The organism is Thetidibacter halocola (assembly GCF_018224955.1).
GTDB lineage: Bacteria > Pseudomonadota > Alphaproteobacteria > Rhodobacterales > Rhodobacteraceae > Thetidibacter > Thetidibacter halocola.
On record NZ_JAGTUU010000005.1, the window covers coordinates 57,672 to 113,207 of the forward strand.

The 55,536-nt window shown below is 64.0% G+C and carries 56 protein-coding genes and 4 pseudogenes (2 of these 60 running past the window's edge); 34 read left to right on the forward strand and 26 right to left on the reverse strand.

Features of this window, described 5'->3' with window-relative positions; genetic code table 11:
* A protein-coding gene (locus KB874_RS12980; protein WP_212536983.1) for an alpha/beta fold hydrolase crosses the window boundary here: on the forward strand, positions 1–777 show its 3' portion. It extends 165 nt beyond the left edge of the window; the window shows 777 of its 942 coding nt (coding positions 166–942); its start codon lies beyond the left edge, outside the window; its stop codon occupies positions 775–777.
* Positions 774–2,342, forward strand: a complete 1,569-nt coding sequence (locus KB874_RS12985) for a rhodanese-like domain-containing protein (RefSeq protein ID WP_212536984.1) — start codon at positions 774–776, stop codon at positions 2,340–2,342. Before KB874_RS12980 ends, KB874_RS12985 begins: the two co-directional genes overlap by 4 nt.
* 77 nt (positions 2,343–2,419) lie before the next feature.
* Here KB874_RS12985 and KB874_RS12990 read toward each other — a convergent pair whose 3' ends face one another.
* The 3 genes from KB874_RS12990 to KB874_RS13000 all read right to left on the reverse strand — a co-directional run bounded on the left by KB874_RS12990 (position 2,420) and on the right by KB874_RS13000 (position 5,507).
* Entirely contained in the window at positions 2,420–3,937 is a 1,518-nt protein-coding gene (locus tag KB874_RS12990; RefSeq protein WP_212536985.1) for a tripartite tricarboxylate transporter permease, read from the reverse strand.
* Positions 3,938–3,946: 9 nt separating this feature from the next.
* A complete protein-coding gene (locus KB874_RS12995) occupies positions 3,947–4,435 on the reverse strand; it encodes a tripartite tricarboxylate transporter TctB family protein (protein WP_212536986.1) in 489 nt (162 codons plus the stop codon).
* Positions 4,436–4,508: 73 nt separating this feature from the next.
* Positions 4,509–5,507, reverse strand: coding sequence for a tripartite tricarboxylate transporter substrate-binding protein (locus KB874_RS13000; protein ID WP_212536987.1), 999 nt, complete (start codon positions 5,505–5,507; stop codon positions 4,509–4,511).
* Positions 5,508–6,293: 786 nt separating this feature from the next.
* On the opposite strand from KB874_RS13000, the gene KB874_RS13005 reads away from it, so the two are divergent.
* The 3 genes from KB874_RS13005 to KB874_RS13015 all read left to right on the forward strand — a co-directional run bounded on the left by KB874_RS13005 (position 6,294) and on the right by KB874_RS13015 (position 9,359).
* Positions 6,294–7,361 carry an AbrB family transcriptional regulator gene (locus KB874_RS13005; RefSeq protein ID WP_212536988.1) on the forward strand — a complete coding sequence of 356 codons (1,068 nt, stop codon included), beginning with the start codon at positions 6,294–6,296 and terminating at the stop codon, positions 7,359–7,361.
* The gene (locus tag KB874_RS13010; RefSeq protein WP_212536989.1) at positions 7,351–8,142 is read left to right on the forward strand and encodes an SDR family NAD(P)-dependent oxidoreductase; all 792 of its coding nucleotides are present in this window, start codon (positions 7,351–7,353) and stop codon (positions 8,140–8,142) included. Before KB874_RS13005 ends, KB874_RS13010 begins: the two co-directional genes overlap by 11 nt.
* A 491-nt stretch (positions 8,143–8,633) precedes the next feature.
* Entirely contained in the window at positions 8,634–9,359 is a 726-nt protein-coding gene (locus KB874_RS13015) for an FCD domain-containing protein (protein WP_212536990.1), read from the forward strand.
* Between the two features lie 225 nt (positions 9,360–9,584).
* Here the strand turns inward: KB874_RS13015 and KB874_RS13020 are convergent, their stop codons facing one another.
* The 4 genes from KB874_RS13020 to KB874_RS13035 all read right to left on the reverse strand — a co-directional run bounded on the left by KB874_RS13020 (position 9,585) and on the right by KB874_RS13035 (position 12,910).
* On the reverse strand, positions 9,585–10,322 hold the full coding sequence (locus KB874_RS13020; protein WP_212536991.1) for an SDR family NAD(P)-dependent oxidoreductase: 738 nt from the start codon (positions 10,320–10,322) through the stop codon (positions 9,585–9,587).
* A 91-nt stretch (positions 10,323–10,413) separates the two neighbouring features.
* Positions 10,414–10,881 carry a PaaI family thioesterase gene (locus KB874_RS13025; RefSeq protein WP_212536992.1) on the reverse strand — a complete coding sequence of 156 codons (468 nt, stop codon included), beginning with the start codon at positions 10,879–10,881 and terminating at the stop codon, positions 10,414–10,416.
* The gene (locus KB874_RS13030) at positions 10,881–11,687 is read right to left on the reverse strand and encodes an enoyl-CoA hydratase (protein WP_283054672.1); all 807 of its coding nucleotides are present in this window, start codon (positions 11,685–11,687) and stop codon (positions 10,881–10,883) included. The genes KB874_RS13025 and KB874_RS13030 overlap by 1 nt, the downstream gene beginning before the upstream one ends.
* Positions 11,684–12,910 carry a CaiB/BaiF CoA transferase family protein gene (locus KB874_RS13035; protein ID WP_212536994.1) on the reverse strand — a complete coding sequence of 409 codons (1,227 nt, stop codon included), beginning with the start codon at positions 12,908–12,910 and terminating at the stop codon, positions 11,684–11,686. The genes KB874_RS13030 and KB874_RS13035 overlap by 4 nt, the downstream gene beginning before the upstream one ends.
* A 112-nt stretch (positions 12,911–13,022) precedes the next feature.
* On the opposite strand from KB874_RS13035, the gene KB874_RS13040 reads away from it, so the two are divergent.
* From KB874_RS13040 to KB874_RS13050, 3 genes are all read left to right on the forward strand, one after another.
* Positions 13,023–13,718, forward strand: a complete 696-nt coding sequence (locus KB874_RS13040; protein ID WP_212536995.1) for a GntR family transcriptional regulator — start codon at positions 13,023–13,025, stop codon at positions 13,716–13,718.
* Positions 13,719–13,749: 31 nt separating this feature from the next.
* On the forward strand, positions 13,750–15,273 hold the full coding sequence (locus tag KB874_RS13045) for a malonate--CoA ligase (protein WP_212536996.1): 1,524 nt from the start codon (positions 13,750–13,752) through the stop codon (positions 15,271–15,273).
* A gap of 269 nt (positions 15,274–15,542) precedes the next feature.
* Complete coding sequence (locus KB874_RS13050) at positions 15,543–15,878, forward strand: cupin domain-containing protein (RefSeq protein WP_212536997.1); 336 nt, start codon at positions 15,543–15,545, stop codon at positions 15,876–15,878.
* Positions 15,879–15,982: 104 nt separating this feature from the next.
* Here the strand turns inward: KB874_RS13050 and KB874_RS13055 are convergent, their stop codons facing one another.
* Entirely contained in the window at positions 15,983–16,717 is a 735-nt protein-coding gene (locus tag KB874_RS13055) for a Crp/Fnr family transcriptional regulator (RefSeq protein WP_212536998.1), read from the reverse strand.
* 150 nt (positions 16,718–16,867) lie between these two features.
* Here KB874_RS13055 and KB874_RS13060 point away from each other — a divergent pair, with 150 nt between their 5' ends.
* The 4 genes from KB874_RS13060 to KB874_RS23160 all read left to right on the forward strand — a co-directional run bounded on the left by KB874_RS13060 (position 16,868) and on the right by KB874_RS23160 (position 19,448).
* A complete protein-coding gene (locus KB874_RS13060) occupies positions 16,868–17,104 on the forward strand; it encodes a hypothetical protein (protein ID WP_212536999.1) in 237 nt (78 codons plus the stop codon).
* A gap of 133 nt (positions 17,105–17,237) precedes the next feature.
* Positions 17,238–17,525, forward strand: coding sequence for a co-chaperone GroES (locus KB874_RS13065; RefSeq protein ID WP_212537000.1), 288 nt, complete (start codon positions 17,238–17,240; stop codon positions 17,523–17,525).
* A gap of 44 nt (positions 17,526–17,569) precedes the next feature.
* Positions 17,570–19,207, forward strand: a complete 1,638-nt coding sequence (gene groL / locus KB874_RS13070; RefSeq protein WP_212537001.1) for a chaperonin GroEL — start codon at positions 17,570–17,572, stop codon at positions 19,205–19,207.
* A 106-nt stretch (positions 19,208–19,313) separates the two neighbouring features.
* Positions 19,314–19,448, forward strand: a complete 135-nt coding sequence (locus KB874_RS23160; RefSeq protein WP_283054529.1) for a hypothetical protein — start codon at positions 19,314–19,316, stop codon at positions 19,446–19,448.
* A 207-nt stretch (positions 19,449–19,655) separates the two neighbouring features.
* Here the strand turns inward: KB874_RS23160 and KB874_RS13075 are convergent.
* From KB874_RS13075 to KB874_RS13085, 3 genes and pseudogenes are all read right to left on the reverse strand, one after another.
* Positions 19,656–19,986 (reverse strand): annotated as a pseudogene (locus KB874_RS13075) (transposase); the annotation flags it as partial.
* 79 nt (positions 19,987–20,065) lie between these two features.
* Positions 20,066–22,576: a protein translocase subunit SecD gene (secD, locus tag KB874_RS13080; protein ID WP_212537002.1), complete on the reverse strand. Its 2,511-nt coding sequence runs from the start codon at positions 22,574–22,576 to the stop codon at positions 20,066–20,068.
* Between the two features lie 402 nt (positions 22,577–22,978).
* On the reverse strand, positions 22,979–23,899 hold the full coding sequence (locus KB874_RS13085) for a calcium/sodium antiporter (RefSeq protein WP_212537003.1): 921 nt from the start codon (positions 23,897–23,899) through the stop codon (positions 22,979–22,981).
* A gap of 202 nt (positions 23,900–24,101) precedes the next feature.
* Between KB874_RS13085 and KB874_RS13090 the strand changes: the two genes are divergently transcribed.
* The 3 genes from KB874_RS13090 (at position 24,102) to KB874_RS13100 (ending at position 26,882) form a co-directional block, all read left to right on the forward strand.
* The gene (locus KB874_RS13090; protein ID WP_346346549.1) at positions 24,102–25,124 is read left to right on the forward strand and encodes a DUF6635 family protein; all 1,023 of its coding nucleotides are present in this window, start codon (positions 24,102–24,104) and stop codon (positions 25,122–25,124) included.
* Between the two features lie 97 nt (positions 25,125–25,221).
* Positions 25,222–26,493, forward strand: coding sequence for a hemolysin family protein (locus tag KB874_RS13095; protein ID WP_212537004.1), 1,272 nt, complete (start codon positions 25,222–25,224; stop codon positions 26,491–26,493).
* An 89-nt stretch (positions 26,494–26,582) separates the two neighbouring features.
* Positions 26,583–26,882 (forward strand): hypothetical protein, encoded by a 300-nt coding sequence (locus tag KB874_RS13100; protein WP_212537005.1) that lies wholly within the window; start codon positions 26,583–26,585, stop codon positions 26,880–26,882.
* 196 nt (positions 26,883–27,078) lie between these two features.
* Here KB874_RS13100 and KB874_RS23385 read toward each other — a convergent pair.
* Positions 27,079–27,168: pseudogene (locus KB874_RS23385) on the reverse strand (terminase gpA endonuclease subunit); the annotation flags it as partial.
* Positions 27,169–27,608: 440 nt separating this feature from the next.
* Here KB874_RS23385 and KB874_RS13110 point away from each other — a divergent pair.
* Complete coding sequence (locus KB874_RS13110) at positions 27,609–29,213, forward strand: flavin-containing monooxygenase (RefSeq protein WP_212537006.1); 1,605 nt, start codon at positions 27,609–27,611, stop codon at positions 29,211–29,213.
* Positions 29,214–29,408: 195 nt separating this feature from the next.
* Here KB874_RS13110 and KB874_RS13115 read toward each other — a convergent pair whose 3' ends face one another.
* From KB874_RS13115 to KB874_RS13125, 3 genes are all read right to left on the reverse strand, one after another.
* A complete protein-coding gene (locus tag KB874_RS13115; RefSeq protein WP_212537007.1) occupies positions 29,409–30,293 on the reverse strand; it encodes a helix-turn-helix domain-containing protein in 885 nt (294 codons plus the stop codon).
* 81 nt (positions 30,294–30,374) lie between these two features.
* Complete coding sequence (gene acmB / locus KB874_RS13120) at positions 30,375–31,568, reverse strand: methyl acetate hydrolase AcmB (protein WP_212537008.1); 1,194 nt, start codon at positions 31,566–31,568, stop codon at positions 30,375–30,377.
* Positions 31,569–31,614: 46 nt separating this feature from the next.
* Positions 31,615–32,691 (reverse strand): AraC family transcriptional regulator, encoded by a 1,077-nt coding sequence (locus KB874_RS13125; protein WP_212537009.1) that lies wholly within the window; start codon positions 32,689–32,691, stop codon positions 31,615–31,617.
* 1,179 nt (positions 32,692–33,870) lie between these two features.
* Here KB874_RS13125 and KB874_RS13130 point away from each other — a divergent pair.
* From KB874_RS13130 to KB874_RS13170, 9 genes are all read left to right on the forward strand, one after another.
* Positions 33,871–35,028 (forward strand): transporter substrate-binding domain-containing protein, encoded by a 1,158-nt coding sequence (locus KB874_RS13130; RefSeq protein WP_212537010.1) that lies wholly within the window; start codon positions 33,871–33,873, stop codon positions 35,026–35,028.
* On the forward strand, positions 35,025–35,651 hold the full coding sequence (locus tag KB874_RS13135) for an ANTAR domain-containing response regulator (protein ID WP_212537011.1): 627 nt from the start codon (positions 35,025–35,027) through the stop codon (positions 35,649–35,651). Before KB874_RS13130 ends, KB874_RS13135 begins: the two co-directional genes overlap by 4 nt.
* Before the next feature lie 48 nt (positions 35,652–35,699).
* Positions 35,700–36,941 carry an urea ABC transporter substrate-binding protein gene (locus KB874_RS13140; RefSeq protein WP_212537012.1) on the forward strand — a complete coding sequence of 414 codons (1,242 nt, stop codon included), beginning with the start codon at positions 35,700–35,702 and terminating at the stop codon, positions 36,939–36,941.
* A 71-nt stretch (positions 36,942–37,012) separates the two neighbouring features.
* Entirely contained in the window at positions 37,013–37,885 is an 873-nt protein-coding gene (locus KB874_RS13145) for an ABC transporter permease subunit (protein WP_212537013.1), read from the forward strand.
* On the forward strand, positions 37,882–38,967 hold the full coding sequence (locus KB874_RS13150) for an ABC transporter permease subunit (protein WP_212537014.1): 1,086 nt from the start codon (positions 37,882–37,884) through the stop codon (positions 38,965–38,967). Before KB874_RS13145 ends, KB874_RS13150 begins: the two co-directional genes overlap by 4 nt.
* Positions 38,964–39,683: an ABC transporter ATP-binding protein gene (locus tag KB874_RS13155; protein WP_212537015.1), complete on the forward strand. Its 720-nt coding sequence runs from the start codon at positions 38,964–38,966 to the stop codon at positions 39,681–39,683. Before KB874_RS13150 ends, KB874_RS13155 begins: the two co-directional genes overlap by 4 nt.
* Entirely contained in the window at positions 39,676–40,389 is a 714-nt protein-coding gene (locus KB874_RS13160) for an ABC transporter ATP-binding protein (RefSeq protein WP_212537016.1), read from the forward strand. The genes KB874_RS13155 and KB874_RS13160 overlap by 8 nt, the downstream gene beginning before the upstream one ends.
* Before the next feature lie 33 nt (positions 40,390–40,422).
* Positions 40,423–41,409 (forward strand): acetamidase/formamidase family protein, encoded by a 987-nt coding sequence (locus tag KB874_RS13165; RefSeq protein WP_212537017.1) that lies wholly within the window; start codon positions 40,423–40,425, stop codon positions 41,407–41,409.
* Between the two features lie 18 nt (positions 41,410–41,427).
* Positions 41,428–42,189, forward strand: coding sequence for an SDR family NAD(P)-dependent oxidoreductase (locus tag KB874_RS13170; protein ID WP_212537018.1), 762 nt, complete (start codon positions 41,428–41,430; stop codon positions 42,187–42,189).
* A gap of 126 nt (positions 42,190–42,315) precedes the next feature.
* On the opposite strand, the gene KB874_RS13175 is transcribed toward KB874_RS13170, so the two are convergent.
* The 6 genes from KB874_RS13175 to KB874_RS13200 form a co-directional block, all read right to left on the reverse strand.
* Entirely contained in the window at positions 42,316–42,642 is a 327-nt protein-coding gene (locus tag KB874_RS13175; RefSeq protein ID WP_212537019.1) for a D-Ala-D-Ala carboxypeptidase family metallohydrolase, read from the reverse strand.
* 301 nt (positions 42,643–42,943) lie between these two features.
* The gene (locus tag KB874_RS13180) at positions 42,944–43,453 is read right to left on the reverse strand and encodes an anthrone oxygenase family protein (protein ID WP_212537020.1); all 510 of its coding nucleotides are present in this window, start codon (positions 43,451–43,453) and stop codon (positions 42,944–42,946) included.
* Between the two features lie 67 nt (positions 43,454–43,520).
* Positions 43,521–43,931, reverse strand: a complete 411-nt coding sequence (locus tag KB874_RS13185; protein WP_212537021.1) for a DUF4345 domain-containing protein — start codon at positions 43,929–43,931, stop codon at positions 43,521–43,523.
* A gap of 34 nt (positions 43,932–43,965) precedes the next feature.
* Entirely contained in the window at positions 43,966–44,793 is an 828-nt protein-coding gene (locus tag KB874_RS13190; protein WP_212537022.1) for an NmrA family NAD(P)-binding protein, read from the reverse strand.
* Positions 44,794–45,084: 291 nt separating this feature from the next.
* Entirely contained in the window at positions 45,085–45,885 is an 801-nt protein-coding gene (locus KB874_RS13195; RefSeq protein ID WP_212537023.1) for a GNAT family N-acetyltransferase, read from the reverse strand.
* A 231-nt stretch (positions 45,886–46,116) separates the two neighbouring features.
* On the reverse strand, positions 46,117–47,121 hold the full coding sequence (locus tag KB874_RS13200) for an AraC family transcriptional regulator (protein WP_212537024.1): 1,005 nt from the start codon (positions 47,119–47,121) through the stop codon (positions 46,117–46,119).
* Positions 47,122–47,332: 211 nt separating this feature from the next.
* Here KB874_RS13200 and KB874_RS13205 point away from each other — a divergent pair, with 211 nt between their 5' ends.
* From KB874_RS13205 to KB874_RS13230, 6 genes are all read left to right on the forward strand, one after another.
* Positions 47,333–48,376 carry a GlxA family transcriptional regulator gene (locus tag KB874_RS13205; RefSeq protein ID WP_249200474.1) on the forward strand — a complete coding sequence of 348 codons (1,044 nt, stop codon included), beginning with the start codon at positions 47,333–47,335 and terminating at the stop codon, positions 48,374–48,376.
* 92 nt (positions 48,377–48,468) lie between these two features.
* On the forward strand, positions 48,469–48,831 hold the full coding sequence (locus KB874_RS13210) for a glycine zipper family protein (RefSeq protein ID WP_212537025.1): 363 nt from the start codon (positions 48,469–48,471) through the stop codon (positions 48,829–48,831).
* 261 nt (positions 48,832–49,092) lie between these two features.
* Complete coding sequence (locus KB874_RS13215; RefSeq protein WP_212537026.1) at positions 49,093–49,467, forward strand: hypothetical protein; 375 nt, start codon at positions 49,093–49,095, stop codon at positions 49,465–49,467.
* An 11-nt stretch (positions 49,468–49,478) separates the two neighbouring features.
* On the forward strand, positions 49,479–50,357 hold the full coding sequence (locus KB874_RS13220) for an SDR family oxidoreductase (protein WP_212537027.1): 879 nt from the start codon (positions 49,479–49,481) through the stop codon (positions 50,355–50,357).
* On the forward strand, positions 50,354–51,034 hold the full coding sequence (locus KB874_RS13225) for a hypothetical protein (protein ID WP_212537028.1): 681 nt from the start codon (positions 50,354–50,356) through the stop codon (positions 51,032–51,034). The genes KB874_RS13220 and KB874_RS13225 overlap by 4 nt, the downstream gene beginning before the upstream one ends.
* Complete coding sequence (locus KB874_RS13230; protein ID WP_249200501.1) at positions 51,034–52,056, forward strand: alpha/beta fold hydrolase; 1,023 nt, start codon at positions 51,034–51,036, stop codon at positions 52,054–52,056. The genes KB874_RS13225 and KB874_RS13230 overlap by 1 nt, the downstream gene beginning before the upstream one ends.
* A gap of 74 nt (positions 52,057–52,130) precedes the next feature.
* Here KB874_RS13230 and KB874_RS13235 read toward each other — a convergent pair whose 3' ends face one another.
* The 5 genes and pseudogenes from KB874_RS13235 to KB874_RS13250 all read right to left on the reverse strand — a co-directional run.
* Positions 52,131–52,601 (reverse strand): lysozyme, encoded by a 471-nt coding sequence (locus KB874_RS13235; protein ID WP_249200476.1) that lies wholly within the window; start codon positions 52,599–52,601, stop codon positions 52,131–52,133.
* Between the two features lie 5 nt (positions 52,602–52,606).
* Positions 52,607–52,738: a hypothetical protein gene (locus KB874_RS23165; RefSeq protein WP_283054545.1), complete on the reverse strand. Its 132-nt coding sequence runs from the start codon at positions 52,736–52,738 to the stop codon at positions 52,607–52,609.
* Positions 52,731–53,081 carry a hypothetical protein gene (locus KB874_RS13240; protein ID WP_212537030.1) on the reverse strand — a complete coding sequence of 117 codons (351 nt, stop codon included), beginning with the start codon at positions 53,079–53,081 and terminating at the stop codon, positions 52,731–52,733. The genes KB874_RS23165 and KB874_RS13240 overlap by 8 nt, the downstream gene beginning before the upstream one ends.
* Complete coding sequence (locus tag KB874_RS13245) at positions 53,078–53,704, reverse strand: DUF2460 domain-containing protein (RefSeq protein ID WP_212537031.1); 627 nt, start codon at positions 53,702–53,704, stop codon at positions 53,078–53,080. The genes KB874_RS13240 and KB874_RS13245 overlap by 4 nt, the downstream gene beginning before the upstream one ends.
* Positions 53,704–54,213, reverse strand: a pseudogene (locus tag KB874_RS13250) (phage tail tape measure C-terminal domain-containing protein); the annotation flags it as partial. The pseudogene KB874_RS13250 and the gene KB874_RS13245, both read right to left, overlap by 1 nt.
* Between KB874_RS13250 and KB874_RS13255 the strand changes: the two are divergent.
* The 3 genes and pseudogenes from KB874_RS13255 to KB874_RS13265 form a co-directional block, all read left to right on the forward strand.
* Positions 54,140–54,418, forward strand: a complete 279-nt coding sequence (locus tag KB874_RS13255; protein WP_212537336.1) for a hypothetical protein — start codon at positions 54,140–54,142, stop codon at positions 54,416–54,418. The pseudogene KB874_RS13250 and the gene KB874_RS13255 sit on opposite strands and share 74 nt — an antisense overlap.
* Positions 54,415–54,798, forward strand: a complete 384-nt coding sequence (locus KB874_RS13260; protein WP_212537032.1) for a hypothetical protein — start codon at positions 54,415–54,417, stop codon at positions 54,796–54,798. Before KB874_RS13255 ends, KB874_RS13260 begins: the two co-directional genes overlap by 4 nt.
* Before the next feature lie 314 nt (positions 54,799–55,112).
* A pseudogene (locus KB874_RS13265) lies at positions 55,113–55,536 on the forward strand (recombinase family protein) (its annotated part continues 761 nt past the right edge of the window); the annotation flags it as partial.

Below are 55,536 nucleotides of genomic sequence, written 5' to 3' on the forward strand. Positions count from 1 at the left end.
CACCGCATCGCCCCGGCTCTGGCCAAGAGCTTTACCGTGATCGCGCCCGATCTGCGCGGCTACGGCGACAGTTCCAAGCCAGACGGTGGCGAGGATCATGCTGCCTATACCTTCCGCGCGATGGCGCAGGATTTCCTCGAGATCATGAGCGGCCTCGGCTTCGAGACCTTTGGCGTGGCCGGACATGACAGGGGCGCCCGTGTCGCCTTCCGCATGGCGCTGGACGCACCCGAGCGGGTTACCGCGCTTGCCGCGCTTGATATCGTTCCGACCTATAACGTTCTGTCACAGGTCAGCCTCGGCTGGGGCCTCGAGGCCTATCACTGGTTCTTCATGGCGCAGAAAGCGCCGTTTCCCGAAGACCTGCTCTCGGCCGATCCGGCCTATTACATCAACTACAAGCTGAACAAGAAGAACGTCGGGCTTGAGATCTTCTCGCCCGAGGCAATGGCCGAATACATCCGCTGCACCACGCGCGAGCAGATCCACGCGGTCTGCGAGGATTACCGCGCGACGGTCTCGCTCGATTTCGAGATGGACACGGCGGATTTCGGAAAGCGCAAGATCGACTGCCCGGTTCTGGTGCTCTGGGGTTCCAACAGCCATTGCGGCCGTCACTTCAAAGTGCTTGAGGATTGGGGCCAATGGGCGCCCGACCTGCGCGGCACGCCGATCCCGACCGGGCACTACCCGGCCGAGCATCGGCCAGACATAGTCTACCCGATCTTCTGGGAGTTTTTCTCCGGCAAAGAGCCCAATCTGGACGTGCCGCAATGAACCGGATCGATCCGAAGGACGCATCCGCCCTGTTCCATGCAGGCGGCGAGGTCGCCTTTCTCGATGTGCGCGAGGCCGGGCAATTCGGCGAGGCGCATCCGCTTTTCGCGATCCCTCTGCCTTATTCCGTCCTTGAAACCCGCGTGCGGCGCCTGGTGCCACGCCGCGATGTGCCCGTGCTGATCCTCGACGCTGGCGACGGCATCGCGGAAGCCGCCGCCACGCGACTTGCCACGCTCGGATACACCGACTTGCAGGTGATCTCGGGCGGTATGCCGGCCTGGGACGCGGCAGGCCTTGGCGTCTACAAGGGCGTCAACGTGCCGTCCAAGACGCTGGGTGAACTGGCCGAGACGTTGTGGCACCCGGCGATGATCACGGCGCCCGAGCTTGCGGAATGGTCGCGCGAAGACCGCAGCTTCCGCTTTTTCGATGGCCGTCCCCCGGCGGAATACGAAAAGATGCGGGTGCCGGGCTCTGTCTGCCTGCCGAACGGAGAGTTGGCGCACCGCGTGGCAAGCTTCGACGGCATCGAGCAAGCCCCCCTCGTCATTACCTGCGCCGGCCGGACGCGCGGCATCGTTGGCGCGATCGGGATGCGAATCTCGGGCTATAGCGGCGACGTACTGGCCCTGGAGAACGGCACTCAGGGCTGGGCGCTGGCGGGAGAGAAACTCGACCGTGGCGCCTCGGCAGATCCGTTTCCGCCTTTGAACGACGCCGGACTTGCCGCATCGAGCGCGGCGGCGGACCGGATCCTGTCGCGCTTCGGCCTGTCCGAGATCACGATGGACGAAGCCGCCGGAATGCTGCGGGACGTCGGGCGCACGACGTATCTGTTCGACACCCGCACTGCCGCGGAAGCCAGCGATGACCCGGTGCCCGGCGCAGCGCATGGCCCCTGCGGGCAGATCACACAAGCCACGGACCAATGGATCGCGACCTTCCGTTCGCGCGTGATCCTGTGCTGCGACAGCGGCCTGCGATCGGCGCTGGCGGCGTTCTGGCTGGTCCAGCTTGGCTACGAGGTACACGTTTTGCGCCTGACCGGTGATCGGGAGGCCTTGCCAAAGACCGAAGCCACGCCCGCACCCGAGGTGAAGACCATAGCTGCGCCGGAGGCGATGAACGCTCTGTCCGGTGGCGCGACCCTGCTGGACCTTCGCCCGTCCATGACCTTCCGAAAGGCGCATGTCGATGGCGCGCAATGGACTTGCAGACCACGGCTGGCAGCGATGGTGCCGGATCTGTCAGGGTCGCCCGTTCTCTTGCTCGCGGAAGATGAGGCGAAAGCGGCCTGGACCGCGCAAGACCTGCAAGAGGCCGGGCTCGGCGATGTTGCCGTTGTCGCAGGCGGTCACGACGCGTTGGTCAAGGCGGGCGCGGCAATCGTCGCCACGCCAGACCATCCGTCCGATGCCGAGTGCATCGACCATCTGTTCTTCGTCCACGACCGGCACGATGGCAACCTCGAAGCCTCGCGTCGATACCTTGAATGGGAGACGGGTCTGATCGCTCAACTGAGCGATGTGGAGCGGGCGGAATACAAGCTTCTTCATCCCTGAAGAATCCCTGAAGACAGGTCACATCAAAAGCAAAGGGGCGGGAAAACCCGCCCCTTTTCGTGACCGCGTCGCGCGTCTCAGCTCGCGCCCATCGCCGCGCCTTCCTTGCGCTTGCGGCGCATCTTGGAGAACGCCGAAAGGCTGAAGGAGATGACCATCAGAGCCATGATGAACAAGGCACCCGGACGCTCCAGCGCGTAGGCCGGATCGCCCCCGCTGATCTGGTAGGTGCGCAACAAGTTGCCCTCGACGAGATTGCCGAGGATCAAACCCACCACCGCCGCAGCCACGGGATAGTTGTAGCGTACCATCGCCCAGCCAATCACTGCAAACACTGCCAGCGTGATCGGCCCCGACGAGGTGCCATCGATCGCGTAGGAGCCGAACAGCGCGACCACGAGCACGCTCGGGATCAGGTAGCGCATCGGCACCCGCACGATGTAGCTGGCGAAGTACACGAAGCCGAGACCGATAACCAGGAGCAGGAGCGCCTGTGCGAAGTTCGAAATGATGATCGCGTAGACGATGTCCTGGTTGTTGGCGATGAAGCTGGGGCCACCGACGATGTTGTGCATCGCGAAGGCCGCCAGCAGGATCGCCGTCGCGCCGCCGCCGGGAATTCCCAGCGCCAGCATTGTCGCCATGGCGCCGCCCTCGGACGAGGAATTGGCGCTTTCCGCGGCGATGACGCCCTTGGGATTGCCCTTGCCGAACGTGTCGCCGTCCGGGGCATTCCGCTTTGCCTCGGAATACGACAGCAGGTTGGAAATCGACGATCCGACACCGGGGATCGAGCCGATGATGACACCGATGATCGCGCCGCGCGCGATGATCGTCTTGAACTGGAACGACTCGCGGAAGCCGTTGAGTATCTTCTTCAGAGAGATCTTCCGAAGGTCCTCGTCCTCGATCAAGTGTCTGGTGTTGACGAGGTTCAGCAGCTGGCTTGCGGCCAGAAGGCCCATCATCGCGGGGATGGTCGGGACACCGTCCAGCAACCACGGAATGCCCATCGTGCCCCGGATATACCCGGCGGAGTTCATGCCGACCGTGCCAAGCAGCAATCCGAACGTGCCCGCCAGAAGCCCACGCGGGATCGAATCCCCGGCCAGCGAGCCGAGCAGCATGAGGCCCCATATCGCGACGACGAACAACTCGAGCGGGCCCATCTTGAGAACGACGCCGGAGACGGGTTCGATGATGAACATCAGCAGGATGTAGCTGCTCAGCGTGCCGATGACCGACGAGGACAGGGCGAGGCCCAGCGCTTCGTTGTGGCGCCCCTGCCGCGACATCGGGTAGCCGTCGAACGTGGTCGCGACCGCCGAGGACGTTCCCGGGATGTTCATGAGCACGGCCGGAACCGAGCCGCCGAAACCCGCGCCGGTATAGATCGACGTCAGGAAGATGATCGCCGGCAGGAAATCCATGTAGAGCGTCATCGGCAGAAAGATCGCCATGGCCATGGTGATCGAGATGCCGGGCATAGAGCCGAAGAAAAGCCCCACGAGCAGGCCCGGGATCACGAAGACCCAGGCCGACCAGGATGTCGACAGGAGCGTGAAGGCGTCGCCGAGAGCGTCGAAGTTGATCATGAGAGCCCCTCAGAGCACGGCAAGAGGGAAGGGAAAAGGGATGATCGCGCCGTAGCCGTAGATCAGCAATGCCGTGAAGACGGCGCTGAAGGCAATGTTGGCGATCCAGTTGCGTTCACCGCAGACGAAGATCCCGAGCACGAGGAAGCTGAACACGGCGATATCGAAGCCGATCTGCTCCATGAAGAAGGCCAGGAGGATGAAAGCGCCTGTCACGACGCCGATCTTGGCAAGCTCGATCGGCGTTTCCTTCGGCGTGGCGGGAAGGGCGGCATGGTCTTCCTCCGCGCCCGCTGGCGGGACCCGTTGGAAGCATTGGGGCAGCACCATCAAGAGAAGGATCAGCGCCAGAATCGACATCGGTTGCACCAGAATAAGGTTGTTGGTGCGAAGCGATGTGGCGCGCGCGTCGAGAAGGTAGGCCAGGATCGCGGTGCCGAGCACGGCCAGCAACGCGAGGTGTCCCCATTGAACCTTTATTTTTCCGGTTTTCTGCATTCGGCGCCCCCCTTCACGCGATGAACGAATGCCGCCCCGAAGATCGGGGCGGCAGGCTTGAGAACAGGAAAGGTCAGGTTCCCTGAAGCAGGCTGATGTGCTGCTCCATCACCGCGGCGGTGGCGCGCAGGGACTTGTTCGACACCTCGGGCCCGAACCAATCGGTCGCAAGCTGGGCGTTGGTCAACGCCGTGATCACGGCCGGATCCTTCGACGTCTCTTCGATCGCGGTCAGGATCGTCTGGTAGATCTCCGGCGAATTCTCGACAAGCGAGGAATGGACGGCCCAGCCGCGCTGGGATCCCGACACGAACTGAGCATCCGCCGAGACTTCGGTGATCAGCTTACTGTTCCAGCCGTCCCGCGGCGCATCGTCGAAGATCAGCAGCGGAACGATCTTGTCGGCGAGCGGCAGGAAGCCCTGACCGCCGACAAGCGCGATGTCGACGACGTTGCCGGCCGCCGCGTTCCGCGTGGGTCCGCCGCCGTCGAAGGTCACGAGACGCAGCGCCTCGCGGTCGATGCCAAGCGCATCGGCCATGAGCATCAGGTTGACGAGGTCGGCCGAGGCCGGCTGTATCCCGATCGACAGCGAGTTCGCATCTTCCTTGAGCCGGCTGATCACCTCGTCGATCGACGTGATGCCGGATTCGGTGCTGGTGGCCAGCATGGTGTAGTCACGCGATGGCAGGTTCACCATGTGGAACTGATCGATGGTGAAGGGCGCATCCTGCGTCAGGATGTTCAGCGGCAGGTAAGGCGCCGCCGAGGTGCACAGCAGCGCATAGCCGTCATCGGGTTGCTGAAGGAAATACGTGTGCCCGAGCAGCGCGCCGGCGCCGCCGCGGTTGATGATGTTGAGGGGCTGGCCGAGGCGCTCGGACAGGAACGGCGCGAAGGCGCGGGCGAGACGGTCGTTGTAGCCGCCGGTGTCGAAGGGCACCACGACGTTGATCGGACGCGACGGATAGGCGTCCTGAGCGCTCAGGATCGATGGCGATGCCATCGCCGCAGCTGCGATGCCCCCACCACTCAGCTTGAGCATCGTTCTACGGTTCAGCTTGCTGGTCATGATTCTTTCCTCCCAAAAAGGTCTCTTCTCATTTCCGTCTTCTATCGCCGCCTCTGTGTCCTGCATCCGCACAGGGGGCTGGCACGCTTGGCACACGATATGGACATCACATAGATTGTCAACAAACTGGCGGCAGCTTGAGGTGCGCAGCGAAAATATTCACTTGATCGCCTGGCGTCAATTCGGATGACCTCGTTCGCGTCAGTACGTGATTTTTGCTATAAAATTATATTTTTCATATATTTAGTCGGCAATCACTATGACAACCCCGTCAATCCCGGGTGCTCCCTCCACTCTTTCCGCAGGATGGGTCTTGGCGATATTGTTGACAATCAAGTGGCATCTTGCTCTTGTCACGGCCATAAACGCTGCAGCTTGACATCACGCGATGCTCGTATTGACAGGAGGAGGATTGCCTTGATCAGGATGACGGCTGACGTTCAGGCTGGTACGGGCACGCAGCGTATCGCCGCGCTCGCGAAATTCGTGACGATCTTCTGGCGCTCAGGGATCGTGACCGCGGTTTCGGGATCACCTGTCGCCTCGCGCCATGCCCTCCGCTTCGGGACCATCGCAAGGTATGCTGCCCGCGCGGAGTCGACACGACGCCGTTACCCCAACGCGGCGGAGTTCGCTCGAACGGTCGTCGCGGCAAGCGAACGCAGCCACACGCGCAAAGGCAGGACCGATCGAGTCGCCGTCACCGGATCCGGCGCCTCGAATGCGTGGACCGCCCCGATCGCACGGGCCCTACTCCGGCGCTGGTCGAGATAGATGGTCGATCGCATGACCATCAGTGCCGCTTCAAAGCGCAAACCGTCGGCAATCTGGCTGATCCCTACCTATGGTTTCGCGGCTTTGGCAGGATATGGCGCAGCCTTGGTCGGCCTGCCGCTGCCCTGGATGCTCGGCCCGTTCCTGGTATTCGCCGTTCTGTCCGGCTTCGGGGTGCAGGCTCCGCTTGCGCCGCATGGGCGCGAGCTTGCGCAGGTCGCGATCGGCTTGGCGATCGGCCTTCGCTTTACCCCACCGGTCGTGGCGGCGACTGTCGCGCTCTTGCCGCAGATGATCGGGGCCACGCTCTATCTTCTGGCCGGCACGACTTTGGCCGCATTTCTGTTCCGCAAGCTGGCGGGCGCCGATCCGGTCACCGCATTCTTTGCAACCGCGGCGGGCGGCGTTGCCGATATGGCGAATGTCGCGCAGACTTTCGGCGGGGCGCCGACATCGGTCGCAGTAGTCCATGCGCTTCGAGTGTCGCTTGTCGTGGCCATCGCACCCTTCGTTGCGCTTGGGGCGGCCGGTCGACCCGATAGGGTGCCGGTGCCCTATGACGGCAACACCGCCGCGCTCATTGGCGGGCTTGTCTTCGCCTATATCGTCGCCCGCGTGCTGAAGCGGACCCCCCTGCCCAATCCGTGGCTTGTCGGGCCGATCCTCGGAGGGATCATGCTGGCCCTCGCAGGGCTGGAGATGATCATGATTCCAGCCTGGCTCATCACCTTGGCGCAGCTGGTGCTCGGTGTCTGGCTCGGCTGCCAGTTCAAACGCGAGCTGCTGTCTGCGTTGCCGCGTGTCACCGCCGCGGGCGTCGTGACCGGTCTGTTTCTGATCGCTTTCTCGCTCGTCGGGGCGGTGCTGCTGGTCGCGATGTCCGAACTGACCTTTGTCACCGCGTTCCTGTCGATGGCCCCGGCGGCAGTCACGGAAATGGTGCTGGTCGCCAAATTCATGGGCCTCGACGCCGAAACCGTCGCGGCCTTTCACGTCATGCGGATCCTGATCGTGTCAACCAGCGTGCTCTGGGTCTATCGCCTCTATCTCAGACTTGGGAGATTTTCGAATGAACCTTGAATATGAGAACCGCCGCGTCCTGGTCGTCGGGGGCAGCTATGGGATTGGCCTCGCTTCCGCCAAGCTCGCCGCCGCCGAGGGCGCGACAGTCGCCATCGCCTCGCGTTCGGCCGGGAACCTCGAGACAGCCGCCGCCGAGATCGAAGCAGAGACGGGCCAGAAGCCCCTGACCCTTGTGGCCGATGTCACCAAAGACGGCGCGTCGCAGGCTCTGGCCGATCAGATCAAGCAGCACTGGGGCGAGCTGGATGTTCTGATCTCGGCTGTCGGCGGCAGCATCCGATCCTCCTTTGCCGATCTGACCGATGAGCAATGGATGGACAATTACAACTTCAACGTCCTGTCCACGGTGCGCACGATCCGGGCCTGCCTGCCATTGCTGGAGCGCGGCACTGCACCTGCAATCGTGCTGCTCGGTGCAGCGGCGTCAAAGATGCCCTACGCCCACCAGATCGTCTCCAATGTGCACAAGGCGGGCCTTCTGGGCCTCAACAAGACGCTCGCGGCCGAGCTTGCGCCGGACGGGATTCGCGTGAATCTTGTGGCGCCCGGGCGCACCCTGACGCCCCTTTGGACCAATCGGGCAGACAAGCTGGCCGCCGAAGAGCATCGCAGCCGCGAGGATATTCTGGCCGACTTCTCCAAGGACATTCCCCTTGGCCGCTTCGGCAAGGCGGTCGAAGTCGCACGGATGGTGGTCTGGCTGGCCAGCCCCTGCGCCAGCTATGTGACAGGTCAGGCTGTGAACGTGGACGGCGGAATTGCCCGCGGCTTGCTCTGAACCGGGGGAACCATTGCGCCGTCATGACACCCCATGCCTGCTCGATGAGGTCCGCAGGGAATTGCGCGCCGGGACCATGCGCGACACTGCGCGTGAACGCTTGGGCATGGCTGAAGCGGTGGTCACCATGACCCTTTCCTGCCGTGCATCAGGCGCCGGCGGGACCGGCCGCGCCCAAGCATGCAACAGGGTCAGGGGCTATCGGAAAGCATCTCGCGGGACGTGCAGAGCACCGGGCAGGCTGGGGAAAGGTCGCCGGGCTTGCCCGGCCTTGCCATGGACCGGACGGATCGGCGGGCCTGCCCCATTGGGCAACATCAGCACAAAAAACTGTCACGGCTCGGGGATGTTCCGTCATCGACACCGTTGGCTGCGACAGTCTAAAAACACGGCCCTGGGCTTGCCATATAGGCAGTGTGAGGTACTGAACAGCGGTTGGATATGGTCGTCGGCGCTGCGGTCGTGCACGATGCGGGAATCTGGAGAGAGGCATGAACAAGGCACCGTTTGAGACTGCAGACGATCTGGCCGAGGCGCAGCTTTCCTTGTCTGCTCAGCTGCAGCGCAAGCTCGAGAAACTGATCCTCAACGGGGAATTGAAGCCCGGTGAAAAACTGAACGAGCTGGACTTGTCGAAACGATTCGGCACCAGCCGCGGCCCCTTGCGCGAGGCGATGCAGAACCTGTGCGCGCGCGGATTGGCCGAAGCCGTGCGCAACCGCGGAGTCTTCGTCCGCACGATTTCGCCCGAGGAAGCCTTTGAGCTCTACGATGTGCGCGCCGCCCTGTTCGGGCTGGCCGGTTATCTGCTGACCGACAGGATCAACGACACAATTCTCGAAAACCTGCACGTATATCTGGATCGCATGGAGACGCTCGCGAAGAAGCGCAGCGTGCCGGAGTATTACCGGGCCAACCTGGAGTTTCACGATTATCTGGTCCGCTCGGCTGGCAACAAGGCTCTCTTGATCGAATACCATAGTTTCGTGAACAGGCTGCACCTGTGCCGAATGCGCGTTCTGGTCAGCGAGGGCGGCCTGTCCGTGTCAAATCGGGAGCATGCCGAAATGGTGGATGCCGCGGCCTCCGGTGACAACCAGCGCGCCCAGCAGACGTTCTTTCGGCATGTGGAGAGGGCAAAGATGCGCTTCCGGGCGACCCTCGACCGGGAAGAGATGACCCAGGACGTGACTGCTGCACCTGTCCAAAAAGGGTAGGGCCCTTTTGGGTCAACCTGTTGCGCAGGCTGCCCGGCGGCGCGCGAGTCCATGTGACCTCATGCGCGGGCACCGCTTGTCGTCAGGCGAACTCTTGACTGCTCACATTGGAACAAGGCGCCATGGCCCAAACGCGCGCCGGAGCCCCGCCTGAACCGGATCAAGGGCGTTCAAGACCGCCACTCCCTGCCGCGAAAGTACCGTCTTTGAGCCGCGCTGCGCCGGCTACGTCGTCTCGCCGCCATTGACCGCGATCATCTGGCCCGTGACAAAACGGGCCTCGGGCGTCGCCAGGAACGCCACGACCGACGCGACATCATACGACGTCCCCATGAACCCCGCCGGAATGGCCGCCGCCCGCGCCGGGTCATCCCTGGTCGCGTCATCCTTTCGGATCTGCCCGGGCGAGACCGCATTTGCGGTGATGCCCCTGGAGGAAAATTCCATCGAAAGCGCCTTGGTCAGCCCCCAGACGCCGTGCTTGGCCGCCGAGATCGGGGCCCCTTCGAAATATCCGCGGATCGCCTTCATGCCGGTAAGGTTGATCACTCTGCCCCAGCCGCGATCGACCATTCCCGGCAGAAACGCACGCGTAGTGCGAAACGCCCCCGTGAGCGCCAGGTCCACGACCGCGTCCCAGTCTTCGTCGGTCATCTCGAGGAACGGCTTGTAGGGTCGGCGCGCGGCATTGTTCACAAGGATGTCCACGCCGCCGAACTCTGCCAGGGCGGAATCCGTCACGCGCGTCACGTCGCCCGCCTTGCCCATGTCGCCCATCACAACCAGCGATTTTGCCCCTGCGGCCTCGACCAGGGCGGCGGTCTCGGCGCAGGCTGCCTCGTTTCTGGAGCCATTGACAACAACATTTGCGCCGAGCTCGGCCAGGTGGACGGCAATGGAGCGGCCGATATTCTGACCTGATCCCGATACGAAGGCTGTCTTCCCGGTGAGCGACTTATCCATGCGTTTCAGCCTTCTCTGTCATTGTTATTGATGCGCGGATCGCGGCCGCAGCTTGGCAGCCGCAAGTCCGGCGTTGCCCCCTTGACCGGTTCTAGTCGGGCATTTTCCACGTTGCGGTCGCAATCGCGGCCAGTTTTCCTTCGGCGTCGGTCATTCGACTTTCCATGAAGGATACCGCCCGGCCCTTCTTGGTGAAGCGGCCCTCGCAGGTGACCAATCCGTGGCTCACCGGACGCAGGTACTGCACCTTGATCTCGATCGTCGCCCCGGCGCCCTGGACCTTCTTCAGAAGATGACCCATCGATATATCGAGTGCTGCCGCAACTACCCCGCCCTGAAGCACGCCTTGCGGGTTGCGCAGCATGTCGTGCATGCGAAATGACAGCCTGCAAACCTCTTTGTCCGCATCGGGCGCATCAAGCGGCAGGTACTCGAAAGACAGGCCAATGAAGCGCGCGAAGAAGAAGGTCTCGAACGCCTGTTCGTGGCTGCTCAGAGCGTCCTCGAAATGCGCCCGCGCGGCGGCTTCGTCGATCCTGGCCGGAGGCGCCGCTGCCATCAGGCGCCCACGAAGTTCGCTTTGCGCTTCTCGAGAAAGGCGCGGCGACCTTCGATGTAATCCTGGCTGTCAAAGCAGGCCTTCACGCGACGCTCGCATTCGTCAAGATCGCGCGTGCTGTCGCCCTTGACCGCCTCGCCGACGATGAATTTCACCGATGAAACGGTCATTGGCGCATTTGCTGCGATCATCTTGGCGGTTTCCTCTGCAGCCTCGGCCACCTTGCCGTCTTCGACAACGCGATTGACCAGCCCCATGATCCGCGCCTCTTCGGCATCGAAACGGCGCGCGGTAAAGAAGATTTCCTTGGCGAAGGACGGCCCGACAACGTCCACGAGACGCTTGATGCCCGGATAGCCATAGCCCAGACCAAGCTTCGCCGCGGGAATGGCGAAATTGGAGCCCTGCCCGCAGATGCGGATATCACAGCTCAGCGACAGGGCGACACCGCCGCCGATGCAGAACCCGTCGATCTGGGCGATTGTCGGCTTCGGGAACGCCTCAAGGTTGTCGTAGACGCGCTTGGTGGTGGCATTGTACTTTGCTACGCCCTCTTCGCTGGCCCGTTCGCTTTCGAACTTGGAAATATCTGCGCCCGAGACAAAGGCTTTCCCACCCGCGCCCGACAGGATCAGGATCCGCACGGAGGGGTCCTGTGCAAAACGCTCGAGCGCCTCCTCCACGGCCTCCCACATCTCCAGAGAGACAGCGTTGCGCTTCTCCGGCTGGTTGAAGATGATCCGCGCGATGTCGCCGGATTGCTCGGTGATGATCTTGTCCGTCATGTGTCGGTTCCTTTGCCTCAGGTCGCGCCTTGCGCTTTCATGGCTGCGATATCGGCGTCCGAATACCCCAGATCCTTCAGAATGTCGTTCGAGTGCTGGCCCGCCGTCGGCGGCGGATGTGCGATGTGGCTGGGCGTGCGGCTCATCAGGATGGGCTGGCCAACGAGGTGGCTCTCTCCGCGCTCATGACTGTTGACCGGCATCACCAGGCCGAGGTGGTGCACCTGCGGGTTTTCGAAGACCTGCCCGATATCGTTGATCTCGCCGGCGGGTACGCCGGCTTCGTTCATGGCATCGATCCACTCGGCGGTGGTGCGCGTCACGGTAAGCTCTTCGATCTCGGCATTCAGTGCATCGCGATTTTCGGACCGGGCCGGCGCCGTTGCGTAACGTGCGTCCTCGATCCACCCATCGCGCCCCATCATCACGGCGAAGCGCTTCCAGATCGCCTGGCCCGCAACACCGATGTTCATATGCCCGTCCTTGGTCTTGAACACGCCCGTCGGGATCGATGTGGGGTGGTTGTTGCCCGCCTGCTTCGGCACATCGCCATCCATGAGGTATCGCGCGGCCTGAAAATCCAGCATAAAGACCTGAGCCTGCAACAGGGAAGTCTGGATCCACTGGCCCTTGCCGGAATGTTGCCGCTCCAGCAGCGCAATCATGATGCCCTGCGCGGCAAAGAGCCCGGCGCATAGGTCCGCGATCGGAATGCCGACGCGCATCGGTCCCTCGCCCGGCTTGCCGGTGATCGACATCAGACCCCCCATGCCCTGGGCAATCTGGTCGAATCCCGGACGATCCGCGAGCGGACCATCCTGACCGAAGCCGGAGATCGATGCGTAGATCAGCCTCGGATTGTCGGCCGAGAGGGTCTCGTAATCGATGCCGAGACGCTTTTTGACGCCCGGGCGGAAGTTCTCGACAATGACATCCGCGGTCTTGGCGAGCTTGCGAAAGACCTCGATCCCCGACTCCGATTTGAGGTTCAGCGTCAGCGACCTCTTGTTGCGGTGCAGGTTCTGAAAGTCTGCACCCGAACGGGGGCCGCCAAGCTGCGCACTGTCTTCCGGCGCCTCGATCTTGATGACGTCCGCCCCCCAATCGGCGAATTGCCGGACGCAGGTCGGACCCGACCGGACCCGCGTCAGATCCAGCACGCGAATGCCTTTGAGCGCTGAACTCGCGACGGGCTCAGCGCCCTGCGATTGCGGTTTCGCGCCCCCGCCTTCTTGCTGTGCCATCTCGGATTCCTTCCGCCCGGTAATTTCCGGGGACGCTATGCGAACGATCGGAAGATGGCAACATATAAAAGTTAAATGTTGACAAAATGGGCCGGACACGGGATGACGAGGCATGGTGGCTTCAGCAAAAGCAATTGGACAGGCGCGCGCGACGCTCGCCGACGAGGTCCGCGGGGAAATCGAGCGCATGATCGTCGATGGCGATCTTGCCGCCGGGGAAAAGCTTAACGAGCTTGCGCTGTCGAGCGCGATGGGCGTGAGCCGCGGTACGGTGCGCGAGGCGATCCGTTCGCTTGCCGATTCCGGCTTGATCGATCTTGTCGCGAACCGCGGCGCCTTCGTGCACGAAACCACCCTCGAAGAAGTCCGCAACCTCTACGACCTGCGCGGAGCGATCTTCGCCATGGCGTGCGCGAACTCCGCGCGCCGCGTGGCCGAAGGTACCGAGCCAGCGCTGGCAGAGGCGCTCGAGAAGAATCTCGCGCTGATGGAAACGAGCCATGACGACGCGAAAGCCTACTATTCGCTGAATATCGCGTTTCACAACATGCTGCTCAACGGTGCCGGAAATCCGCGCGCGAAGTCGATGTACGACAACGTTGTCCGCGAAATGCACCTCTTCCGTCGGCGCGGCCTGTCGCTCGTCACCAACATCGCCCAATCCCTCGAAGAACACCGGGCGATCAGCGACGCCGTAGCCGCCGGAGATGCCGAAGAAGCCCGCCGCGCAGCCGAGCGCCACATCACCTCCGGCTTCGAACGCTACATCAAGATCGTCGAAAACGACGACGCTGGCGCCAGCGACTGACCGCGCCGCGACAAACCGAGGGCCCTCTGTCATGACAAATCCGCTGTATGATGCGCTTTTTGCCCCGCACGAGGGGAAGTCCACGCCGTTCCTGCACCTGGGCGACGGCAAGACTGTGTCCCATCTTGTGTTCTTGCAGGACGTGGCCCGCATGGCGAATGCGCTGGTCTCGCTTGGCGTCGCGCCCGGCGACAGGGTTGCCGTTCACGTGAACAAATCGCCTCAGGCGCTCGTGCTCTATGCGGCATGCGTCAAGGCCGGGGCGGTCTTTCTACCGCTGAACACAGCCTATACGCCCCGCGAGCTTGACTATTTCGTGGGAGACAGCGGCGCCAAACTGTTCGTTTGCGACCCTTCAGAGGAAACCGACCTTCAAGGCATCGCGGCGGATGTCGGTGCGACCCTCAAGACGCTTGGAACCGATGGGCAGGGCACGTTGCCGGATATCGCCGCCGCGCAGCAGCCGCGCTTCGACACCGTGCCACGCGCCAGGGACGATTTGGCCGCGCTGCTCTACACGTCCGGGACGACCGGCCGCTCCAAGGGCGCGATGCTGACGCAGGAGAACCTGCTGTCCAATGCCGAGGCCCTGATCGACAGCTGGCAGTTCACCAGCAAGGATGTGCTGCTGCACGCCCTTCCGATCTTTCACAGCCACGGGCTTTTCGTGGCCACCAACGTGATGCTTCTGGCGGGTGGCGCGATGATCTTCCTGCCGAAGTTCGACGTCGAGACCGTACTGGCCCGCCTGCCCGAGGCGACGACGATGATGGGCGTTCCCACCTTTTACACGCGACTTCTGGACGAACCGCGCTTCTCCAGGGGCCTCACGGCGCATATGCGGCTGTTCATCTCGGGCTCCGCGCCGCTTCTGGCCGAAACGCATCAGCGTTTCGAGGAGCGTACGGGGCACCGCATCCTCGAGCGCTACGGCATGACCGAGACCTCGATGAACACGTCGAACCCCTATGATGGCGAGCGGCGCGCGGGCACCGTCGGCTTCCCGCTTCCCGGCATCGAGGTAAAGGTTTGCGATGCCGAGACCGGCGCCGAGATGCCCACCGGCGAGATCGGGGTACTCTGGGTGCGGGGCCCGAACGTGTTCAAGGGCTATTGGAAGATGCCCGAGAAGACCGCCGAAGAGTTGCGCGAGGACGGCTTCTTCATCACCGGCGATCTGTCGCTGATCGACGATCGCGGATATGTCCATATCGTCGGACGCGGCAAGGATCTGATCATCTCGGGCGGCTACAACATCTATCCCAAGGAAATCGAGGTCTTCCTGGACGCATTGCCGGGCATCAAAGAGAGCGCCGTGATTGGCGCTCCGCATCCGGATTTCGGGGAAAGCGTTGTGGCAATCCTCGTGCCCGAAGACGGAGCGACCATCGATATGGCCGCCGTCGAAGAGGCTGTGCGCCGCGATCTTGCCGGCTTCAAGCGCCCCAGGCACATCGAGATCAAGGACGAGTTGCCGCGCAACACGATGGGCAAGGTGCAAAAGAACCAGCTTCGTGACGAGTTCGCAGGCGCGTTCGAGCCGGTCCCGAACTGACGCCAGCCAAGACATCGCACTTCCCGGGCCCTCAGGTCCGCAGAATGGGAAAACGCGGCTTCATGGACACTCACGATACAGGCCTGATCCGGGTACCGGTGTCGCGGGAGATCCCGTCGGTGGACAGGGTGAAGTCCCCCGCCGGGGCCACCGTCCGCGTACACCAGTTGCCGAAGCCGTCCCGGTAGCTTTCGAGCGGCACGCTCGGCGACGTCACGAAATAGTCGGCACGCTCCAGATCGCCGACCCGGAGTGCGCAGGAGACCGGCATGGCAGCCCTGACACCGCTCAATCGGGAAGTCGACAAGGGCCTGCCGAAAACCGCGGAACAGGAAGTGCGAGTACTCTTCGCCAGCCTGCTTCCCGGGGATGTCACGCCGTACCATAGTCACCGGTTTCCGGTTACGGTCTACATGCTCGAAGGTGCCTGCACGCTCGAAATGGATGATCAGGATCCCGTGGTGATCGGTTCGGGACAGGTCTATGTGGAACCTGCCGGCATCAACATGACCGGAAGCAACGCGGGCGACGTCCCGGCACGCATGGACCTGTTCTACGTATGCGAGCCCGGAGCGCCATTCGCCGACCCGGCACACAAGAGCTGACAGGTCGCGCCGGGCTCTAGATGCGCCGGACGCTCTCCTGTCGAAAAGCGGCCGTCTGCCTGACAGCGTGGCGCCCGCCTATTTTCGGAGGGCGGCCCGGTCCCTCATTTCAGGAGCGGCCCAGTCTGGTCCAGATATTCCGGATCGAACTCGGCAAGTTCCACCAGCCCGCCATAGTCGCGAAACGTAACGAGGCCGTCCCGAAAGGTGACCAGTCCATTCTCGCGAAGCTGCCGCAGGACGCGGTTCACATGGACCGCGCTCAACCCGAGCGTATCGGCGAGGTGGTATTGCGTCAGAGGGCAGTCGAATCCTTTCTTGCTGCCTATGCCGACCAGCGCAAGCCTCGATCCCAGCTCCAGCAGGAAATGCGCCATGCGGGCCTCCGCATCACGCCGGCCGATCCCGACGAGATGTTCCACCACCATCGCCTCGTCACGCGACGCCGCCCAGAGGATGGCGGTCGCAAGGCGCGGCGTCCGCGCGAACGCATCAAGAAGATCGCTCGCCAGCACTTCGGCGGCCTCGATGTCGACGATGGGTTCGAAGCTGTGGTCCGAAGTGCGCAACAGGACGCTGCGCAATCCCAGAAAATCCCCCGGCACCTGGAAGTCCACAATCTGCCGGGTCCCGTCGGCCTGCAACTTGTAGGAACAGACCCAACCCGACGACAGAATGTACGCGGCCTGAGCCGACTGTCCCTGATGCACCATGTCACGCCCCGCGACGAAGGAGCGGCGACGCTGGTGCAGTCGCTCAAGCACGGCCAGTTCGACCTCCGACAGAGCGACGAAGGCCGAGAGCTTGCGGGTCAAAGGGCTGTGTTCGGCTGATGTCATGGAGGCTCCCGGCGTGCCGCGACGCAGGTTCGGAAATCATCCCGGACACTGCTCTGGATCAGTTCAGCATAGAGCACTTCCTGCGAGAAGTACGGATGTCTCTGAACCTCGCCTTCCCCGGGGATCACGATGTCACGGAAGGAACGCCAGATGTCGACCGCGAGCGAACATGCAGGCCAGGCCGCCCTGTCAATCTGCGAGGCGCTCCGGCTGGCCATGAACGATCGCGGACTGCTGCCGGAGCATGAGATCGTGGGGGTTCTTCGCGACGCCGCGGCGACTCATGAGAACGCCCTTGGCACCGATCTGGAATTGGAAAACCACCTGGCCGTCGCCGAATTGATCAACACGATCATCGCTGGTGGAAACTCGGTTCGCCGCTCGTGAATTACTCAGGCACCGGTGTCGGTCCAAATTCTCGAAGTAGAAACCGAATAGAATAACGCCGCGTTGCGCGCACTTCAGCCGAGCATTCGACCCGGTCAATTCCGCAACCCTTACCTCGACAAGGAGCACGTCGATGTCATTCACTCCCCTCCACGACCGGGTCCTCGTTCGCCGCATTGAAGGCGACGAGACGACCAAGGGCGGCCTCATCATTCCTGATACCGCCAAGGAGAAGCCTCAAGAAGGCGAAGTTGTCTTCGTTGGTGCCGGGGGAAGGCGCGAGGACGGCGAGCGCATCCCCATGGACGTCAAAGCCGGCGACCGGATCCTCTTTGGAAAATGGTCCGGCTCAGAGATCAAACTCGATGGCGAAGACCTTCTGATCATGAAGGAGAGCGACATTCTCGGTGTGATCGCCTGAGTACGAAACCTTTCACATCAACCTCAGTCTCAGGAATTCACACCATGTCCGCCAAGGAAGTTCGCTTCAGTACCGATGCCCGCGACCGAATGCTGAAAGGCATCAACACGCTGGCAAATGCCGTCAAGATCACCCTCGGCCCCAAGGGCCGAAACGTCATTCTCGATAAATCCTGGGGTGCGCCGCGCATCACCAAGGACGGCGTAACCGTTGCCAAGGAAATCGAGCTTTCGGACCATTTCGAAAACATGGGCGCGCAGATGGTGAAGGAGGTGGCGTCCCGCACGAACGACGAGGCTGGCGACGGAACCACGACCGCGACAGTTCTGGCCCAGGCCATCGTCAAGGAGGGCATGAAGGCCGTCGCAGCCGGCATGAACCCGATGGATCTCAAGCGCGGGATCGACAAAGCCGTCGCTGCAGTCGTGGCCGAGATCAAGACCATGTCGCGACCGGTGGGCGACAGCGACGAGATTGCCAAGGTCGGCGCCATTTCGGCCAATGGAGAAGTCGAGATCGGTCGGCAGATCGCCGACGCGATGGCAAAGGTCGGCAAGGAAGGCGTGATTACCGTCGAGGAAAACAAGGGGTTGGAGACCGAGACCGAAGTGGTCGAAGGCATGCAGTTCGACCGCGGCTATCTGAGTCCCTATTTCATCACGAACGCCCAGAAGATGGTCGTCGAACTGGATGACTGCGTCGTCTTGCTTCACGAGAAGAAGCTGACATCTCTCATATCCATGGTTCCGTTGCTGGAGGCCGTGATCCAGGCAGAGAAGCAACTGCTGATCGTGGCCGAGGATATCGAGGGCGAGGCACTGGCGACGCTGGTCGTCAACAAGCTGCGCGGCGGATTGAAGGTGGCGGCAGTCAAGGCACCGGGCTTTGGGGATCGCCGCAAGGCGATGATGGAAGACATCGCCGTGCTGACGGGCGGTCAGGTGATTTCAGTGGAAATGGGCACCAAGCTGGAGAATGTCACCATGGACATGCTCGGGTCCGCCAGAAAGGTCACGATCACCAAGGATGACACGACGATCATCGACGGTGCCGGCGACAAAGGCGCGATCGCAGCGCGCGTCACGCAAATTCGGGCGCAGATCGAGGAGACCACTTCGGACTACGACAAGGAGAAGCTGCAGGAACGGCTCGCCAGGCTTGCCGGCGGCATTGCCGTGATCCGGGTCGGCGGGGCAACCGAGATCGAGGTGAAGGAGCGCAAGGACCGCGTCGACGATGCGCTGAACGCCACCCGCGCCGCGGTCCAGGAAGGTGTCGTGCCAGGCGGCGGCGTGGCCCTCGTTCATGCCGGCAAGGTCCTGGCGACACTGAAGGGTGAGAACGGCGATCAGGATGCCGGGATCAAGATCGTCCGCCGCGCGATCCAGGCACCGCTGCGCCAGATTGCCGGAAATGCCGGGGTCGATGGTTCTGTCGTTGTCGGGAAGGTGATCGAGAACGACAGCCCGAGCTTCGGTTTCGACGCGCAAGCCGAGGAGTACGTCGACATGCTGAAGGCCGGCGTTATCGATCCGACGAAAGTCGTTCGGATCGCACTGGAAAACGCCGCGTCCATTGCCGGGCTATTGATCACGACCGAGGCGATGGTCGCGCAAAAACCCAAGGAGGGCGGCGCCGGTAACGATATGTCCGATATGGGTGGAATGGGCGGAATGATGTGAATGGACGGGGCCTGTGCGCAGGAGCCTCGAGACAAGAAATCACATTCTCGATGGACATGAACACCGATCTGTTCGTCTGAAGAATTCAGAACCAGGAGAAACTGAAATGGCCAAAGGTGACAAACAACGCGGCAACCGTGAAGCGAAGAAGCCCAAGAAGGTGAAGGAAAAGGTCGTTGCAACAGCCGACTTCACGAAGGGAAAAGCCCTGACCAATCTTGGCGAGCACAAGAAGAAATAAGTAGGCGTCCAAGTGCTTGTTCGTCGCTGGAGACGGAGCCAGGGAGCGGCGCGTCGCGGCGACATGCTGCATCAGTCAGACTCGGCTCGAAAAAATCGACGATGGAGAATTGCCGGAGAGAAGGCGCGACATGCGTATTTGATTGGTAATCCCCCCGTTTTTGCTGGGGGTTGGTCGTATAATTTACGCGGTCATTCTCAGTTTCTGGGCAGGCGTCATGCTGACGCCCTTCATCGCCACCGCTTTCACGGCCAACTCTCGGCGCTGAGTTGGCCGGATTTTTTTCCGAGCGCTTCCTTAAGCAGGTCGTTCTGCATGCTGACGTCAGCGTGCATGCGCTTCAGCCGCCGGTTCTCCTCGGCCATCGCCTTCATCTCACTGATGAGACTGGCGTCCATGCCGCATACTTCGCTCGCCATTTGTACAGCGTGGCGCTGCTCATCCCGTGCTCACGGCACAGCTCGGCGGCAGGCACACCGCCCTCCACCTGGCGCAGCACACCCATGATCTGGGCTTCTGTGAAACGTGTCTTCTTCATTGGAAGCTCCTCAGTCATCCTGCCGAGAAAATTCTACGTCCGCATCCCCCTAAGATCGGGGAGGATTACCCGGGCGCGGTCAGGCGGGCCGCGCCGGGAGCGTCGCTTCTCCCGGCGCGCGCTTCGCCTGACCTTGTTGCTGAAATGCGTGGCCGCTCATCGCGGCCGGGCTGCGCACGGCGAGCCATGCCAACACAGGTCCAGACACGAAGAGCGACGATCCTGTCGCGATCACCACGCCGGCGATCATCGGCCAGGCGAACCCGGCAACGGCCGGTCCACCCCAGATCGCCATCGGCAGCAGCGCGGCAAGCGTCGTGCCGGAGGTGAAGATGCAGCGCGCCAGAACCTGGTTCAGGCTGCGGTCGATCACGTCCGACAGCGGCTCCTCAGCTCCGTCACGGAGGTGCTCGCGGATGCGGTCATAGACCACTACCTTGTCGTTCACCGAATAGCCGATGAGTGTCAGCAGGGCCACGATGGTGGTCAGGTTCACCTCCCACCCGGTCAGCGCGATGATACCGAAGGTCTTGGTGACGTCGAGGAACAGCACCACGATGGCACCGGCCGCGAAGTGCCATTCGAACCGCACCCAGATGTAGGTCAGCATGGCCAGCACCGCGAGCGAGAGGGCAATCAGTCCCGTCGTCGCCAGTTCGCCGCTTATTGTTGGACCGACGAGGTCGATCTGGTCGAAGACCGCGCCTGGAACGGCCTGGGCGGCGGCCGCTTCCACCGCCGCGACTGTGGCCTGTCCTGCCTCGCCCTGCACGCGGATCAGGGCCTCGTTCGGGTCACCGAAGGCCTGCAGGCTCGCATCGCCCGGCACCCCGGCGGCAAGGGCGGCACGCAACTCGGCCAGGGGCACGGCTGCGTCCGACCACAGCACCATTTGCACGCCCCCGGTGAAATCGATCCCGAGGTTCGGCCCCGGCCATACCAGCGCGCCAACCGCCCCCAGCGACAGCGCCGCCGAGACCGCCAGCGCCAGCCGTCCACGACGCATGAACGAAAAGGCGCCGGGCGCAGGCACCCCGCCGATGAGCGGCGCGATTTCCAACCGTTTCGGTTTGTGGCGCCGCACCAGCGCCTCCATCATCATCCGCATCAGCACCACGGCGGTGAACATCGAGATCAGGATGCCGAGGCTCATGGTGATGGCGAAACCACGGATGGCGCCTGCGCCGAACATGAACAGCAGGAGCATCGCCAGAAGCGTGGTGATGTTGGCGTCAAGGATCGTGGCCCAGGCCCGCGCGTAGCCCTGCGTCAACGCCTTGATGGCCGTGGCGCCCTTCGCCGTTTCCTCGCGGATGCGGCTGAAGATCAGGATGTTGCTGTCCACGGCGATGCCGAGGCACAGGATAATGCCTGCGATCCCCGGCAGCGTGAGCGTGGCCCCCAGCAGCCCAAGCGCCGTGAGCGTCAGCATGACATTCAGGCCCAGCACCGCGCTCGCCAGCAGGCCCCAGCCGCCGTAGAGACCCGTCATGATCGCCACCACCAGCGCCAGACCCGCGGCGCCGGTGATCAGCCCGGCCCTGATGGAATCCGCGCCCAATGCCGCGCCCACACTGCGCTCCTCGATCACCTCCAGCGAGGCGGGCAGTGCGCCCGATGTCAGCAGAACGGCCAGCGTCTGGGCCTCTTCCACGGTAAAGTCGCCGGTGATCTGGCCCTGCCCGCCGGGAATGGCGGACTGGATGACGGGTGCGGTCAGCACTGCGCCATCGAGGACCACGGCAAAGCGCTGGCCGATGCTTGCCGCCGTGATCTCGGCAAAGGCAGTGGCGCCCTGCCGGTCGAAAGCGAAAGTGACCATCGGTCGCCCGGTCTCGGGGTCGAAGGCAGAGGCCGCGCGCTCCAGCCGGTCGCCCGAGAGCGCCACCCGATCCTCGACCGGGATCGCCCCGGAGCCGTTTCGCATCTCCAGCATCGACACGCCGTGCCCCGGACCGGGCGCGACCATCTGGAAGCTCATCTTCGCGGTGGAGCCCAGCAGCTCGCGCAGTTGTGCGGGGTTCTCGACGCCCGGCATCTGCACGAGGATCCGGTCCTCGCTGACGCGACTGATGACAGGTTCCGACACCCCCACCTGGTCAACCCGGTGGCGGATCACCTCGAGGCTGCTGTCGGCCGCAATACTGGCGGCGCGGTTCAGCCCGGCCTCGGTCAATGCCAGCCGCAAGGTGCCATTCGCGAGGGCCACCGTGAAATCCGGCGGGCTGCCCGGCTGTTCAGAAGAGGCCGCCGCGCTCTGAAGTGTCGCAAACAAAGCATCGTCTGCGGAGGCCAAGAGGGCCAGCCCCTCGGTGCGGATTGTGCCGGGGTTCAGGTTCCGGGCGCGCATTTCGGCGACGAGCGTTTCACGCAGTTCCTGCAGACGCGCCTGCGCGAGATCATCGCGGTCCACGGCGAGCAGCAGATGCGCGCCGCCCTGCAGGTCAAGACCCAGCGAAACGGTCTGGCTTGTCGCCCAGTCCGGCAGCGTACTTCGGACGGTCGATGGGAGAAAATTCGGAAGCGCCGTCGCAACTGCCAGAAGCAGCAGGACGATGTAGGTCATCACGACCCATGCTGGTCGGCGCATGTTCAGTATCCATTCTTGCCTGGGAGTTCAGCCTGACGAAGACACGTCAGGCCGCAGGCGGCCCCCGGACCGGGGGCAGGATACGGATTGCGATGGGCAGGAGGGATTGGTGCGGCGCAGGCGATATCGTCGCAGCAGAAAGAGATGGCCAGGACTGTACGGCAGCGCCTGGCAGCACCGCGTGCGACGACGTGTCGTCGGGCACCTGCGCGCGCAGCAGGTGCCGCTGCGCGGAGGGGATGCCCACGGCCTGCTCGACCGTGACTTGGGCGGCAGGACCGGGATTCGTCGCCATCCTGTCCGCATAACCCTGCGGCAGACCGAACAGCACAAGCGCCAGCACTATGAGAAGCCGCGACAGGATCGCTCCAGGCCTTCTCACATCATGCGTGGACGCGTTTGTCATCCCTGGGCGCCCCAGACGTAGGCGACGTAGCCCGCCAGCATCGCCACGCCGATCCCGCGTCCGATCACCGGACGGGTCAGCAGCAGCACGGTGAGGATCAGCGAGACAGCGATCATGACGGGCAGATCGAAGGTCAGGAACCGCGACGCGACCGGGATCGGCGCGATCAGCGCGGTCACGCCCAGAATGCCGAGCACGTTGAAGATGTTCGACCCCACGATGTTGCCGATGGCGATCTCGGACTGGCGGCGGAAGGCGGCGATCAGCGACGTCGCCAGTTCCGGTAGCGATGTGCCGACGGCAACGATGGTCAGGCCGATGAACGCCTCAGAAATCCCGAAGCCGCGCGCAATAGTCACCGCGCCATCAACAAGGAACCGAGCGCCCACCATGAGGGCGACAAGGCCGCCGATGACCCACAGGATCGACACGAGCGCCGAGGCCGGAGCGGGCACGCCGACGTCCTCAGCCTCCATGTCGCCGGGCTGGCGGTAGGCCCAGACAAGGTAGGCCACCAGTCCGGCAACCAGCACCAGGCCTGCGGGCCGCCCCATCTGCGCCATGGCAAAGATTGGCACGAGCACCAGCGCGGCCGCCATCATCACCGCCGTGTCGCGCCGCAGCGTCGCCCCCATGACCTTGATCGGCCAGACCAGCGCCGACAGGCCGATGATCAGCAGGATGTTGGCGATGTTGGAGCCCACGATATTGCCGAGCGCGATGTCGGGCACCCCGCGCCAGGCGGCATCGACCGAGACCAGCAATTCAGGCGTCGAGGTGCCGAAGCCGACAACCGTCAGGCCGATCAGCAGCGGCGGGATCGCCATGCGCCGGGCGATGCCGACACTACCGCGCACCAGCGCCTCGCCGCCGAAGAACAGCCCGACCAGGCCACCGATCAGAAAGAGATAGTCCACGGCAACCGCCCCTCGCAGGCAGTTGATCCGCCTTCTGCGCAGAATTGCGTATCGAAGGGTTCGGCTACAAGATGTCGCTGAAATTAAAGCTGCTTGCGAAGTCCCGGACAGAAAAGAATCCTCGCGAGATCTCTTGCAGTCGCGATCTTCCTTCACGAGATCCCTAAAACGGTATAGAAGCGGAATGCCCGATGTTTGATCGGTGAAACGCATCCCGCTTGAATGGCTTGCAGGAAGGAGATGGTGGGTCACCGCCATGGGCTCATCATCGAACGGCGAACGGACCGCCGAGAGAAGCGGCAGTCCGCTCGACCTTGAGTACTTCGATTGTCGCCGGGCGATGATCGATGACTTTGTGGCACGGCATTTCACCTGGCCCGGAACGCTGCGGCTTCATGGCGCGGCACTCGGATGGGACATTATCCGCGCGCCCGTCAACGTCGCCCTTTCGCCGCTTCTCGTACTGACCCGCTTCGCCGCGTATCTTTGTCGGAGCGCGGGCTGGCGAGGAACTGCAGACGTGCTGTCCCGTCGGCGGATCCTCTTGCGCACCTCTGTTGCGCGGAGGGTCGAGGTGCTCATCGTGACCGATCTTCTGGACCTGCCCCTCGACGAGGGGGCTGCGGCCCGTGACCCATCGGCCCTCGCGCGCGCCGTCCTCGCGGCACCGCAGTTTCGCGCGATGATCCGCACGCGGGGAAGCGCCGCCGAGGCTAAAGCCCTTGGTCAGCGGATCGTAGGTTCTCTTGGCGAGTACGCGGGTGCCCGATCCGCGGTCGCGGAAATGACAACGACGCTGTGCGTTCTTGTTGTCGGCGCCCTGGCGTTTCAGGCGCTGACGCCGGGCATGATCTCGATGGCGCCGGGCGTCGCGGATGCCTTGGCCCGCACCAACGCAATCGCATCGTTCCCGCTGGGCCAGACGCTTGGCGGGATGTGGTACGGCGTGTTCGGTGTGGATGCTTCTGCATGGTTGGTGGGAACCACAGTCGCGGGGCTGGTCATGATCGGCTCCGTCTTCGCCGCCTTTGCGGGCGTTTTCGCGGACCCCCTGCAGAGTCGTCTAGGCATCCACCGCCGCCGCCTGGGACGCCTTCTGGACACGCTGGAGGAGGAGTTCGTCGGGCGCGGCGACAAACCCTTTATTGCGCGCGAGCACTTCTTTGCCCGCCTACTTGATCTTTGGGACGCTCTCGCGAGTGCAGTCCGCATCTTCAGGAACTGACCGCCTGCGCGGCTAGTGGGCCATGGCCGTCTGATGCGAAACCATATAGACCCTCGACAAGAACAATGACCGGAACACCCGGTAAGAGTTGGAGAAAATGTACCTCGAGATTGCGATCGTCATTCTTCTGACGCTGATCAACGGCCTTCTGGCGATGTCCGAACTGGCCATCGTCTCGGCCCGCCCCGCGCGGCTGAAGTTGATGGCCGACAAGGGCAGCAAGGGAGCCGCGACGGCCATCCGGCTGGCCGAGGATCCCGGCCGCTTCCTGTCCAGCGTCCAGATCGGCATCACGCTGGTCGGCATCCTCGCGGGTGCCTTCTCCGGCGCGACGCTGGGTGCGCGTCTGTCCGCAAGCCTGATCGAGGCTGGCATGCCATCGGCGTTCGCGCAGCCGGTTGGTGTCGGGTCAGTCGTGGTCGCAATCACCTATCTGTCGCTGATCGTGGGCGAACTGGTGCCCAAGCAGATCGCCCTGCGCGCGCCCGAACAGGTCGCCGCGCGCGTGGCCCCGATGATGCGGATCATCGCCCGCGTCGCTGCTCCGCTGATCTGGGTGCTCGACCGGTCGGGCAAGTTGGTGCTGGCCCTGCTGGGGCAATCGGGCAGCCAATCCCGCGGGGTGAGCGACGAGGAAGTCCGCCTGATCGTTGCCGAGGCCGAAAGCTCGGGTGCCATGAACCCTGCCGAGAGCCAGATGATCGCAGGCGTCATGCGGATAGCGGACCGGACGGCGCGCGGCCTGATGACAGCCCGGCACGAGGTCGAGACGCTTGATGCCGATAGCGACAAGGCGGAACTCCTGCAGCGACTTCATGATTTGAGCCGGTCCCGCTTGCCAGTCTGGGAGGGGGACGTCGACAACATGATTGGGGTCCTGACCACCCGCGACATCCTGGCCCCCGCGCTCATGAACGAGCCGTTCGATCTGCGCGCGCTGCTTCGGGAAGCGCCGACGGTCCGGGACGGCCAAAGCGCGCTGGAAGTCGTCGATCGCCTGCGCACGTCACCGGCGCACATGGTGCTGGTCTATGACGAGTACGGGCATTTCGAGGGGATCATCACGCCGATGGACGTGCTCGAAGCGATCGCGGGTGAGTTTCCGGATAGCGCAACGGACGAGCCGAAGGTCGTGACGCGAGCGGATGGATCCTACCTGATTGCAGGCTGGATGCCGGTGGACGAATTTGCCGACCTGCTCTCACTGGAGATCGAAGCTGACCGTGACTACGAGACAGTCGCGGGTCTGGTGCTCGATGAGATCGGACATCTGCCGGACGTCGGGCAGCGATTGAAACTGCAGGGGTGGACAATCGAGGTCGTCGATCTGGACGGGCGACGGATCGACAAGCTTCTGGTCGGCCGATGAGGCTAGCCAAACAGAAACACTGCCCGCGCCGTCAAGTTGCCCATGCGGGGGCGTGGCAGTGCCCCCCCGCCTGCGCGTAAGCTCGGTTCATGACCAATCTTGTCGCGCTTTGGCGGGGTGAATTGCCACTCCGTGATGCCTTCTGGACGTGGGCAGTCACCGTAGGCCTTTTGGTCAACGTTGTGACGAGCGTGCTTTTCCTGATCCTTATCATGCAGGATCTGGCATTGGCGGCGCTGTTCATCGGCTATGGGGTGTCGCTCCCCTACAATGTCGTGGCGACCGTGGGCGTATGGCGCGCTGCGGTCCGTTACGATGGCCCAGCCATCCACGGCGATCTCGCCCGCGGCGCGACGGTTCTGTTGATGGCGGCGTTGAGCCTGACTTGATTGTAGGAACTCCGTCGACTAGCGGCACGCGCGCTTGCTGCCGCATCACGGCGTAATCGGCCAGCAAATCAGCAGCCGCCGAGCCCTCCGGAAGCGAAGCCAGTTCCTCGGCAGCCCTTGCCTGAAGCTCCTGGCTGTATTCGACAACGGGCGGGCACGTCACTGGCCTTCCGTCCTCAGAACGAACCGTCGCGCAAGCCCAGACATCGACCTCGATCCGGTCTTTCTGCACGTCGGCGCCCGCAATCAGGAACAGGCCCCGCTGAGGGACAGTCCCGGCCGGCCACTGCTCTTTCTGGCCTTGGCGCGGTTGCTGGACCTCTTTTCGCTCGCTTGGTCGGATCAGCGTTCTAAACTGCTGTAATCACGGGCTTTCGGCTTGTGTCGTCTCGACCATCTGACACCTATCCCCCCGGTGCTCCCCCATGAAAGTCTAACGCAGGCTCGCTCCGCTATGCGACTGATGCGGCGCACTGTCTCTCGGCGCCGTCCGCATCGCTGCGACCGCCTTGTGCAGATCGCTGATCGTGACAGCGTTTAGGTCGGGCGAAATGTCTTTCGAACGACATTTTTGTTGGAACTCTCAAGGAATGTTCAAGAACCAGACTCCGAACGTTCAAGACCCAATCCCGCTCAAGTGGAAAGCTACAATGGCCGTGCGGCCTTGGGCGACCTGCGCTGCGCACGGAACCGTTTTCAGCGCGTCAGCGCGAAGGGAGGAAAGTCATGAACAAGCAAGTCGATGCGATCGTGATCGGTGCCGGTGTCTCCGGGCTCTACCAGATCCATCAGTTGCGCCAGCAGGGCGTCGATGTTCTGGGCCTGGATGCCGCATCCGATGTCGGCGGGACTTGGTACTGGAACCGCTACCCCGGCGCGCGGTTCGATTCCGAAAGCTATATCTACCAGTACCTGTTCGACGAGGATCTCTACAAGGACTGGACCTGGAGCGAGCGGTTCCCGGCCCAGCCCGAGATCGAGCGCTGGATGCATTACATCGCGGACCGGCTCGACCTTCGCAAGAGCATCAAGTTCTCGACGCGCGTGACCAGCGCCGAGTTCAACGAGGCGACCGGGCGCTGGACCGTGCGCACCGATCAGGGCGACGTCTTTGACAGCCGGTTCGTGATCGGCTGTACCGGAATGCTCTCGGCGCCCCTGACCGATCGGTTCAAGGGGCAGGACACCTTCCGGGGCACCATCGTGCACACCGGCCTGTATCCCAGGGAGGGGATCGACTTCAAAGGCAAGAAGGTCGGCGTGATCGGCATCGGCGCCACGGGCATCCAGGTGATCCAGACCATCGCCCACTCGGTCGACGAGTTGAAGGTGTTCGTGCGCACCCCGCAATACGTGCTGCCGATGAAGAACCCGAAATACGGCCCCGAGGAAGTCAAGTGGTACAAGAGCCGTTTCGACGAACTGAAGCAGAACCTGCCCAACACCTTCACCGGCTTCGAATATGACTTCACGGTGGCCTGGGCCGACCTGACGCCCGAGCAGCGGCGCGCGCGGCTGGAAGAAATCCACGCCGACGGATCGCTGAAGCTCTGGCTGGCCTCCTTTGGCGAGATGTTCTTCGAAGAGGATGTGAGCCGCGAAGTCTCGCAGTTCGTGCGCGACAAGATGTGCGAACGGCTGAAGGATCCGGAGCTGATCGACGCCCTGGTGCCCGAGGTCGGGGACTACGGGTTCGGCACCCATCGCGTGCCGCTGGAAACCAACTATCTCGAGGTCTACCGGCTGCCCCACGTTCACGCGATCAAGGTCCGGGACAACCCCATCGCAGAGATCGTGCCGGAGGGCATCAAGCTCGCCGACGGCACGGTGCACGAGGTCGATATCATCATCATGGCAGTGGGCTTTGATGCGGGCACGGGCGGCATGTCGCGGATCGACATCACCGGCCGCGATGGCATGACGCTGCGGGATGAATGGCACAAGGAAACGCGCACTTCGCTGGGGATGCAGGTCCATGGTTTCCCGAACCTGTTCATGACCGGTGCGCCGCTGGCGCCGTCGGCCGCGCTGTGCAACATGACCACCTGCCTGCAACAGCAGACCGAGTGGATCAACGACTGCATCAAGTACCTGCGCGAGACGGGCAAGACGGTGATCGAACCCTCGGCGGAATTCGAGCGCGCCTGGATCCAGCACCACGATGACCTGGTCAACGCGACGCTCTTCTCGAAGACCGACAGCTGGTACAACGGCTCCAACATCCCGGGCAAGCCCAAGCGGTTCCTGTCGTATACCGGCGGCGCCGGCACCTATCGGCAGAAATGCAAGGAGGTCGCCGACAGCGGCTATGCGGGCTTCGAGACGGCCTGACCACCGCAATGAAACCGGCCGCTGCGGCATCGCAGCGGCCGTCATGCCCGGGGAGAACCTGCATGAACCGGGCGGGAAGAATGCGGGCAAGTCGATTTGAGCGTCCCGCCTTCGACCGCCTTCGCGGGTATGAAATCGCCGGGAAGGCACAAATGGGGCCAGCCGGCCTTTGCTCGCGAGAGCGTTGCACTGACGTCAGTTCAGCGAGAGGCGGTATTGCGAAGGCGGCATGTCATAGGCGCGCCGAAACAGCCGCGTCAGATGGGCCTGATCCGAAAACCCGCAATCTGCAGCGATCGCCTTGATCGCGAGGTCGCTGTTCGCCAGCAGGCGCCGGGCCCGTTCCACGCGACGTTGCATGACGTAGGCATAGGGCGGCTGTTCGAAACTGGCCTTGAACTGCCGCGCGAACAGGCAGGGCGTCATGTCCAGCGCCTTTGACAGCATGGTCAGGTCGAGGGCCTCTGACAGGTTGGTCTCGATGAACTCGCAGATTTTGCGCCGCTGGTTTAGAGACAGGGTTCCGGACCCACGGCTCTCGCCGCCCCGCACGGTTGCGTAGTTTCGCAACAGGTGGATGACCAGCGCGCGCGACAGGGCGTCGACATAGAGCGCGCCGCCCACGCCACCCTGATGTGCTTCGGCCGACAGCGCCGCCATGGCGTGGGTGACGACCGGATCATCGGTGCGCAGGACGTCGCCCAGCGAGACCTCGGTGACGCGGCGGTCGTACATCTCGCTGGCGACATCGTTCAGCAGGGCGGATGACAGGTAGACATGCGTCACGTCGACGGGTTCGGTCCAGGTCCAGTGTGCCGCCTGCGCGCGTGTCAGGAAGGATGCCGCGCCCGGGCTGAGCGTCTCTCGCGTCCAGCGTCCGTCGAAACGCCTCTGCATCGGCGTGACACCTGCACGGTACCCCACCAGCATGAAATCCTTCATCGCGGGCACGATCACGTCCTGTCCCTGATAGTGATAGGATCGCAGCCCGACGTTCTTCCATCCCTGCCCGTCGCTGCACAGGCCAATGCGGCCCGGCACGAAATCCGGCAGGTCCCGCCAGCAGATCGGTTCCGTCATGGTCCTTCCCTCCCGAATGGAACGGAGGTGCGACGGCGAAACGCCCCCGCACCCCGGTCGTCCGACAAGGCGATCGCGCGATCAGGCCGCCTTGGCACCCGTCATGGCGCGATACACCGCCGCCTCGAAGTCGAGGTAGCCGACGAAGGACACGGGATCCCCGAAGGGCAGGATCTGTGTCGCCCAGTAGCCGCCGACGCCGTTCTTGCGGTCAATCCAGTAGAAGCTGTTCGCCAGCCCCGCCCAACCGATCGCCCCCGCCGGGCGGCCTGTTGGCGCCTCCTCGGAATTGACCATGAAGGTATAGGACCAGTCCTTCTTCAGGCCGGGAAAGAACTCGGCATCGTTGGACAGGCTGGGGATCACGCCCGGCAGCATGGTCACCTTCTGCGGCGGCACCAGTGCACCCTTGACGGCCCATTCCACGGTTTCGGGCTTGAGCACCCGGCCATGCGGCCCGGCCCCGTCATTCAGCCACATGCGGATGAACTTCATGTATTCCGGCACGGTGCCGTACAGCCCGTGGCCCCCCATGTCGATCTCGGGATTGTCCGGCAGGGCGAAATCGTCCAGCGGGGTCAGGCTCATGTCCGCGCCGCGTGCATGGATCGTGGCGGACCGCGCCTTCATGCCGTCGGTGCGGGTGAAGGCGATGTCGGTCATGCCGAGCGGATCGAACACGCGCTCGCGCATCACCTCGCCCAGCCGCTTGCCGCGGACGCCCTCGACCACCTGGCCGACCCAGTCGATGTTGCTGCCGTATTCCCAGCGCTCGCCCGGATCGAAGAGCAGCGGGGTCTCGATGGCCGCACGGCTGGCCGTGACGACCGAGGGCTGGCCGTGCTCTTCGGCAAGACGCTTGTAACTCTCGGAAAAGAAGTCGTAGCCGAACCCACCCGTATGCAGCATCAGCTGGCGGGTCGTTACATCGGATTTCGGCGCCCGCAGACGGGGCTGACCCGAGGCGTCGAAGCCTTCGAGCACCTGCAACTTGCCGATGGCCGGAGCGTATTCCTTAGCCGGTGCATCGAGGTCCAGCAGCCCTTCTTCGACGCACTGAAGCGCGGTGGTGCCCGCGATTGCCTTGGTCGTCGAAAAGATTGCAAAGACGGTGTCTTCGGTCATCGGCGCGCCACCAAGACGGCGTTCGCCCTGCGCACCGGAATAGATGTCGCCCTTGCGGTCGGTGACCATGGCAACGACGCCTGGCACGCGATTCTCGCCTTCGGTCACGCCGCGAAGCACGGCATCGCAGCCGGATTTCAGATCAGTCATCGTCTCCTCCCTGACGGTTCGTGTCAGGAGAGGGTACAGGCTCGACTCACGTCTGTCTGTCCGCCTTCGGAAGCCGCTGTCCGGGTTCGGAAGCAAACTGACGACGCGGTGGCGTCGCATGGCGTCCGCGCATCAGCGTCTGGGACGGCAGCTCGCCGAAGCGCGCGCGATAGGCGGCCGCCAGCGCGCCCTTGTTGGCAAAGCCCCAGCCCGCGGCGATCTCGGTCACGGTGCGACCGGCGGTTTCCGCCTCCAGTTCGGCCCGCAGCCTCTCCAGCCTCTGCGCCGCGAGGAACTCGCGCGGCGTGATCCCGCGAAACCGGCGAAACCCTTCGGACAGGCTGCGGGCGGACACGCCGACGCGCCGGGCGATCTGGCCGATGGTCGGGGCTTCGCGCGCCTCGGCGGTCATCAGCTCTTCCGCCTGGCGCACGTAGTAGGGCGCGGCGCTGCGCGAACCGCTTGCCAGCGACACGCCTGCAGCGCCCGCCCATTCCTGCAGGAGATCGAGGCAGACCGTTTCCTCCAGGTGCCGGGCCAGCGGTGCGTCCGGCGACATCTTCGCCAGCTCGGCAAGAGACCGAGATACGTAGCCCATCAGCGCGATCCAACGCGATTGCGGGCCGCCGAATTTCACCTTTCGGGTCCAGAGCGCATCGTCCGGGACGAAACCGAACCACTTGGCCGCGACATCCGCGACAACATCATGCGGAACCGTCAGGTTGAATTGAAGATGTGCCGGATCGGCCTCCAGCCAGTAATCGGTGCGCGAGCAATCGACGACGAAGCTTTCGCCCGAAGAGGTCGTCGCGGGCGCGGCGTCGCAGTGGTGATTCAGCGCCCCCTTGATGGTGTTCAGCACCAGGATCCTGCCGGTCTCGGGGTCGAACTTGTTCAGATACACGCCGGTGCCATAGGCAAAGCGCGACACCGTGATGCGCCCCAGGGGACTCGCAGTCATGATGGCATCCGGCTTTGCCAGACGGTCCAGCGGCCTAACCCGATAGGGCATGTAGGTGGTGCTGCAGAATTCCTCGATTTCGTCCCAGTTCGCGGAACGGCCCGCCCGTGCATCTCCGAAGGCCTCCGACGGAGAAAAGGGATTGATGGCGTCTTCACGCATAGACCCGGGTCCAACTGTTGAAGAGGGCTTCGTACAGGCTGAACCACATTCGCCCTCTTGTCGAGTGCGATGCCCTGCACTGCGGTCCTTGGGAACGGACGGTTTTCTATGGCTCAGTCGATGTGAGCAAACACCAAGACACCATAAAGGCAGCGCAGAGGAGCCGCGACCAGATACAGAAGGTATCCGTTGTCTTGTGCTCGCGCATGTCAAGCGGCGTCTGCCAGTGAGGCCATGCGAACGCTGTCGCGGGGTTCGATTTCAAGCCCGATTGGCGAACCCAACTGAAATCGAAGCGTTCTGGTCAAGACAAGAAAAAGGGCCTTATTTTTCAATACTTGCAAACAATTCACCAAATCCACGCAGTCATGAGGTCCGGAGAATATCGGCCTTGAGAGACCACTTCGGGGCCTCCCGGCAGAAGGGCCGGTTAACAGCCCCTCCCGCATAACCCTCGAAAACAACGGAAAAATCCGGCCGCCGCCGGATCAGGAGAACGCTTTCGCGGGGGCAAGTGGCGGAGGGGATGGGCCTGGAATCCAACGTTTTCCGCCGCATAAGCATCTGTTTTATATAATAAAGCAGACATTTTGACAGTCATCCGGCTCTGTCGCGACTGCGAGCAAACCCGGCGAATTGCAACAGGGACAGTTCTTCTGGAGCGACACGGAAGCGTTCGCGCGGGCTCCGTTCAACTGATTGAAGCTTTTGCGAGATTGACGCCGATACTCGTGACTTTTCCCTTGGCTGGGCTCTCCTTCAACATGTTCTTGGCACCGCAAGTCTGGCATATAGCGATGCTGTCACGGGAGTACGGCAGGTTGGTGCGCGGGATGAGATCAGCGCCGGTCTCTGCATGGCGCTGCCGTCTTGCCGTTCTTGAAACCTGCCTCTTCGCGGGATCGATACAAACCGCGTCCGCTGAATCACGGGGCAGACTATCGAAAAACAGATCCAAAGCTGCACATTTTGTGTGCAGAGCGTCCAGCGGAACCCGTGTGCGTCTACCAAATCACTTGCCAAACCACGCGGCCGTGCCCTAACGTCAACGCCATGCGGACATGGGCTCAATGGCGAGACCGCCGCAGTTCCAAAGATACATCTCCGCGAAAAGCGGCTTGGCAACGTAGCCTCTGCAGCAACCACGCTGACAGGGGCTTTTTTAATGTCTGGGGATCGATGGTACCGCGACTGGAACTCCCGATAGGTCTGCTGATCTCGCAGACTGGTTCTTACGAGGCGGTGAGTCGCGCCATTCACGCCGGCGCCGAACTCGCCATAGACGAGATCAATGCCCATCCCGGGCAGCCAGTAAAGATCACCCCCGTGGCAATAGATCCCGGCGGCAATCTTGCCGGCTATGTCGATGGCGCGCGGGTCCTGCTGCAGGATCATGGACTCAAGCATGTGGTGGGCTGCTACACCTCGTCCAGCCGCAAGGAGGTACTGCCGCTGTTCGAAAAGGCGGATGCTATGCTTTGGTATCCGTCGCATTACGAAGGCTTCGAGACCTCGGAGAACATCGTCTATATCGGCGCGGCCCCGAACCAGCACATCGTCCCGCTGACCCGGCATCTGCTCAGACAGTTCGGCACGCGCGGTTGGATGGTCGGATCGAACTACATCTGGGCTTGGGAAAACAACCGCATCCTGCGCGAGGCGATCGCCGCCTCGGGGGGCGCCGTACTGGGCGAACGGTATTTTCCCGTCGGCGAAACCGACCTTGGCGATGTGGTCGCGCAGATCATTGCCGACCGTCCGGATTTCGTTTTCACCACGCTGATCGGGCAATCCGGCTTTGCCTTCCTGAAGATGCTCCGCGCAGCGGCCGAGGCGGCCGGGATCGACCAGCCCCGCGATATGCCCGCCGCCAGCTGCAGCCTGTCCGAATCCGAACTGCCCATGCTGGGCGACGCGGCGGCGGGACACCTGTCGTCCTCGGTCTATTTTTCGAGCATCGCGTCGGTGGAGAACCGCCGTTTCGTGGGATTGTGGAATGCGCGCTTCCCGCAGATGGGACAGGCGTCGGCAGACGCGGAATCGGCCTATGTGGCGGTGCATCTGCTGGCCCGGGCGGCGGCGCGGGCCGGCAGCACCGGCTTTGCCGCGGTACGCGAGGCGGTGCGCGACCTCAGCTTCGACGCGCCCCAGGGGCGGGTGACGGTGGACGGCGACAACCTGCACTGCTGGATGCGGCCGCGCATCGGCCGGTCGCGCCGGGACGGCAGCTTTGACATCCTCGTGGAACATCCCGTGGCGCTGCGCCCCGACCCCTACCTGACCTGGACCCACGATGCCCGCGACGGCGGCGGTCGCGACCTGCGGTTGATCCAATGAGCCGCGCGATCCAGAAAAACTTTCGCGGGCTGCGGGCGCTGGTGATGATGGCCCCCGACAGCAATTGCGTCACGCTACAGCAGACGCTGCTGAAGCTGGGGCTGGAGGTGACGCTGGCGCGGACCCCGCCGGCGGGTGAGGCCGGGCCACGGCCCTTCGACGTGATCTTCTTTGACGCCGACGACGGAAGCGATGCCGGCTGGGATGACAGCACTCTGACCGATCTGCCGCTGATCGCGCTGATCGGCAGCGAGGCGCCCAGCCGTCTGGCGCGGGTCATCCACACCCGCGCCGCCAGCCACATCCTCAAGCCGGTGCGCAGCTCGGGCATCTTCACGGCGCTGCTGCTTGCGGTTAACGAACACGCGCTGCGGATGCGTCAGCGCCAAGAGATGCAGGCGCTGCACCGGCGTCTGGCCGGACGGCGCGTCGTGACCAAGGCCGTGATGCGGCTGATGACCGGCTGTGGCCTGTCCGAAGAAGACGCCTACGAATGGCTGCGGCGCGAGGCCATGCAGCGCAGAATTCCGATGGAGGACATGGCGCGACATGCCATCGGACTTGGCCCCGATCCTGCGCAGGACGCCGGGTCGAACCAAGGTCGCGCAACAAGACCGGACTAATCGGTACATTGCTCAACCCGACAGAACACCAACAGTGGAGAGAGTCTCATGACACGCATTCGACCGACCCTGGCCAGCCTGATGGCCGGCGCCGCCCTGGCGCTTGTCGCCGTGGCCCCCGCGGTCGCCCAGGACGGCCCCATCCGGATTGGCGTCCTCGAAGACCAGTCCGGCGATTTCGCCGCCGCGACCATGGTCAAGGTCCACGCCATCGAACTGGCCGCCAAGGAAATTAACGACGCCGGCGGCATCGATGGGCGCCCGGTGGAGCTGGTGATCTATGACACCCAGTCCGACAACCGTCGGTATCAGGAATTCATGCGCCGGGTGCTTCAGTCCGACAAGGTGGATGTCGTTTTCGCCGGGTTTTCCTCGGCTTCGCGCGAGGCCTACCGACCCATCGTCAACCAGTTCGACGGTCTGGCCTTCTACAACAACCAGTATGAAGGCGGCGTCTGCGACAACAACATGATCGTCACCGGCGCCGTGCCGGAACAGCAGTTCTCGACGCTGATCCCCTGGATGATGGAAGAATACGGCCCCAATGTCTACACGCTGGCCGCCGATTACAACTTTGGCCAGATCTCGGCTGAATGGGTGCGCCAGATCGTCGAAGAGAACGGCGGCACCATGGTCGGCGAAGAGTTCATTCCCCTCGGCGTGTCGCAGTTCGGCCAGACCATCCAGAACATCCAGGCGACCGAAGCGGATTTCGTCGTCACGCTGCTGGTCGGGGCCGCGCAGGCCTCCTATTACGAGCAGGCGGCCTCGGCCAATGTCGGCTTGCCGATGGCGTCGTCGGTGAACGTCGGTCAGGGCTATGAGCACAAGCGCTTCACCCCCCCGAGCCTGGCCAACATGTTCGTGACCACCAACTACATCGAGGAAATCGACACCCCTGCGTCGAAGGCCTTCGTCGAGAGGTTCCGTGCGATGTTCCCCGACGAGCCCTACATCAACCAGGAAGCGGCGAATTCGTACATCGCCATGAACCTGTACAAGCAGATGGTCGAGCGTGCCGGCAGTACCGATCACGACGCCATCCGCACCGTCCTGGCCGAAGGCGACGTCTGCTTTGACGGGCCGTCCGGCAATGTCTGTCTGGACCCCAAGAGCCAGCACATGTCGCACACCATCTATCTGGCCAAGGTGAACGACGACCACTCGATCGCTTTCCCCAAGGTCTGGGAAGACATCAAGCCGTACTGGCTGGGCGAGGCAGGCTGCGACCTGACCCAGAACGACCCCAGCGCCCAGTACACCCCGTCCTCGCCGCCGCCGGCGCAGTGATCGGTTGACCTGCCGGGCGGGTCTGATCCGCCCGGCATCCCTTTCTGTTACAGACCCCAGGAGATCCGCGGATGGCCCTGTTCCAGAGCGTCTTTGCCATGCTCTATCAATTCGGCGACACCTTCGCCTTTCTGGTGATTTCCTGCGCCGGACTGGCGGTGATTTTCGGCATGATGGGGGTGATCAACCTTGCCCATGGCGAATTCATCATGTGCGGCGCCTATGTGACGGCTAGCACGGCGCGCGTCGGTGTGCCATTGCCGCTGGCGATCCTGATCGGCGCGCTGGTTGCCGGGGCGGTCGGCATGATTGTGGAACGGCTGGTGATCCGGCACCTGTACCACCGCCCGCTGGACTCGATCATCGCCACCTGGGGCATCAGCCTGATCGCGACGCAGGGCGTGCTGATCGTGCTGGGATCGACCATGCAGGGCGTCGGCACCCCGCTGGGCAGCATCGACGTGGGCGGTCGATCCTATTCGCTTTATCGCATCGTCCTCATGGCTTGTGCGCTGGGCCTGCTGGGCGGGCTGTACCTTCTGTTCTATCATTCGCGCTTCGGCGTGATCGCACGGGCCACCATCCAGAAGCCGCAAATGGCCCATGCGCTGGGGGTCAACACCGGCCGGATGTACGGGCTGACCTTTGGCCTCGGTGCTGCACTGGCCGGCCTGGCCGGTGGGCTGTACGCCCCGACCATGACGATGGTGCCCACCATGGGTGCGACCTTCATCGTCGAAAGTTTCGTGACCGTGGTGGTCGGAGGCGCCGACATCTTCGTGGGTGCCGCCCCCGCCGCCGCGATCCTCGCGCTGATCAAGGCGGGGCTGACCGCCTGGTACGGCCAGCTGTTCGGCCAGATCGGCCTGTTGGTCACCGTCATCCTCGTCATCCGCATCTTGCCCGGGGGTCTTTCGGGCTGGCTCAAGGGAACCTCGCGATGAGCGTCTCAGAGAGCGCAACGCTCAGCCGTAGCCGCACCCGCAGCCTTCTGGCCCGGCTCGAAGGGCCACAGACCATGGGGCGCGGGCCGGGCTTCTGGGGGGGCGCCGCCCTGGCCGTGGCCGCCGCCGCCGCCTATCCGCTGATGGCCGACGCCTGGACCGTGGGTAACGCGGCCTATTTCCTGATCTGGACCTTCATGGCGATGGGGCTGGGTGTGGTCTGGGGCTATGCCGGCGCGCTCAGCTTCGGTCAGACCGCATTCTTTGGCCTCGCCGGTTATGCTTATGGCGTCATCACCCTGAACCTGGGTGCTGCCTACGGGCTGACGCTGCTGGCGCTAGTGCTGGCGGTGGCCATCGGCGGGCTGTTCGCGCTGGTAATCGGATATTTCATGTTCTACGGGCGCATTCAGGGCGTGTTCATCGGCATCGTGACCCTGTCGGTGACGCTGGTGCTGGAAACCTTCATGGCGCAGACTGCCGGACCGCAGTGGCGCATCGGCGAGGCGCGCCTGAACGGGTTCAACGGCATGTCCGGGATGCCACCGCTGACGCTGCCGTGGATCGGCGGCGACATCGTCCTGTATCCCGGTCCGTCGCTCTATTATCTGCTGCTGGGGCTGGTGGTGGTCTGCTACCTCGGCCTTCGCATCATGCTGAATTCCCCGTTCGGCAACGTGCTGGTGGCGATCCGCGAAAACCCGCACCGTGTCGGGATGCTGGGCTATGACGTGCGGCTCTATCAGACGCTGGCCTTTGCCATCGGCGGCGCCTTTGCCGCGCTGTCGGGCGCGCTTTATACCGCCTGGGGGCAATACATCACGCCGTCGAGCATGGGGCTGACCTCGGCTGCGCTGCCCATCGTCTGGGTGGCGGTGGGCGGGCGGCGCGACATCACCGCCACGCTGATCGGCACGATTGTCGTGCTGGCCGGGTTCCAGTCCCTGACCATCTACGGCAGCCAGTATGCGCTGGTCGTCATGGGGGCCCTGCTGCTGTTGACGGTTCTGGTCGCTCCCCAAGGCCTCATCATCGGCGCGATGACCCTGCTGGGCCGCATCTTCAAGAGCAGAAAATCATGACCGATATCCTCAAGGTACAGGGCCTGCGAAAGGCCTTTGGCGGCGTCGTGGTCGCCAACGGTATCGACTTTTCTCTGTCCGCCGGGACGATGCATTGCCTGATCGGGCCGAACGGTGCGGGCAAGTCCAGCTTTTTCCGCCTGTTGCTGGGCGAACATGCGCCGGACGCGGGCACCATCACCTTTGACGGCAGCGACATCACCGGGCTGCGATCGTTCCAGCGGATCCGGCGCGGCATCTCGGTCAAGTTCCAGGTGCCGGGCATCTTCAAGGCGCTGTCGGTCCGCCAGAACCTGGAGGTGGCATTTCAGGACCACCTGCATGGGCAAAGTCTGGGCGCGACGATCCGCGAGATGCTGGACTTCACCGATCTGCGTGGCAACGAGACAACGCCTGCAGGCATCTTGTCGCACGGTCAGCAGCAATGGCTGGAGATCGCCATGGCTGTCGGGGTGGAACCAAAGCTGCTGCTGCTGGACGAACCGACGGCGGGCATGTCGCCGGATGAAACCCGCAAGACCGGCGAGATGCTGCATGATCTCAACAGTCGCGGCATCACCATCCTCGCGGTCGAACACGACATGGCGTTCGTTGAACAGATCGCGCGGCGGGTCACGGTGCTGCATTTCGGGTCGATCTTTGCGAGCGGCACAATCGCCGAGATCATCGACCATCCGGGCGTGCAGGAAATTTATCTGGGGACAGCCGATGCCTGATCAACCGCTTCTGACCATTTCGGGCCTGCGGTCGGGCTATGGCGGCGAAACCGTGCTGCAGGGGGTCGACCTGAACATCGCGCGGGGTGAAATCGTCGCCGTCGTGGGCCGCAACGGCGTCGGGAAAAGCACGCTGATGCGCACGCTGACAGGGCTTTTGAAACCCAGCGCCGGGACGATCCACTTTCAGGGCCGCGACGCCACGGCGGACGGGGCCGACCTGCGCGCGCGCAACGGCATCGGCTACATCCCGCAGGGGCGGGAGGTGTTTCCCGAACTCACCATCCGCGAGAACCTGATGGTCGGAGAGGTGGCGGGGCGCGGGCGTGGTTCGCCGGATTACGACACGGTCTATCGGTTCTTTCCGATCCTCAAGGAACGGTCGCGCCAGCGGGCCGGCACCCTTTCGGGCGGGCAGCAACAGCAGCTGGCCATCGCCCGCGCGATGATCGGGAACCCGGCGCTGATGCTGCTGGACGAACCCTCGGAAGGCATCCAGCCCTCGATCATCAAGGACATCGCGCGCAACGTGCGAACCTTGAACGCGGAAACCGGCGTGTCGGTGCTTCTGGTCGAACAGAACCTTGACCTGATCGTGTCGCTCGCCGACCGTGGCCATGTGATGGAAAAGGGCCGCATCGTCGCGGAACTTGGCGCTGACGAAATCCGGTCCCGCGACGAAGTCCGCAAATATCTGACCATCTGACCAACCCGAAATCGGCACAAGAGGAGAACGAACATGTCTTGGCTGAGCACATCCATCATGGCGCGAAAGGGCGTCGCCAAAGGCGTCGAAGGCGCACGCCACAAGATCACGATCGAGGATCAGGGCACCTTCCATTACGTCTACGGTCCCTATGCCACTCCCGTGCTCGAGGTCGAGCCGGGCGCGGTCGTGACCGTGGAAACCCACGACGCCTTCGAGGGGGCGATCACCGAAGTCGTGGACAACCCGTCGTCCCTGCTGAACTTTCCGTTCCTCAACCCGCAGACCGGGCCGATCTACGTCAAGGGCGCACAGAAGGGCGACGCGCTGGCGGTGCGCATCATCTCGATCACGCCGCGCGGGCCGCAGCCCGTGGGCACCACCTGTCTTCTGACGGAATTCGGCGGGCTTGTTGCGACGGGAGACACGGCGCTGCTGAACCCGCCGCTGCCTGAGAAAGTGAAGAAGATCGTCGTAGACGAAGACGGGGTGCACTGGTCCGACACGCTGATCCTGCCCTACGAGCCATTCATCGGCACTATCGGCACCGCGCCGCAGATCGAGGCGATCTCGTCGCTTCAGCCGGATTACTACGGCGGCAACATGGATGTGCCGGACGTGGCGCCGGGGTCGATCATCTACCTGCCGGTCAACACCGATGGCGGTTATCTTTACCTCGGCGACTGCCACGCGATCCAGGGCGACGGCGAACTGTGCGGTGTGGCGCTGGAAATCCCGGCGACGGTGGAAATCCACATCGACCTTATCAAGGGCCATGGCAACGGCTGGCCGCAACTGGAAACCGAGGACAAGATGATGTTCATCGGCTCGGCCCGCCCGATGGAGGACGCCGCGCGCATCGCCTATCGCGAATTGGTGCGGTGGGTCGCCGCCGAAACCGGACAATCGGAAGCCGACGCCTACATGTTGTTGACGATGTGCGGCAAGGTGCGGCTGGGGAACATGGTTGATCCGAAATACAGCCTCGCCGCCGGGATCGAGAAAAAGTACCTCAAGTGATAGCAGGGAGCTGAAACCATGGATCTGGGTCTGAAGGGGTTGCGCGCCCTGGTTACCGGCGGCAGCAAGGGCATCGGCCTGCGCTGCGCCGAAATTCTGGCGGCTGAAGGCGCCGCCGTGTCAATCTGCGCTCGCACAGCGGCGGATGTGGATGCGACGGTGGCGCGGCTGCGGAACGGCGGAGCCACCGCCCTTGGCGCGGCGGTGGACGTAGCGGACAAGAACGCGCTCGAGGCTTGGGTGGCCGACTCGGCCCGGGCGCTTGGCGGCATCGACATCGTGATCGGCAACGTCTCGGCCCTGGCCGTGGCCGATGACGAGGCCGCCTGGAAAGCCGGGTTCGACACCGACATGATGCATTCAGTGCGTCTGGTGAACGCCGCCATGCCCTGGCTCGAAAAGAGCACGGCGGCCTCCATCACGCTCGTCTCCTCTGTCTCGGGGCGGGAGATCGACTTTACCGGCCCCGCTTACGGCGCCTTCAAGGCCGCCATCGTGCATTACGCGCAAGGGTTGGCATACAAGCTGGCGGCGCAGGGCATCCGCGCCAATACCGTGTCGCCGGGGAACACCTATTTCGATGGCGGCATATGGCAGAACATCGAAACCAACATGCCCGACCTCTATGCAGAGGCACTTGCGTTGAACCCAACCGGCCGCATGGCGAAACCGGAGGAAATCGCCCGCGGCGTGGTCTTCCTCGCCAGCCCGGCGTCCAGCTTCACAACTGGGACCAACCTCGTGATCGACGGTGCGCTGACGAAGGGTGTTCAACTCTGAAGTCGATGCCGGGTTGCGCCGCCAAGGCAGCACCCGGCATCGCGTCGTCGCAAATATCACGCAGGACATTTCTTGTGTGATCGATGTGACTCTCCCACTGACGATATCCCGCGGCAATAGTCTCTCCTAAACGCCTTTACCCCACTCCCGCGCCACGGCTTCGAAGGCCACCGGGTCGTGGTCGTCCATAGCGACTTCGGAGGCCGCGCCGTCCACATGCTTGGACCGCGTTTCGCCGCCGACGGCACGGTTGTGCTCGGGGCTTCGATAGGCCGACCGGACGATCAGGGGTAAACCCAGTCGGTGGCGCAGCGCCTGCCGCTTGTCGAGCGCGGGTTCTTTGACGAGTAGCTTGCCGGTGCCCTGGCAGGCGAACTCTGTCGGGCTGAAGTTCGGGCAGCACCATGCGCCCTCCGGCGCTTTCCGCCAATGTTCGTAAAAGGTTGTGGTCATGGTGTCCTCCAGAAATGAGTTTACGGTCCCTCGCGGGTGCTCGGCGCAGATCCCCGCGTTGCTGTCTGAAACCGGACACGGCGAAGCTCTGTTGATGGCTCTCCGATCGACACTCCCACGCCTGTTCCCGCATCACCGTGTCGTCCCCTGCATCTCCAACCTGGAAAAGCAGACCCCGCTTTGCGACTGCCAGAAGCCAGAGAACCCGGCGGATCATGTCGTGCAGACCCGTCGGGTCTTTTGCCTGTCGCTCCTGGCGGTCTTTGGAACCGGCCGTCTTCCCTTGGCAGCCCTGGACGTGTCAACTGGTCCACGCATCAGTCTGCGGCAACCAGAACAGCCCGAGGAGAAGCAATGCGGCAGCAAGTGTGGCCGCCCCGGTTCGTACCGAGTTCCAGAAGGTCCAGCGCGGCAGGTAGGTGCCGGTCCAATAGGCCCGGGTGGCTTCCTCGGACAGGTCCATCCCGGCGAGCGCCTCGTTCATCGGCACGTTGAAGACGACCGTGACGCCGAAGCAGCCGACAAGATAGACCATTGCTGCAAGCATGATCAGCGCTCCTGCCGGACCACCGAGCCCGAACCAGGCGTATCCGGCGATGAGGATCGACATACCGACCATACTGAGGAACAGCGCCATGAAGATCCAGCGGAAGACCTCGCGGTTGATATTCTGCATGGCCTCGACGCCTCCGGTGCGGCCGGTCAACGCGAGCGAGCGCATGATGAAGTCCGAGAAGGCAAGGAAGACGCCCGCGACCAGCGCATAGGCGAGGATGGCGAATTGCAGCAGGAAGAAGATGACAGGTGACATCGGTTGGCTCCTTCGATTGAGAAGGATGCGGCGGGAGCCTTGACCGTTCCGCCGCATCCGAGTGCAGTCAGCGCGCCGCGAGACCAGTGGCAAGGGGCCGGGCGCCGGGTCGGAAGGCAATGAGACAAAGCGCGGCGATGCCCAGTTCCAGGATGAGCGCACTGAGGATGCCACTCGACGGCAGGCCGTCGATGGCAAGGCCCACCACACGCCCCGCCGGGAAGGCGAGGTAGACGGTCAGCGCGGCCATCACCGCGACGTGCCGCAGGGCTGTGCTGACCATGCCGGCCAGCATCAAGACTCCGAAGGCGGCAAGCCCGGCGCCTGGGGCGCGCAGCTCGCTCAGCAGGCTGGGATCGGACCCGAGCGCGATTCCGTAGCTTGCGTAGAACGTGTGTGGAGCGGTGAGGATGAACGCGCCGATGCCGAGCGCGGTGATCCCGGCCACGCCGAGCGCCAGTTTTTGAATGGATGTCATGGGATGTCCTTTCCGGTGACGGTGGATCCGCCGATCAGGCTGCGGTCGGCCATGCGTCTGCGCTGGCGGCTGAGCGGGCGAAGTCGGTGAAATCGCGTGGTGGACGGCCGAGGGCCTGCACGACACCATCCGTCGTGTGGGCGTTGCGGCCATCCAGCGTCTCGCGGGCGATGGCGGTGAAGACATCGGCCACGAAATCGCCGCCCGCGGCCGCGACATTCGCGTGGAAGTCCTCGAAGCTGATAGGGATGTGCCGGATCGGTCGGCCGGTGGCCTGGCTCAGCACATCTGCCATTTCTGCGAAGGTCATCAGGCGCGGCCCGGTCACTTCGTAGAGCTTGCCCCTGTGGCCCTCCTCCGTCAGCGCCGCGACCGCCACGTCGGCGATGTCGTCGATGTCGATGATCGGCTCCGCGATGTCGCCGCCAGGCATCGGCAGGACGCCGGCCAGAACCGGGTCACGCAGGTAGCCTTCGGAGAAGTTCTGCGCGAACCAGGCGGCGCGGACGATGGTGAAGTTCACGCCCGAGTTGCGCACGACCTCTTCGCCCAGCCGGGCATGGTGCTCGCCGCGTCCGGAGAGCAGGACGAGGTGTTCGACGCCGACATCCTGCGCCGTCTCGACGAGCGACTCGAGCTTCTCGACCGCGCCGGGGAAGGCGAGATCGGGGAAATAGGTGACATAGGCCGCGCGGGCGCCGGTCAGGGCCGGGGCCCAGGTTTCGGGCGCCTCCCAATCGAAGGGCGTGGCCGAGTTGCGCGATCCGCGACGGACGGGAAGGCCTTTAGCCTCCAGCTTTGCGGCAACACGCACGCCGGTCTTGCCGGTGGCGCCGATTACGAGGATGGGTTGGTCTTGCATGGGTCTCTCCCTTGGTTCGAGTTGACGACCAAGGGATAGGCGACCGCCGCAGGCTCGGTATTGACCGGGATCGCCAGCGTTTTGACCTATGCTGCCAGTCGCCGTCAGCGGCCCGCGCGTGTGTCGCGTCAGCCTGCCCGCGATCTGATAGGTCAACTTGGCGAATGCGGCGAAGGTCTCCTCCGTGCCGTTGGCGAAGCTTGGCGAGCCCGAACCGAAAGGTGCTCGACGCGCTGCCGCATGATCGCTTCGAGCCCTTTGTCGCCATGCTGCGCAGGGCTCGAACGACCGCTAGGAGACGTTTGGCAACGACAGGCACATTTCAGACTGAACGATGAAGCGATGAGCTCCAAGCTCCTTGAGCAGGGAACACAAGGTGCTGTCACCGGAATCGACATTGACCAATGTCAGCGAGCCGACCGTGGCTGCCACGGCAAGAAGGTCTTCGAGGGCCGAGGCTTCGCTGGCAGCAATCTGATGCACGAGGCCACCTGCGCCGATGATCGCTCCGCCTTTTTCATGCAGGAAGCAGGTCAGATCTACGCCGGAAATGGTTTCGGTGGCGTTCTGCCAGGTCGGCTCCCAGGTCCCATGGCTCTGAATGGCATGCGCAACGGTGGCGAAATCCGACGGTTTGCATGAGGACCGCTCAGGCGATGGATGATCAAGCCGATAGCAGTCAAGCTTTCGGGTCATCTCGAATCCCAGCTTCCGATAGAGACCCTCGGCGGCCGCGTTTCCTTCGATGACCTCGAGCCAAAAGCGCTCGGTTCCGGCCGTCTCCGCCGCACGGATCGCCGCCATGCCCAAACCGGCCGCCACGCCCCGGCCCCTGTGGCCGATCCGCGTTCCGCTGCCGATCAGATACCGTTCGGTGTTCCGCGTCGCGACGTTCCAGAATCCGATGACCTCCTCACCGTCGATGGCGACAAAGGACGCCTCGGGGTCAAAACCTCTTGAACTCAGCGCCGCCCTGAACGTGTCTGCATCCGGCTGCAACGGAACGATGTAGTCGGAAAACGCGTCAAGCATGGCGCAATGCAGAGCATCCACGTCAAAGCCTGATCCGGCAAACGAGGCAATTCGTGTCATATTGTGCCTCCATGTCTCCAGGATGTGCACAGACGCAAAGAACGTGGCTTTGCTTGATGTGCAAGTCGTTGAAGTCTTCGTTATCAAACGGAAGCATCGAGTTCCGGGTTCCTTGGCCGGGTTGTCCCCAGTAGACATTGGCGACATTGGCGACATTGGGGCAAGCGGCCCCTTCGTCAGCACAGCCTAAATTGGCCCAACCTTTGGTGAACGGGTGCCTGCCGTGGTGCTTCACAGCCTGGCGTGCCTCTTCCGGTAGCTTGCCGGTGTCACGCCGACCCAGCGCTTGAACGCGCGGGTGAAAGAGCTCTGCTCGGCAAACCCGGTCAGAAAGGCGATTTCGGCGAGGGAATGGCCATTATCGCGCAGGAGCCCCTCCGCAAGGTCGCGCCTGGTTTCCTCGGTCAGGGTCTGGAAGCTCATCCCGTGTTCCGAGAGCCGGCGGTGGAACGATCGCGCACTGAGCCCGAGATCGCGCGCGATTTCCGCCATCTTCGGTGTGCCCTCGCTGAGCGCCTGCGCGATGGCACTCTTCGTCTGGGCGACGAGGGAGGGCTCGTCGGCGATCTCGGACAATTCCTTGTCCAACTGGGACACGAGGTAGCGGGATATCCCCACGTCCCCAAGGATATTCGGCTGTGCCAGCGTCTCGCGCGAGAACAGGATGCCGTCGAGTTCCGCCCCGAACCGGACCGGACAGCCGAACCATTTTTCGTGGGCGGCAATCGTCGCCGGGGCCGGATGCCGGACCAGCACCTCGAGGGGCACGACCGGGACCGGGCTGACCTGCCGGGCGATCGAGACGGCACCGGCCAGTGTCGCCTCGTTCGACAGCCGCATGCCCAGGCGCCGCTCGCCGGGGCGGTGCAGGACGAACAGGGTGCCGTGCGCATCGCTGCGCAACTCGTATTCCACCACGCTGGTCCAGAGCCGGGCATAGCGTTCCACCCGCGCATAGGAAGCGCCCAGCGTCGTCGCCGCCTTGAAGGCGAGACCCAGCGCGCCGTATTCGTCAAGCCGCATGGAGGCCCCGGTGCGCACCGGCAGATCGGTGACATCGACCTCGGCCGCGATCCGTTCAAGCATGTCATAGTAGGTGGCGGCCGGGATCATCGCCTTCGGATCCCAGGGAGCATCGGGGTCGATGCCCACGTCCCGCAGGTGCGCCGCACCGTCAATGGTATCGCCAGCGGCGGTGACCATCTTGCGCGCGAAGAGGGAAGTGACATAGCCCATGTGATCAGCCTATTCGGAGAACCGGCAGACGCAAAGTAGGTTGGTCGCGCCGGCCGATCCGGCGGTGGCATCGGTAGAGCCATCGGCCTCGGACGCGTGAAACATGGCGATGATCCGGAGGCGCACGTCCAATTGGCCGCATTTCTGATTGGCAGAAATAGAGGGGTCTTTGTCCTAACGGTCAGGGAGCGGTTCGGCGTAGTGTCCGACCATGGAACACAAGACGGCATATCGGACAGAGGAACGTGGGCGCAGCGTGGTCATGGTGACCTATCCGCATGCCCATATCCTCGACGTGGTGGGCCCGCTGGAGGTGTTGACCGGCGCGAAGTACTTCCTGCCAGAAGGACCCGCACCATACGATGTCGAACTCGTAGCCGCGCAGGCCGGGCCGGTCCGGACCACTTCGGGCCTGAGTCTCACGGCCGATCTCGGCTTTTCACAGGCGATGGAAGACACCGCCCCTATCGACACGCTGATTGTCAGCGGCGGCCACGGTACGATGGCGGCACTGGAGGACAAGGCCCTTCTGACTTTCGTGCGGCACGCGGCGAAGCGGGCGCGCCGGGTTGTGTCGATCTGCACCGGCGCGATCATTCTTGCCGAGCTTGGTCTGCTTGAAGGGCGGCGCGCCACCACCCACTGGTGGTGGTGCCCGATCCTCGAAAGTCGCTACCCGAAGGTCCGGGTCGAGCGCGACGCGATCTTCGTGCGGGACGGGAACATCTGGACCTCGGCGGGCGTGACGGCCGGCATGGACCTTGCGCTTGCACTGGTCGAGATGGACTGGGGCCATGACGTGGCGCTGCAGGTGGCGCGATACAACGTGATGTACATGATGCGCCCCGGCGGGCAGTCGCAGTTCAGCGCGCATCTGGTGGCGCAGGCCGCCGAGGACCCCGCGATCAACGCCACGCTGGCGCATATCCTCGCCCATCCCGGCGAAGCCCTGACCGTAACCGCGCTGGCCGCGCGCGCTGGCCTGTCCGAGCGTACGTTTGCCCGAAGGTTCAAGGACGAAACCGGCCTGACGCCTGCGGCCTATGTCGAAACGGCACGGGTGCAGGCCGCGCGGGTCGCGCTGGAGACACGGCCTCAGGGCATCGAGCAAATTGCCGGCGAGGTTGGTTTCCAGAATGCGGAGCGCATGCGCCGCGCGTTCCAGCGCCATCTGGGCGTCTCTGCGTCCGAGTATCGGGACCGCTTCCGCGGTGCCCAGGTCGGCGGAGATCAGATCCGCGACGGCCCCAGCTAGGCCACGATCACGTCCATTTCACCGAACCCGCATCCCGCCCGGACCGTCTCCGGGCGCTGGATCCTCTTTTCTGACCTCAAGGATACTTCCCGATGAAGCCCTCCGTCTTCCTTCTCTTGACCGCTGGCTGTCTTGCCGCCTGCGCCGACAGCGGCGCCAATTACACACCAATCCTCGACGGGCCAACCGCACCGGCCTTCCAGAGCGACCTTGCCGCCTGCCAGATGCTGGCCCGGGATCAAAGGCAGTTCGACCAAGAAACCGCCGGCGCAACCGTTCTCGGCGCCGGCGCGGGCGCTTTGCTGGGCGCGGCCGACGACGGGGCGGACGCAGCCGGCGGCGCCATCGCCGGCGCCCTGGCAGGTGGCATCGCTGGCGCGGTGCATGCAAGCGACCGGCGCGAGGCCATCGTTGTCGAGTGCCTGCGCGGTCGCGGACATCGCATTGTCGGCTGAAAACCATTTCCTTTCATCGCAGGAGTCTTCATCCATGTCGTCATTGGTTATGCGCCGCCCGCTTAGTCTTAGCGGGGTGATATCTTTCTTCAGAGTCGTCTTGCGGCGGCAATCGCCACATACCCTTTCCGAACAGATCCCGACCTCGGACCGGCTCAGGCGCGATATCGGCCTTCCCCCGTTGGAGCACCTTCCCGTTTTCCGCACCCCGTTCGGCACCCGGATCTGACCGCCGCCCGACAATTGTCCGGGAGCACAGCCATGACCTCGCAAACCGTCGCCGCATTCTATGCCGCCCTCGCCATGCTGCCGGTCGCGATGCATCTCGGGCTCGCGGTTGGGGCACCTCTGGGCCGCTTCACCGTGGGCGGGCGTTTTCCCGAGCGCTTGCCGCCCCTTTGGCGCCTGCTGGCGCTGGTGCAGGCAGCGCTGCTCGTTGGCATGGCCATTGCCATTTTGGACCGGGGCGCCGTGCTGGACTTCGACCTTCCCACGCCAGCGTTCTGGCTGGCGCTCGCGCTGACCGTCCTGTCGACGATAGCAAACGGCGTCAGCCCGTCCCGGCCCGAGCGTCTGCTCTGGACCCCGGTCCTGCTTGCAATGAGCGCCGCCGCGATCGGCGTTGCGCTACGCTGAAAGGAAGCATCATGCAAAGGGTCTTCATCGCCGGGGCTACCGGGTATCTCGGGCGCTACCTCTGCGCGGAATACAGGCGTCGCGGCTGGCACGTGACGGCGCTCGTGCGACGCCATGCGCCTGCCGGCGACCTGGCGGCCGATACGCTTGTCGAGGCCGAAGCCACTCGCCCCGATGAGATCGCCGGTGTCATGGAAGGCATCGACCTAACCGTTTCGGCGCTCGGCATCACGCGTCAGGCCGACGGGCTCGGCTATCGCGAGGTGGACTACGGCGCGAACCTCATCCTCCTGCGCGAGGCGGAGCGCGCCGGCGTGCAGCGTTTCGCCTATGTGCATGTCCTGAACGCGAAGGCGATGCGGCATGTGCCGCTGGTCGCGGCGAAGGCCGATTTCGTCGATGCGCTGCTGGCCTCGTCCATGGCCTCCACGGTGATCGCGCCGTCCGGGTATTTCTCTGATATGGAAGAGTTTCTCGCGATGGCTCGGTCGGGGTGGGTCTGGCTGTTCGGATCCGGCGCGCCCCGGATCAACCCGATCCACGGTGCGGACCTCGCTGTCGCGATCGCCGAAGCGACGCAGGGCGGGCGCGCATGGCTCGACGTCGGCGGTCCGGGTGTGCTGACGCAGACCGGGATCGCGCGGCTGGCCTTCGCGGCGCTCGGCCGCGAGCCGCGCATCACTTATCTGCCGGATGTATTTCGAAAGGCTGCGCTGACCGTATTGCCATGGGTGACGCCGCGCAGAGTCCATGGTCCCGCGCAGTTTTTCCTGACCGCCATGGCGCTCGACATGGTGGGCGAGACGCATGGCGACCGTTCGCTCGCCGAACATTTCAGGGGGCTCGCGGCGGTCGACCAGTTTCGAAATGAACAGGGAAGCCGGAAATGACGCTTATTCGGATTGGTGGCCTCGCCGTCCTGACATGCGCCGCAACCTACCTTGTCGGTGTCGCCCTGCTGGTGACAGTGCTGGCGCCGCTGAGCTATGGCACCGCCGACATCGACCCCGTGGCCGTGGTGGCCTTCATCGACGCGCGACCCGGTCTTCTGATCGCGTGGAACGGCGCGATCTACGTCCTGAACGGGCTGGCGCTGGTGATCCTCGTGGTCGCTCTGTCGGAGGCGCAGGCCGATGCAACGCCCGGCTGGGCCGCCGTGACGCGGGGATTCGGCCTTGTCTGGGCTACGCTGGTGCTCGGCGCGGGCATGCTCGCCAACGTCGCGGTGGAACGGGCGGCGCATCTCTATCCGGCCGATCCCGCCTCTGCAGCAGACATCTGGGCGACGCTGCATGCCGTCGAGCTGGGCCTCGGCGGCGGCAACGAGATCGCGGGTGGGGTCTGGATCGGCAGCGTCAGCCTGGCCGCCTTGATCGGCAGAACACTCGCGCGGCCGGTGGTGGTGCTGGGTCTTCTGACCGGCGCGGCAGGACTGACCACTGTCGTGCAGCCACTCGGCGACGCAGCCGGGGCCGTGTTCGGTCTTGGGGCCATCGCCTGGTTCGTGGCGGTCGGAGCCACGCTTATCGCGTCCGGCGGGCGCGCCCGTGACGGAGATGTCGCGTGATGGGAGTTGCGCTCAGGTGGCTCTCGATCGCCGCACTGACAATGCTGACGATCGGTCTTGGCGTGTTTGTCCCGCTATGGATCGGGACGCGTGGCGACCACCCGATCCCGGCACTCGTCACCGGCGATCCGGCGCTGCCGGCTGCGCAGATTGCGGGCCATCGGCTGCATTTAAGGATCCACGACGGCCCGGCGGGCGCCCCGACCGTGATCGTTCTGCATGGCGGCCCGGGTGGCGATTTCCGCTCGTTGCAGGGCTTGGCGGATCTGTCGGACGCTTATCACGTCGTATTCTACGACCAGCGCGGCGCGGGCTTGTCTGAACGCGTTCCGGCGGATTTTCTGACGCTCGACGGGTATCTTCAGGAACTGGCCGCTGTCATCGACCACATCGCTCCGAACGAGCGCATCACCTTGATCGGGCATTCTTGGGGGGCGATGCTGGCGGTGGCCTATCTGGGCGTCGATCCGGCCCATGTCGATCGGGCCGTCCTGATCGAACCCGGGTATCTCGATGCGGTCGGACGCGACCTCTGGCAAGATGAGGCTCAGCAATTCATGTCTGGACTGTCCTACGTGTCCACGACCGTGCTGACCGGTTTTCGCGCAGCCCAGGTCGATGGTCCGGATCCATACGCCCCCGACGATTTTCTGATCGGGCGCATGGTGCGGGCCTTCGCCAGCCACCCGGACAACCCCTATCATTGCGGCGATGGCTACGATGCGCCGGCATGGCGCTTCGGCGCTCAAGCGAACGCAAGCTGGGACGCGGTCGACGCTGCGGATGTCGACCGGATCGCGCGTGGCGCCGAAACCTACGGCGGGCCCGTGCTGCTGATGGCCGGCGCCTGCAATGACTGGATTGGCGCAGAGCTACAGGCCCAGCACCGCGAGCGATTCTCGGAAGCCGATCTGGTCGTTGTGCGAGAAGCGGGCCACGACCTGCTGTGGGACAACCCACACGCCGCGCTGTCAGCCATTCGTGACTTTCTGAGACAACCGGGCGCGGGCTTGCACCACTGATGGGTCGACGCAGGGCGGCAAACCGCACGGATCGCCAAGGCGAGCATGCAGATCCGCAACCCCGAGCCTTCGGATTATCGGGACAAGAGTGGTAGCGTGACCCGGCGCGCGATCCCGATACGATGCAGGAAACCCTCGTCATGGCTGACCATCAGCAGGGCCCCGTCATAGGCGCGAAGCGCGTATTCGCGCGCCTCGATGGCATCGAGGTCGAGGTGGTTGAGCGCCGCCTTGGCGATGCCGCCTGTGTTGTAGTGAAACGAGACCAGCGCATCGAATTCATGCGGCTCGAGCGGCACCTTCACGGCGCTCAGGACGGCGGCCTCGTAACGCGCGAGGTCGGCGCGAAAGACCCCAAACGCCTCGCGGATCCCGGCATCGAGATTGGCGGGCATGCCACGCGGCATCGCGGCCGGATCGGGCTCCCCGGCAGCGGCGGTGTGGCCGATGCCGAAGGTCCAGACCTGTTTCACATCCGTGTAGGGTCCAGGCACGATGCCTTCGTGCCGGACGAGGGCCAGAATGCCCCGGTCAGTCATCTCCATGGAAATCACCCCAGAAGCGAGAGCATCAGGATCAGCGCGGCGACGGCGATGCCGACGCCCAGCCGGTGGCGGAAGGCCTGGCCAGGATCGGTCGGATCGCAGCGCAGCGAGCGTGCAAGGCGGAGAAGGTCATGCATCGCCATCGCCTTTCCCGGAATGGCGCAGGCGGGCGAGCAGCACTTCGATGAAGGCGGGGCCGAAAACGCCGACGAGATAGGCGGCCGATCCGGCCGCGCCCCCGGCCGGGATCGCCTCGGGCGGCAGACCGAGCCAACGGGTGATGATCGCCATCGACAGGCTGCCCATCCCGGCCGCGATCAGACCGCCAAGCAAGATGTGGCGCAGCGCGTCGCGCAGGCGCATCTTCGTGGTCAGCGCGTTGGTCGCGCCCCCGAGCGCACCCCAGGCGGCGAGAATCACGGCGGTAGAGGCGATCAGTTCCTTCAGCGCCGCCGCCAGAAATCCGGTTTCGTCGTTCATCGTCGGATCTCCAGAAGCGGGATGGAGGTGATCGAGCCCAGCCGCTCGAGGTCGAGCGTCACGTCGAGCACGTCCGTGTCGAAGCGGACCGAGACATCGAACTCGAAGCCCGCGGTTATCGTGACGCCGAGGCCCGGCGCGGTGGCGAAAATGATGACGCCGGTCGTGGTATCGATGGACCAGCCAGAGGCCTGCTCGACACCACCGAGCGCCATGCGCACGGTGCCCGCGATCGGCTTGGTGATGGCCCGAACCCATGTCTGGCTGCCCGAGGCGTAGCGCTTCACCAACTGAAACGCCGTCGTCGCGCCATCGCCGGTGCCGATCACCTGATCGGTCGGTGCGGGTGTCACCGAGGGCAGGCAGGATTTGTGATCGCCCCAGTCCTTGAAGCGGAAGCCATGGAGGCGACCGTTCCTCGCTTCGAAAAAGGCGACCACCGCCGCCAGATCGTCGGCGCGGCGGATGCCGTACGCGACGTCATAGCGGCGGCGCGAGTTGGCCCAGCTGGCGTTCCTCTCCTCGTCGCCAGAGGCAAGCTCGACGATCTGGGTGCGCCGCTCCGGCCCGCCGCGCGCGCCTCGGCTGATGTTGTCCGGGAACCGGACCTCATGGGACGCCATCACATGCCCCTCCGCCCGAGCGACACCGCCCGTGCGATATCCGCCGCGACCTGCGTGCGGGATTGCCGGAAACTCTCGGCGTCGCGGGCCATGATGGTGACGTTGATCCCGCCACCAGCACCGTAGCTCTGCGCCTCGCGGCGCGAGAGCACCCGCTCGCCCCTTTGCAGGATCGCGGGCACCTCGTCGTGGCGAAGGCCGACCGCGCCGCCCGAATGCATCCGGGGTGCAGCGGCGAAGGCCATGGCCGGCACCATGCGCGAGGGGCCGGACGATCCGACCATGCCGCCTGCGTGCAGGATGTTGGCGAAGATCCCGCCAGCACCGCCGAGCGCGCCCGAGAGCGCGTTGGCGATGGGGCCGAGGATGAACCGCCGCGCCGCCAGCTTCGCCAGATCGGCAATGAGCGAGGTCACCAGATCGCGGAAGTTCAGCTTGCCGGTCTTCACGAACTCCCCGACCGCGTCCTCGGCCGACTGGAACGCGCTGACGAGGCGCTGGCCGATATCCGAAGCCGAGGCCATCGCGGCGCTGCACGATTTCAACACGCTCTGGGCCCAGCTATTTCCGCTCGAGCAGGCGCGGATCATCCAGCTTCTGGTCCGGCGCGTCACCGTCACCGCCGCAGGGCTCGAGGTTGATATCCGCCGCGAAGGCGTCGCGGGCGTCATCCGCGAGATGATCGCGCCGCGCGACATGGAGGCCGCCGAATGACCCGAAGCAATGACACGATCCGCGTACTGATCCCTCTGAAGCTGCGCAAGAAGAACGGGCGGCCCAAGATCATGCCGCCCGCCGATTACAGCCCGACCGAGGATCAGACGCAGGACCCGCACATCCTGCGCGCCATCGGCCGGGCATGGGGCTGGCGGCGGCGCATGGAGTCTGGCGAGTTCGCCACGATCCAGGAACTGGCCGAGGCCGTCAGTCTGGCCGAACGCCATGTCAGCCGCCAACTGCGCCTCGCCTATCTGGCGCCCGAGGTGCTTAAACGCCTGACTTGCGGCCGCGAGACGTCGGCGATCAGCCTCTACGACCTGTGCTTTCTGGCGGGGGAGACTTGGCAGGAGCAGGCTGAGCGGGCGTTTCGGTGACCCGAATAGTGGGCAGCCGAGCCCCCATTCCTAGACCCATCACTAGGAACGCCTCTGCGGTGCCACACGATAACTGTAGGGCGCGATCTCCTCGACCGTCACCGTATCCCCGGCACGCACTCCATGCCGATCAAAGAACTCCCGGATCCACCCGCGCTTCCGGAAGAACTTCTTGGCGCCATCGAGGTCGGTCATGACCACCGTGTTGCCGCCCCAGTCGACGGCAATTTCACGTTGGGCGGCCGAGGCCCGGTTCGACCCACCGATCGCATCAGCCGGGAACTTCTCGAAAAAGCTCCGGAGATAGATGTGGTAGCCAGCGCTCAGAGGGCTGGGTGCTGGTCCGCGACCAGTATGACGATGGCGGCATCTCGGGCGGCACGCTAGAGCGCCCCGGCCTGCAGCGCCTTCTGGAGGACATCGAGGACGGGCTGGTCGACGTGGTGGTGGTCTACAAGATCGACCGCCTCAGCCGCTCGCTCGCCGACTTCGCCAAGCTGGTGGAGGTGTTCGACCGCAACGGCGTGACCTTCGTCTCGGTGACGCAGTCATTCAACACCACCACCTCCATGGGCCGGCTGACACTGAACATTCTGCTGTCCTTCGCGCAGTTCGAGCGCGAGGTCACCGCCGAGCGGATCCGCGACAAGGTCGCCGCCAGCCGCAGGAAGGGCATGTGGATGGGCGGGGTCCCGCCCTACGGCTACCGGGTCGAGAGCCGGAAGCTGGTCATCGACG

Coding starts and splice junctions, on each gene's coding strand:
- KB874_RS13235 (WP_249200476.1), bottom strand. CDS start 52,601: ATGGAGATGACTGACCGGGGCATTCTGGCCCTCGTCCGGCACGAAGGC.
- KB874_RS12995 (WP_212536986.1), bottom strand. CDS start 4,435: ATGCAGAAAACCGGAAAAATAAAGGTTCAATGGGGACACCTCGCGTTG.
- KB874_RS13055 (WP_212536998.1), bottom strand. CDS start 16,717: ATGACATCAGCCGAACACAGCCCTTTGACCCGCAAGCTCTCGGCCTTC.
- KB874_RS13115 (WP_212537007.1), bottom strand. CDS start 30,293: ATGACGGAACCGATCTGCTGGCGGGACCTGCCGGATTTCGTGCCGGGC.
- KB874_RS13050 (WP_212536997.1), top strand. CDS start 15,543: ATGGCAGCCCTGACACCGCTCAATCGGGAAGTCGACAAGGGCCTGCCG.
- KB874_RS13160 (WP_212537016.1), top strand. CDS start 39,676: ATGCCTGATCAACCGCTTCTGACCATTTCGGGCCTGCGGTCGGGCTAT.
- KB874_RS13205 (WP_249200474.1), top strand. CDS start 47,333: ATGGAACACAAGACGGCATATCGGACAGAGGAACGTGGGCGCAGCGTG.
- KB874_RS13045 (WP_212536996.1), top strand. CDS start 13,750: ATGACAAATCCGCTGTATGATGCGCTTTTTGCCCCGCACGAGGGGAAG.
- KB874_RS13150 (WP_212537014.1), top strand. CDS start 37,882: ATGAGCGTCTCAGAGAGCGCAACGCTCAGCCGTAGCCGCACCCGCAGC.
- KB874_RS13095 (WP_212537004.1), top strand. CDS start 25,222: ATGTACCTCGAGATTGCGATCGTCATTCTTCTGACGCTGATCAACGGC.
- KB874_RS13020 (WP_212536991.1), bottom strand. CDS start 10,322: ATGGATAAGTCGCTCACCGGGAAGACAGCCTTCGTATCGGGATCAGGT.
- KB874_RS13240 (WP_212537030.1), bottom strand. CDS start 53,081: ATGAACGACGAAACCGGATTTCTGGCGGCGGCGCTGAAGGAACTGATC.
- KB874_RS12985 (WP_212536984.1), top strand. CDS start 774: ATGAACCGGATCGATCCGAAGGACGCATCCGCCCTGTTCCATGCAGGC.
- KB874_RS12990 (WP_212536985.1), bottom strand. CDS start 3,937: ATGATCAACTTCGACGCTCTCGGCGACGCCTTCACGCTCCTGTCGACA.
- KB874_RS13040 (WP_212536995.1), top strand. CDS start 13,023: ATGGTGGCTTCAGCAAAAGCAATTGGACAGGCGCGCGCGACGCTCGCC.
- KB874_RS13195 (WP_212537023.1), bottom strand. CDS start 45,885: ATGACACGAATTGCCTCGTTTGCCGGATCAGGCTTTGACGTGGATGCT.
- KB874_RS13220 (WP_212537027.1), top strand. CDS start 49,479: ATGCAAAGGGTCTTCATCGCCGGGGCTACCGGGTATCTCGGGCGCTAC.
- KB874_RS13190 (WP_212537022.1), bottom strand. CDS start 44,793: ATGCAAGACCAACCCATCCTCGTAATCGGCGCCACCGGCAAGACCGGC.
- KB874_RS13110 (WP_212537006.1), top strand. CDS start 27,609: ATGAACAAGCAAGTCGATGCGATCGTGATCGGTGCCGGTGTCTCCGGG.
- KB874_RS13000 (WP_212536987.1), bottom strand. CDS start 5,507: ATGACCAGCAAGCTGAACCGTAGAACGATGCTCAAGCTGAGTGGTGGG.
- KB874_RS13165 (WP_212537017.1), top strand. CDS start 40,423: ATGTCTTGGCTGAGCACATCCATCATGGCGCGAAAGGGCGTCGCCAAA.
- KB874_RS13065 (WP_212537000.1), top strand. CDS start 17,238: ATGTCATTCACTCCCCTCCACGACCGGGTCCTCGTTCGCCGCATTGAA.
- KB874_RS23160 (WP_283054529.1), top strand. CDS start 19,314: ATGGCCAAAGGTGACAAACAACGCGGCAACCGTGAAGCGAAGAAGCCC.
- KB874_RS13060 (WP_212536999.1), top strand. CDS start 16,868: ATGTCGACCGCGAGCGAACATGCAGGCCAGGCCGCCCTGTCAATCTGC.
- KB874_RS13125 (WP_212537009.1), bottom strand. CDS start 32,691: ATGCGTGAAGACGCCATCAATCCCTTTTCTCCGTCGGAGGCCTTCGGA.
- KB874_RS13010 (WP_212536989.1), top strand. CDS start 7,351: ATGAACCTTGAATATGAGAACCGCCGCGTCCTGGTCGTCGGGGGCAGC.
- KB874_RS13035 (WP_212536994.1), bottom strand. CDS start 12,910: ATGGCACAGCAAGAAGGCGGGGGCGCGAAACCGCAATCGCAGGGCGCT.
- KB874_RS13245 (WP_212537031.1), bottom strand. CDS start 53,704: ATGGCGTCCCATGAGGTCCGGTTCCCGGACAACATCAGCCGAGGCGCG.
- KB874_RS13145 (WP_212537013.1), top strand. CDS start 37,013: ATGGCCCTGTTCCAGAGCGTCTTTGCCATGCTCTATCAATTCGGCGAC.
- KB874_RS13230 (WP_249200501.1), top strand. CDS start 51,034: ATGGGAGTTGCGCTCAGGTGGCTCTCGATCGCCGCACTGACAATGCTG.
- KB874_RS13225 (WP_212537028.1), top strand. CDS start 50,354: ATGACGCTTATTCGGATTGGTGGCCTCGCCGTCCTGACATGCGCCGCA.
- secD (WP_212537002.1), bottom strand. CDS start 22,576: ATGCGCCGACCAGCATGGGTCGTGATGACCTACATCGTCCTGCTGCTT.
- KB874_RS13180 (WP_212537020.1), bottom strand. CDS start 43,453: ATGTCACCTGTCATCTTCTTCCTGCTGCAATTCGCCATCCTCGCCTAT.
- KB874_RS13130 (WP_212537010.1), top strand. CDS start 33,871: ATGGTACCGCGACTGGAACTCCCGATAGGTCTGCTGATCTCGCAGACT.
- KB874_RS13175 (WP_212537019.1), bottom strand. CDS start 42,642: ATGACCACAACCTTTTACGAACATTGGCGGAAAGCGCCGGAGGGCGCA.
- KB874_RS13210 (WP_212537025.1), top strand. CDS start 48,469: ATGAAGCCCTCCGTCTTCCTTCTCTTGACCGCTGGCTGTCTTGCCGCC.
- KB874_RS13135 (WP_212537011.1), top strand. CDS start 35,025: ATGAGCCGCGCGATCCAGAAAAACTTTCGCGGGCTGCGGGCGCTGGTG.
- KB874_RS23165 (WP_283054545.1), bottom strand. CDS start 52,738: ATGCATGACCTTCTCCGCCTTGCACGCTCGCTGCGCTGCGATCCGACC.
- KB874_RS13155 (WP_212537015.1), top strand. CDS start 38,964: ATGACCGATATCCTCAAGGTACAGGGCCTGCGAAAGGCCTTTGGCGGC.
- KB874_RS13015 (WP_212536990.1), top strand. CDS start 8,634: ATGAACAAGGCACCGTTTGAGACTGCAGACGATCTGGCCGAGGCGCAG.
- KB874_RS13100 (WP_212537005.1), top strand. CDS start 26,583: ATGACCAATCTTGTCGCGCTTTGGCGGGGTGAATTGCCACTCCGTGAT.
- KB874_RS13215 (WP_212537026.1), top strand. CDS start 49,093: ATGACCTCGCAAACCGTCGCCGCATTCTATGCCGCCCTCGCCATGCTG.
- KB874_RS13260 (WP_212537032.1), top strand. CDS start 54,415: ATGACCCGAAGCAATGACACGATCCGCGTACTGATCCCTCTGAAGCTG.
- KB874_RS13200 (WP_212537024.1), bottom strand. CDS start 47,121: ATGGGCTATGTCACTTCCCTCTTCGCGCGCAAGATGGTCACCGCCGCT.
- KB874_RS13170 (WP_212537018.1), top strand. CDS start 41,428: ATGGATCTGGGTCTGAAGGGGTTGCGCGCCCTGGTTACCGGCGGCAGC.
- KB874_RS13140 (WP_212537012.1), top strand. CDS start 35,700: ATGACACGCATTCGACCGACCCTGGCCAGCCTGATGGCCGGCGCCGCC.
- groL (WP_212537001.1), top strand. CDS start 17,570: ATGTCCGCCAAGGAAGTTCGCTTCAGTACCGATGCCCGCGACCGAATG.
- KB874_RS13005 (WP_212536988.1), top strand. CDS start 6,294: ATGACCATCAGTGCCGCTTCAAAGCGCAAACCGTCGGCAATCTGGCTG.
- acmB (WP_212537008.1), bottom strand. CDS start 31,568: ATGACTGATCTGAAATCCGGCTGCGATGCCGTGCTTCGCGGCGTGACC.
- KB874_RS13185 (WP_212537021.1), bottom strand. CDS start 43,931: ATGACATCCATTCAAAAACTGGCGCTCGGCGTGGCCGGGATCACCGCG.
- KB874_RS13025 (WP_212536992.1), bottom strand. CDS start 10,881: ATGGCAGCGGCGCCTCCGGCCAGGATCGACGAAGCCGCCGCGCGGGCG.